The organism is Streptomyces sp. NPDC001843, assembly GCF_042891955.1.
Lineage (GTDB): Bacteria > Actinomycetota > Actinomycetes > Streptomycetales > Streptomycetaceae > Streptomyces.
This window is the reverse complement of record NZ_JBIATQ010000014.1, coordinates 56,337-111,811: the sequence shown is the minus strand read 5'-3', so window position 1 is coordinate 111,811 and position 55,475 is coordinate 56,337. Positions and strand designations below refer to the sequence as shown.

The following is a 55,475-nucleotide window of genomic DNA, read 5'->3' as shown; positions in this document are numbered from 1 at the left end:
CGGCACCTTCAAGTCCGTCGCCGTCAAGGCCCCGGGCTTCGGCGACCGCCGCAAGGCCATGCTCGGCGACATCGCCATCCTCACGGGCGGCGAGGTCATCTCCGAGGAGGTCGGCCTCAAGCTGGAGAACGCCACCCTCGACCTGCTGGGCAAGGCCCGCAAGGTGGTCATCACCAAGGACGAGACCACCATCGTCGACGGTGCCGGCTCCTCCGACCAGGTCAACGGCCGTGTGAACCAGATCCGCGCCGAGATCGAGAACAGCGACTCCGACTACGACCGCGAGAAGCTCCAGGAGCGCCTGGCCAAGCTCGCGGGCGGCGTGGCCGTCATCAAGGCCGGCGCCGCCACCGAGGTCGAGCTCAAGGAGCGCAAGCACCGCATCGAGGACGCCGTCCGCAACGCCAAGGCGGCCGTCGAGGAGGGCATCGTCGCCGGTGGTGGCGTGGCCCTGCTGCAGGCCTCCCAGGTCTTCGAGAAGCTGGAGCTCGACGGTGACGAGGCGACCGGCGCCAACGCCGTGAAGCTCGCCCTGGAGGCCCCGCTCAAGCAGATCGCCGTCAACGGTGGTCTCGAGGGCGGCGTCGTCGTCGAGAAGGTGCGCAACCTGACGGTCGGCCACGGCCTGAACGCCGCGACCGGCGAGTACGTCGACATGATCGCCGAGGGCATCATCGACCCGGCGAAGGTGACCCGTTCCGCGCTGCAGAACGCCGCCTCCATCGCCGCGCTGTTCCTCACCACCGAGGCCGTCATCGCCGACAAGCCGGAGAAGGCCGCCGCGCCCGCCGGCGGCGGCATGCCGGGCGGTGACATGGACTTCTGATCGACCGGTTCCGGTTGATCTGCGTCCTCACCCGAGGGCGGCACTCCCTGTCTTGTGGCAGGGGGTGCCGCCCTCGGGCGTTTTCGTCGTGCGACGAAGGCCGAGTCCCACCGTGGGCTGGATCACACTGCGGCACGCCCGGGGGCAGGAATGCGTGACGCGGCGCGCGGAGTTCCCTTAAGAAGCTGCACCAATGCGCGTGCACATACCTGCTGGACAACCCGCAAGCCATGAGGAGCCCCCACGTGACCGTCACGCCCCCCGCCTCCCGCGCGGCCCAGATCCTCTCCCGGCCGACGACGATCAACGGCCTGACCGTTCCGAACCGCATCGCGATGGCACCGATGACCCGCGAGTTCTCCCCGGGCGGGATCCCCGGCGAGGACGTGGTCTCGTACTACGCCCGCCGCGCGGCCGCCGGGGTCGGGCTGATCGTGACCGAGGGTACGTACGTCGGGCACGAGTCCGCCGGGTACAGCGACCGCGTCCCGCGGTTCCACGGCGAGGAGCAGCTCGCGGGCTGGTCGAAGGTCGTCGAGGCGGTACACGCGGCCGGCGGCACCATCGTGCCGCAGCTCTGGCACATCGGCATGGTCCGCGAGCAGGGCCAGCCGCCGTTCCCCGAGGCCCCCGCCGTCGGCCCCTCCGGGCTGCGCACCGCCGGCGCCGAGGTCGCCGGCAAGGCCATGACCCAGGCCGACATCGACGCGGTGATCGGCGCGTTCGCCCAGGCCGCCGCGGACGCCGAGCGGATCGGCTTCGACGGCGTGGAGATCCACGGCGCCCACGGCTACCTCATCGACCAGTTCCTGTGGGCCGGCACCAACCGCCGCACCGACGCCTACGGCGGCGACCTCGTCGCCCGCACCAAGTTCGCGGCCGAGATCGTCGCCGCCGTCCGCGAGAAGGTCTCCCCCGAGTTCCCCGTCATCTTCCGCTACTCGCAGTGGAAGCAGCAGGACTTCACCGCCCGCCTCGCCGAGACCCCCGAGGAGCTGGAGGCCATCCTCACCCCGCTCGCCGCCGCCGGTGTCGACGCCTTCCACGCCTCCACCCGCCGCTACTGGCTCCCGGAGTTCGAGGGCTCGGACCTCAACCTCGCCGGCTGGACGAAGAAGCTCACCGGCAAGCCCGTCATCAGCGTCGGCTCGGTCGGCCTCGACGGCGAGTTCATCAAGGCCTTCCAGGGCGAGGGCTCCCCGGTGAAGAGCATCGACGACCTCCTCGACCGCCTGGAGTCCGACGAGTTCGACCTGGTCGCCGTCGGCCGTGCCGTGCTGCAGGACCCGGAGTGGGCGGCGAAGGTCCTGGCCGGCCGCTTCGACGAGCTGAAGCCATACGACCCCGCTTCCCTGAAGACCCTCAGCTGACGAACCGTCCGTCGTCCGGCTGACCCCCCTAGAGGTTGCCCATGGGCTCGATGTCCGCCTGCACCGGCGTGCCCCACACCCGCAGCACCTCGTAGTCGGTGAACTCGTGCACCAGCCGGTACGCCATGGCGGGCCGGGAGCCGCGTCGCTGGGCGGCGAGGTAGAGCTCGGCCTCGCGGCGGTCCCGCCTCGGCGTCCCGCACAACTGCCACTCCCGGCCGTTCCACAGCTCCGGCAGCCAGCGCTGCTGGGGCTGGGGGCGGTCGCCCCGGACCCCGTAACGGGAGGGGGCGGAGGGGACGGGGTCGGCCGACGGCCGGCCGCCGCCGTACTCGGCACGCCTGGCCGCCCGGCGGCGGGTCTCGCACAGCAGACACAGGTCCGGGGCGCTCTTGTCGACGGGCCCGGTCGGGTGCTCGGCGCACCGGGTGGTCGTGGCCGCCCCCGTGACGCTCTCGTCCAGCAGGTCCAGCGCCCGCCGCAGATCGGCCTTGACCTCGTGCAGTTTCGCGTCCGGCGTGTCGGCGGTGAGTGCCTCGCCGTGCTCGCCGAGGACGCGCAGGGCACGGCCCAGGGCGGTGAGTTGGGCGTGGTTCATGATCTTTCCACGTGGTCCTTCCGCGGCGCGCTGTCACTTCCGCCCTCCATGGTGCCCCGGGACGGCCGGGCAGCGCCCAGGGGGCCGAGGTCTGAGGCCCCGGGCCTGAGGGTCACGTACGTCGCCAGGAAACCCACCCCGTACCCGGTCAGCAGACCTCCCGCGTAGATCGCCGCCGTCAGGGCCGGGCTCCTGTTCCCCGCCAGCAGCGGGAACAGGGCCCAGCCCGACGGTCCGATCGCCGTCGCCCCGACCCGGTCGCCCAGCATCGCGAAGAACCCGACGAAGGCCCCGCCCGCCGCGCCGCCCGCACAGGCGGTCAGGAACGGCCGGCCCAGCGGGAGGGAGACGCCGTAGATGAGCGGCTCGCCCACCCCGAGCAGTCCCGCGGGCAGCGCCGACCTGATCGTCGTGCGCAGGGAGGTGTCGTGGCGGAGGCGGACGTACACCGCCAGGGCCGCGCCCACCTGGCCGGCGCCCGCCATGGCGAGGACGGGCAGCAGCACCGTGTAGCCCTGCTGTTCGATCAGCGTGGTGTGGATGGGGATCAGGGCCTGGTGCAGGCCCAGCATCACCAGGGGCAGGAACAGGCCGCCGAGGACCAGCCCGGCGAAGGCGCCGGTCGTCGTCAGCAGCCAGTCGGCCGCCGTGCCGATCGCCGACGAGACGGCGCCGGCCGCGAACATCAGGCCGTACAGCGTCACCATCCCGGCGACCAGCACGGTCACCGCCGGGGTCAGCAGGACGTCGAGTGCGCCTGGCAGCCGGCCCCTGCACCACCGCTCCACGTACGTCCCCAGCAGCGCCGCGGCGAGCGCGCCGAGCACCCCGCCCTGGCCGGGGGCCAGGTGCACACCGAACGCGGTCACCTTCGCCACGCCCGGGTACACGACCACGGCGGCCACCGCCCCGCCGAGCACCGGCGTGCCCCCGAATTCCTTCGCCGTCTGGTAGCCGACGAACACGGCGATGAGCGCCATGAAGGCGGAGGAGACGGCGGCCAGGGCGGGGGTCAGGCCCGGCAGCCAGCCGGCGTTCACCAGCAGCCCGCCCAGGCCCGCGAGGACACCGCAGCCGATCAGCGCGGGGATGAGCGGAACGAAGACGTTCGCGATCCGGCGCAGGGCTTTCTTCACCGGGGTGGCGTTGCGCTGCCGCCGCCGCTCCCGCAACTCGGCACCCAGCGAAGCCAGTTCCTCCGCTGTCGTGCGGGGCGCCAGCAGTGCCTCCACCCGCGCCGCGACCTCTCCCACCACCCCCGGGCCCAGCACGATCTGGTAGGTGTCGTCGTCGACCACGCCGAGGACGCCGGGCAGGGCCCGCAGCGCCTCCTCGTCCACCAGCGACCGGTCGGCCAGCCCGAGGCGCAGCCGGGTCACGCAGTGGGCGACGGAGGTGACGTTCGCGGGGCCGCCGACCAGCGGGAGCAGGGCGGCGGCGGTGTCGTTCGAGGTCTGCACACCCCGAGCGTGCGGTCAGCCGGCCGCGGCCGCCAGCGCGGCGCGCAGATGGCCGCCGGACTCCTCCAGAAGGCGGGCGGCCGTCGGGCCGTCGACGCCGGCCAGGACGACCAGGATCGCGTTCTTCACCTCACCACCGGTCTGGGCGAGCGCCTTCTCGATCTCGTCGTCCGGTGCCCCCGTGGCCAGCGTGACGATACGGCGGGAGCGGGCGCGCAGCTTGTCGTTGGAGGCCCGTACGTCGACCATCAGGTTCCCGTACGTCTTGCCCAGCCGGATCATCGTGATCGTCGACAGCATGTTCAGGACCAGCTTCTGCGCGGTGCCCGCCTTCAGCCGGGTGGACCCGGTGAGCAGCTCCGGGCCGACGACGACCTCGATGCCGTGGTCGGCGGCCGCCGCGAGCGCGCTGTCCCTGTTGCAGGACAGACCGATGGTCAGGGCCCCCTGGGCGCGCGCGTGTTCGACTGCGCCGATCGCGTACGGGGTGCGGCCGGAGGCGGAGACACCCACCACCGTGTCCTCGGGGGTCAGCTTCAGCGCGTCCAGGTCCCGGTGCGCCAGCTCCTCGGAGTCCTCCGCGCCCTCCACGGAGACGACCAGGGCGTCCGGGCCGCCCGCGATCAGGCCGACGACCTGCTCGGGATCGGTGTTGAAGGTCGGCGGGCACTCGGAGGCGTCCAGCACACCGAGCCGTCCGGCGGTGCCCGCGCCCGCGTACACCAGCCGGCCGCCGCGCCGCATGCGCTCGGCGACGGCGTCGATCGCGGCCGCGATCCGCGGGAGCTGCTCGGCGACGGCGGCGGGCACGGCGCTGTCCTCGCCGTTCATCAGCCGGGCGATCTCGAGCGTGGGCAGCCGGTCGATCTCGGCGAGCTCCGGCCGGAAGGCCTCGGTGGTCAGGGTCGCCAAGTGGGCGTCGAGGTCGCGCGAGTCGGACGGGGAGGTCATCGGGGCAGCTCTTTCCGGGGTCCGTTGGTCCGTTTTCGGTCAGCAGACGCAGCCATACCCAGGTCTACCGCGAACCGCTCCGGTGCCGATGCGCCAACGCCTCGTAAGATGCGGCCAGCGCCGGCGCCGCCGTCTCGTAGGTCCGCTGGGCGACTCCCACGAACAGGCAGTCCACCACCAGCAGCTGACTCGTCCGGGAGGACATGGCCGCCGGCCGCAGCTCGCTCTCCCGCGCGGTCGACGTGGTCAGGACGTGGTCGGCGTACTGGGTGACCGCGCTGTCCGGCCGCCCCGTGACCGCCACCGTCGTCGCCCCGCGCTCGAAGGCGACCCGCAGCGGCTCTATCACGTCGCCCGTCGCCCCGGAGTGCGTGATCGCGATCGCCACGTCACCCGTGCGCAGCTGCACGGCGTTCGTCACCGCGAGGTGCGCGTCGCTGTGCGCGTGGGCTATCAGCCCTATGCGCAGCAGCTTCTGGGTGAGGTCCTGCGCGACCAGGCCCGAGGCGCCGATCCCGTACACGTCGGTCCGCCGAGCCCCGGCGAGCGCGGCGACGGCGGCGTCGAGCTGCGCGGTGTCGAGGCCGGCGGCGGTGTCGGCGAGGGTCTGCTGCTCGTCGTAGGCGAGCTTGGCGACGACGTCGGCGATGGGGTCGTCCACCGCTATGTCGGTGGTGATGGCGGGCGCGCGCCCGGACTGCTGCTGGGCGGCGAGACCGGCCAGGGCGAGACGCAGGTCCCGGTAGCCCGGATAGCCGAGCAGACGGGCCGTGCGCACGACGGTCGCCTCGCTGGTGCCGGTGCGCGCGGCGAGGCCGGTGACGGTGAGGGCCGCGCAGCCCGCCGGGTCGCTCGCGACGGCCTCCGCGACACGCTGCATGGAGCGGGTCATCGACGGGGCGAGCGTGCGGACCTTGGCGGCCAGGGCGCCGCCGAAAATTTCCTTCACATCCCGCGTCACCTCTGAAAGGTATTTTCGGTTCGGTGTCCTGGTCAAGGGTGCGCACAATGGGTGCATGGACCCCATCAGCCCCCTGGAGCAGACTCTGCACGCCGCACGCGCCCTCGTGCTGGCCGATCTCGTCGCGGGAGACGTGGCCGAGGCGGACGTCGTCTCGCTGGTCGAGGAGTCCGTCGTGCAGCGGCGGTGGTGGGTGGAGCAGTGGCCGGAGGGGGCGAGCTACGTCGCCGGGCTGGTCGCGCAGGACGTGCAGGACGCGCTGCTGGAGCGGTACGGGCGCTGGCCGCTCTGCCCGGTGTGCGGCTCCGGCGACCCGCACGCCCTGGAGGTGGAGCCGGAGCTCGGGCCCGACCCGCAGTGGGTGTGCCACAAGGCGGGCGTGAGGGTCGCGGCGGTGGGGGCGCTGGGGTCGGCGACGGGCGGGGAGCCCGCCTCGTGAGGCGCCCGTGACGGTGTACATCGACCCGCCGGCCTGGCCCGGACACGGGCGCATGTGGTCGCACCTGGTGAGCGACGTCTCGTACGACGAACTGCACGCCTTCGCCGCGGAACTGGGCGTGCCGCGGCGGGCCTTCGAACGCGACCACTACGACATCCCGTCCCACCGTTACGCGGATGTCGTACGGGCCGGAGCCGTGGAGGTCAGCAGCCGCGAGGTGGTGCGGCTGCTGCACAAGGCGGGGCTGCGCAGACGCAAGGGCGATCAGGCCCGTCGGAGGTAGAGCTGGAGCACGCCGTCCATGTCGTGCTCCTCGTGGGCCGTCCGCTCCTCCTCCACGGTCGCCCGGGTGTAGCCGGACCGGGTCACCACGCCCTGTGAGGGCAGGTTCTCCCGGTCGACGGCGGCCATCAGCAGCTGTACGTCCTCCCGGGCCAGGGCCCACTCCGACAGCGTCCGCAGGGCCTCGGTGGCGTAGCCCTGGCCGCGGGCGCCCTCGACGAGGTCGTACCCCACCTCGGCGCGGCCCTCCTCGTCCGGTGCGCCGTGGAAGCCCATGCCGCCGACCGCCAGGCCGTCCTCCCGGCGGACCAGCACGAACAGCCCGAACTCCGGCCGGTGCACGCCCGCTTCGTACGCCTTCACCACCATCCCGGCGGCGTCCCGCGTGCCCTCGAACGGCCCGTCGTCGATCCACTCGAAGCCGCCGTCGCCGCCGAGGCGCAGGTCGCGGGCGGCGGCCGGGCGGACACCGACCAGGGTGAGGCGTTCGGCGGGGATGACCAGGTTGTTGCGCCAGCGCCACTCGGTGACCGGGGCGCGGCCGGGGAGTTCGCCGCGGCCGGTGGCCCACAGCAGCGTCGGCCAGGCGGCCGGGCCGGGCTGGACGTGCGGGAAGAGCCAGGTCAGTACGGCTTCGGCGAGCTCCTCGGAGGGCTCGTACGGCAGTCCCAGGCCCTGCGCGATGTCATGCGTGTGCAGCAGCACCTCCGCGATGCCCATCGCGGCGAAGCCCTCGCGGTCGGCGCTGCGGAAGGGATAGGGGTGGAAGCCACGGACGTCGCGCGGGGCGGTGCGGACGGCGGCGGCGAGCAGGGCGCCGGTGGTCGTGATGACGTGCAGCAGGCCCGCGTTGTCGGTTCCCTCGTCGAGGGTGATCTCGAAGGGGACGTAGGCGTCCTGGGCACGCCCCGCCAGATTGGCCGCGTACGCGATCAGGTCCTCGGCGACGTGGAACGCCGTCTTGTGGCAACTCCACTCCAGCCGCCCGGCCTTCACCCCTTCCCAGTCCCGCTCCACGGCCGGCCGCAGCGCCACCACGCAGCCCGCGACGGCCTCTTCCACCTGATCCCCACCTATGGCACGCATGGGCCGCAGACTAGGCGGACGGGGTCACTCAGGTCGACAGCATTTCCAGCTCGCCGACGAGGTTGTAGCGGGCCGTCGCCTCCCATTTCTCCTGCCCGTAGGGCGTCCTGAACAGCCGGGGCAGCTCAAGGAGTTGGCGCAGGATCGCGGCCCGCCCGGAGCGGAAGGCGTCGTTCGGCACGAAGTGGTACTCCTCGCGGACCGCGGCGGTGTAGGCGGCGTACGCGGACGGCGGCGCGGCGAGGATCGCCAGGTCGGCGTCGCACAGCACCTGGCCGTCGCGGTCGTCGTCGTCGGGGTCGTGCGTGACGGTCAGCCGGACCAGCCGGGCGACCTCGGCGGTCTTCCCCTCCGGGATTCCGGCCTCGGCCAGCGCCCGCTCGGCGAGTCGTGCCGACCGCTCCTCGTTCTCGGACCGCTCGGGCAGGTAGACGGCGTCGTGGAACCAGGCGGCCAGGCGTACGACGTCCGGGTCGGTGGCGTACTCCTCCAGCGCGTCGACGTGGTCGAGGACCGCGGTGAGGTGCGTGAGGGTGTGGTAGTGCCGCTGCGGCTCCTGCCAGCGGGCCAGCAGGTTCTCCGCGTACGGCACCGGGTCGGGGCCGCCGCCGGGGCCGCGGGCTCCTTCCAGGGCGCGGACGAAACGGGCACGCAGGGCTTCGAGGTCGGGCATGCCCTTCATTCTCCCGTCATTTTTCCGCGTCCGGGGCGCCCGTGGCGCCTAGCTTGGTGCGCATGACTGACATTCACGAGGTACGCGACCCCGAACTCCCCGGCCGCCTGCTGACCGTCGAGCGCGACGCGCTGATACCGCTGCTGCGAGGGCGGTCGGAGGCGGACTTCGCGCTGGCGACCGCGGCGTGTCCGGGGTGGACGGTGCGGGATGTGCTGGCGCACTGTTCGGCCGCGTTGATGCGGGTCGTGGAGAGCCGTTTCGAGAAGGGGGTGTTCTCGCCGGAGTCGAACGACCGGGACATCGCCGAGCGCGCCGGGTGGACGAACGCGCAGGTGGTCGACGAGCTGGAGCGCGGGATGACCGAGGCCGGGCCGGGGATCGCGAAGGCGGGCGGGGTGCTGGACATGGTCGCCCTCGGCGAGTGGGTGCACGCGGGTGACGTGCGGGAGGCGTTCGGCGAGCCGGGGGCCTACTCCGGCGCCGGGTTGCCGCACGCGCTGACCCTGCTGGCCCGGGTGACGCGGGAGAAGGACCATCTGCCGCTGCACGCCGATCTCGACGACGTCGACGAGCCGTTGCGGCTCGGGGTGGAGGACGGGACGCGGACCCCGGCGCGGTTCATCGGGGACGCCGCCACGCTCGTACGCCTGTACTCGGGGCGGCCGCTCGTGGGGGCGTCGTACGAGCTGGCGGGGGTGGAGGCGGGGGAGCTGAACATCTTCGGCTGAAAGCGGCGGCTGAAAGCGGCTGAGGGCGGTCGAGGGCGACTGAGGCCGTACCCGGGGGGCCGTCTCGCGGGGCGGCCCCTCCCCGACGTACCCTGAGATTGGACTAGACCTGTAGTCGCTCAGGGTGCGCCGACGGAAGGGGCCCGATGAGTATCAGCACGCGTGCTGTCCTGGAGGTGATCGCCCTCGATCCCGAGGACGCGGTCGCCGCTCAGGCCGGAGGCGCGGACCGCCTCGAGCTGGTCACCGACATGGCGGCCGACGGGCTCACCCCGTCGCCCCGCACCTTCGCCGGTGTCCGCGCCGCCGTCGACCTCGACCTGCGCGTGATGCTGCGGCTCGCGGACGGCTTCGCGGCGGGTGACGTGGACGGCCTGGTACGGGTCGCGGGGGAGCTGCGCGCCGCGGGGGCCGACCAGTTCGTGCTCGGCTTCCTCAGCCCGGACGGCGGGGTGGACCTCGACGCCGTGGAGCGGGTCGCCGTCGAACTGGACGGCTGCCACTGGACCTTCCACCGGGCGATCGACCGGGCCGCCGACCGTGACGCCCTGCGCAAGCAGCTGGCCGACCTGCCCGGCCTGGACACCTACCTCACCGCCGGCTCCGCCTCCGGCGTGGACGACGGCCTGCCCACGCTGCTCGCCGAGGTCCGGCGGCGCGGGGAACCCGGTTACGCGCAGCGCCTGCTGGTCGGGGGCGGGCTCCGCCTCGACCATGTGCCGACGTTGCGCGCGGCGGGCGTCGACGGGTTTCACATCGGCGGGGCGGCGAGGCCCGGAGGCTGGGACGAGCCCGTGTCGGCGGCGGCCGTGGCGGAGTGGCGGGCGGCGCTGGACGGCGTCTGAACCGGGTGCGGGGCGACGCGTTCCTCTCGTGTCGTCACCGCCGCCACCCCGGTGGCGACCAGCGCCACTCCCGCCCCCACCAGCAGGAACCACCGGTCCCCGAACAGCGCGAGGGCCAGGCTGCCCGTACCGCCCGCCGCCGCCATGCCGAGGTAGAGCGCGCTGCTGTTGAGGGAGACGAGGACCGGGGCGTTCGCGGGGTCCAGGGAGGCGACGCGGGTGATGAGGGCGACGGCGAGGGACCAGCCGACCAAAGGGGTGAGGGCGGAGGCGGCCAGGGCGGTCGGCATGGTGCGCAGGGTCCAGGGGGCGGCCGCCGCGATCACGGTGTAGGCCGCGCTCGCCGACACGATCACCACTCGCGGGCCCCACTTGTCGACCAGCCGCCCGCCCGCCGAGGAGCCGGCGACCGAGGCGATGCCGCTCACCAGGAGCAGCAGGGTGAGCCGGTCCTGGGAGCCGCCGGTCGCCGGCCGGGTTGCGACGCTGAAGTAGATGAACGTCGTCTGGAAGGCGAGGAAGACCAGGAAGGTCGTGACCGCGGCGCCGAGCACGCGCGGCTGGGCGAGCGGGGCCAGCCGGTCGCGCAGGCTCGGCGCGGTGGTCTGCCCCGGCAGTTCGCGCAGCAGCAGGGAGAGACCCGCCAGGGCGGCGACACCCAGGCCGGTCACCAGCCACATCGTCAGCCGCCAGTCCGTGCGGCCGATCCAGGTGCCCAGCGGCACGCCGAGCGCCGTGGCGACGGTGAGGCCGCCCATCACCACGGCGATCGCCCGCCCGCGCCGCTCCGGTGGTGCGAGCGAGGTGGCGACGGCGTTGGCGGTGGGCGTGTACAGCGCGGCGCCCACGGCGGCGAGCACCCGGGTGCCGAGCAGGGTGCCGTACGACGGTGCGAGCGCCGTCAGCGCGTTGGCGGCGCTGAAGACGGCGAGCGCGGTGAGCAGGGCCCGGCGGCGGGGCCAGCGGGCGGTGACGGTGGCCAGTAACGGCGCGAGTACGCCGTAGGCGAGGGCGAAGACGGTGACCATCTGGCCCGCGACCGAGATGGAGACGTCCAGATCACGGGCGACGAGCGGCAGGATGCCGGCCGTCACCATGCCGTCGGTTCCGACGGCGAAGGTACCGAGGGCGAGCAGGAGCAGACGTAGGCGCACGGGTCCCCCAGGTGCGTCCGATGCGAGAGCACGCATGACGGTTTGACGTTGGTCAAACAATAGAGACTGTTGGATGATTGTCAAACGGTCAGGGGGGAGTGAGGGGAGTGCCCGTGAACGACGACGAGGGCGAATGGCTGCCGCAGCCCGACACGGAGGACATCGAGCTGGTCAGGGTGCTGCACGCACTCGGCGACCCGGTACGCCTGATGCTGCTCGCGAAGTACGCGACCGGGGAGCAGTTCAGCTGCGCACCCGACGCGCTCGGCGTCGGCCACCTGCACAAGTCGACCGTCTCCCACCACATGAAGATCATGCGAGAGGCCGGGCTCACCTCGACCCGGGCGGTCGGCCGCAACCGCTACGTGCAGTTGCGGCGCACGGACCTGGACGCGAGATTCCCCGGCCTCCTGGACGCGGTCCTCGAAGCCCTGCCGGACTAGAGCACGCTGCTAGTCCAGCTGCGGCGGCAGTGGTGCCGCGTGGGTGACGATCAGGCCGGACACGGCTCGGGTCAGGGTGACGTACAGGCGCCGCAGGCCCGTGCGTTCGTCCGGCTCCCCGTCGACCACCGCCTGCGGCTCGTCGAGGACCACGTAGTCGTACTCCAGGCCCTTGGCGAGCGAGGCCGGTACCAGGGTCAGCCGGGTCTCCTCGGTCGTTTCCTCACCCGGGGCCAGGTAGCCGATCCCGGCCGCGGTGAGCGCCTCCGCCAGCGCCGGGATACGGGCGTCGGCGGCGATCAGGCCGGTGGAGCCCTCGTTGCGCAGCAACTCCTCGCACGCGGCCACGACTTCCGCGGTGCCGTCGACGGCGCGCACCTCGAAGAAGCCCGGGTTCTCGCGGACCGACGCGACCGGGGTCAGGCCCGGTGCGATGTGCGGCAGCAGCCGTGAGGCGTACGTGATGACGTCCGTCGGGACGCGGAAACCGGCGGTCAGCTCCTCCACCACCCCGTCCGTCTTCCCGAGGTGGGTCAGCGCCTCGTCCCAACTCCGGGTCGCCCAGGGCGTGGTGCCCTGCGCCAGGTCGCCGAGGACGGTCGCGGAGCCGGTCGTGCAGCGGCGGCCGACGGCCCGGTACTGCATGGGGGAGAGGTCCTGCGCCTCGTCGAGGACGACGTGCCCGAGCGAGTGCGTGCGCTGGATCAGGTCGGTGGCCTCGTCGACCAGCACCGCGTCCGCCGCCGACCATCTGGCCGACTTCACGCTGCGCGCCGGCTTCGCCCACAGGATCGTCTTCTGCTCGTCCTCGTCGAGGATCCCCTCGGCGTGTTCGGCGAGGAAGTCGGCGTCGGTCAGCAGACGCAGGACGAGTTTCGCCGGGTCGACGACCGGCCAGACCTGCTTCACCGCCGCCTTCACGGCGCTGTTGCGGGCCACGGCGTCCTGCACCCGGTCGTCCGGGGCCTCGCCGGAGCGCTCCATCTGCACCAGCACCGCGTGCGCGATGCGCTGCGGCAGGGCCTCGCGGGCGGCGCCGTAGCGGATGTCCCGGTCCAGCAACTGGCGGACGATGTCCTCGAGTTCGTACGCCGGGACACGCCAGCGCCGTGACCCGCGCACCACGACCACGGGCTCGGTGGGCAGCGTGACGTGCGAGTAGAGGGCCCTGCGCAGCACCTGGGCCATCCGCGCGTCCCCCTTGACGATCGCGGCCGCCGCGTCGTCGGTGCCGCGCACCTCGACATGGTCCACGAGGTCGTCGACGGTCGCCTGCCGGACGGTCAACTCGCCCAGTGCGGGCAGCACCTGCTCGATGTAGTGCAGGAAGGACCGGTTCGGCCCGATGACCAGGGTGCCGGTGCGGGCCAGCCGCTCACGGTGGGCGTAGAGGAGGTAGGCGACCCGGTGCAGGCCCACGGCCGTCTTCCCGGTGCCCGGGCCTCCCTGCACACAGACCGTGCCGCCCAGCCCGCTGCGGACGATCTCGTCCTGCTCCGGCTGGATCGTGGCGACGATGTCACGCATGGGACCGACGCGCGGACGCTCGATCTCCTGCTGGAGCAGCTTGCTGGTGGCCGCAGCCCCCGACGGATCAGCGGGGTCGGAGAGGTGCTCGTCCTCGTACGCGGTCAGGCCGCCGCCGGTGTACCCGAAGCGGCGGCGCAGCCCGACGTCCATCGGGTCCTTCTTCGAGGCCCGGTAGAACGGCTGCGAGACCGGCGCCCGCCAGTCGATGACCATCGGGTCGCCGTCGGCGTCGTGCACATGCCGCCGCCCGATGTAGAAGCGCTCCCCCTCGGCGCCTTCCGCCTGTTCGGCACCGGGAGCGTGCAGGTAGTCGAGGCGGCCGAAGAACAGCGGGGTGTCGCTGAGGTCGGCCAGCGCCTTGATGCGCTCGTCGATCTGACGGGCCAGCACCTCGGCGTTCACCCAGTTCGCGGTGACGTCTTTGATGTCGAGCGACTCCACGTCCTCGCGCATGGCGCGCAGCGCGGCACGGGAGGCGGCGAGGTGGGAGCGTTCCCGGACGAGTGGGTCGTCGGTGGGCGTGGACAAGGGGATGCCTCCGGAAGGCCTGCGGGAGGGGCGGCTGCGGGTTGCCGACCGGTTTCCGTCCGGTCGGCGGCACTCCCGGAGGGAGGCGGGCAAGAGCGGAGATTGTAGTGAGGGAGCGCGAGCGGAAGCCAATGGTTTTCATCCGTCCGCGAGCCGCCCCTTAGGGGATGGAAGCCGCCCGGCGTAGGGGACGTGGTCCCTCCAGAGGGGTACGTGGAGGGTGAGGAGGTTGGCTCTGAAGACCGATGCCGACCATGTCGTGCGAGAGTGACGATGGAGTCATGAGCGCAGCAACCATCCCTCCGTCCCGTGTCCGGCCGGCCGGCGCCACGGCCGTCAAGGGCGACCACCACCACTGGCTGGGCGACGCCCTGCGCGCCGTCAAGGTCTTCGCGGAGGCCGCGATCAGCGTGGTCGTCCTCGGCGAGTACGGCGAGGAAGCGGGCATACGCCGCAAGTAAGCCACCGGGGTCACCGGGTGACCCGCCGTTGCAGATCGTCTGCAGGTCGTCGCGTTGAGTACCACGACGCCCGCGGATGAGTACGCGCACCGACGCCCGAGCGCCGCCCGCGGAGCTTGACTGCTGCCATGACGACACAGCACATCGGTGCGGCCGACGGCACGGGGGGCCCGGCGGAACGGGACCGCGGGGCCTGGGGGCCGCCGCTCTTCGCAACGATCCTGCTCGTACTGCTCGGCCCGTTCGCCGCCGTGCTCGGTGGGCTGTCCGCGATGGCCACGGACAGCTGCGGCCCCGACGACTGTTCACAGGCGCTGACGACATCCCTGACCTGGATCTACGGGATCCTCTCCTTCGGCAGCTGGTTCAGCCTCGCCGCGCTGGTCACGGCGTGGGCGCTGCCCTGGGAACGCCGCTGGCGCACCCTCCGCGCCTGGTCGGCCGCCGTCGTGCCGGTGCCGCCGCTGGCCGTGCTGCTCCTGGTGTTCACCCTGCCGACGCCCTGACGGGTTCAGCCTCCGGCCAGGATCTCGTCCGCGTCGACGATCCGGTACGCGTACCCCTGCTCCGCCAGGAACCGCTGGCGGTGGGCGGCGAAGTCCTGGTCGATGGTGTCGCGGGCGACGACGGAGTAGAAGTGGGCCTGGTGGCCGTCGGCCTTCGGGCGCAGGACGCGCCCCAGCCGCTGGGCCTCCTCCTGACGGGACCCGAACGTCCCCGACACCTGGATGGCGACGGTCGCCTCCGGCAGGTCGATGGAGAAGTTCGCCACCTTCGACACCACCAGCACGCTGATCTCGCCCTCGCGGAACGCGTCGAACAGTTTCTCCCGCTGGGCGTTCGACGTCTCGCCCTTGATCACCGGGGCGTTCAGATGCTCGCCCAGCTCGTCGAGCTGGTCGATGTACTGGCCGATGACGAGGATCTGCTGCCCGGCGAACCGCCGTACGAGCGCCTCCGTCACCTTCCGCTTGGTCGCGGTGGTCGCGCAGAAGCGGTACTTCTCCTCCGTCTCGGCGGTCGCGTACGCCAGCCGCTCGGAGTCCGTCAGATTGACCCGGACCTCGACGCAGTCGGCGGGCGCGATGTACCCCTGCGCCTCGATCTCCTTCCACGGCGCGTCGAACCGCTTGGGTCCGATCAGGGAGAACACGTCCGACTCCCGGCCGTCCTCGCGCACCAGCGTCGCCGTCAGCCCGAGCCGCCGCCGAGCCTGCAGATCGGCGGTGAACTTGAAGACGGGGGCGGGCAGCAGGTGCACCTCGTCGTAGACGATCAGCCCCCAGTCCCGGGAGTCGAACAGCTCCAGATGGGGGTAGACGCCCTTCCGCCTGGTGGTCAGCACCTGGTAGGTGGCGATGGTGACCGGCCGGATCTCCTTGCGCGTACCGCTGTACTCGCCGATCTCCTCCTCGGTCAGCGAGGTCCGCTTCACCAGCTCGTGCTTCCACTGCCGGGCGGAGACGGTGTTCGTGACCAGGATCAGCGTCGTCGACTTCGCCTCGGCCATCGCCCCGGCCCCGACCAGCGTCTTCCCCGCACCACAGGGCAGGACGACCACACCACTGCCGCCGTGCCAGAAGTTCTCCACCGCCTGCTTCTGGTAGGGCCTGAGCGCCCACCCGTCCTCCGCCAGCTCGATCGGGTGCGCCTCGCCGTCCACGTATCCCGCGAGGTCCTCGGCCGGCCAGCCGAGCTTCAGCAGCGTCTGCTTGATCTGCCCCCGCTCGGAGGGGTGCACGACGACGGTGTCCGGGTCGATCCGGGCGCCGACGAGGGGAGTGATCCGCTTGGACTTCAGAACCTCCTCCAGCACCGGCCGGTCGGTGGTGCTGAGGACGAGTCCGTGTGCCGGGTGCTTGGTGAGGGTCAGCCGCCCGTACCGGTCCATCGTCTCGGCGACGTCGACGAGCAGCGCGTGCGGCACCGGGTAGCGGCTGTACTGGACGAGCGCGTCCACGACCTGCTCGGCGTCGTGCCCCGCGGCCCGCGCGTTCCACAGCCCCAGCGGTGTCACCCGGTAGGTGTGGATGTGCTCCGGCGCCCGCTCCAGTTCCGCGAACGGCGCGATGGCCCGACGGCAGTCGTCGGCCCGCTCGTGGTCGACTTCCAGCAGCAGGGTCTTGTCGGACTGGACGATCAGCGGACCATTCACGCGCGGCACACCCTTTCCACACGGCCATTCCATACGGCCAAACGTCCAGTGTGCCCTACCCGCCGACGATCACGGGGGTCGGCGGCGGCCGGGACACCCCCTAGTCGTCCGCCAGCTCCGCCACGCCCGTCACCCGGTGCAGCGGATACGTGCGGACCTCGTCCGCCGTGTGGTCGTACGCCGTCACGAAGCCGCCCTCGACGCGGATCGGGGCGATGACGCGCTGGCTGGCGGTGCCCTCGGCGTTGACGTAACCGATCCACAGGGCCTCGCCGGTGAGGACGGCGGCCTGCATGGTGGCGAGGGTCTCGGCGGAGCTGGTGCGCGGCAGGTCACCGTCCGGGACCGGGCCGCCGGCAGCGGGCTTGCGCGGGGTGGTGGCGGCGAGGTCGCCCGCCCGGATGGCCCGGATCGCGGCCGACAGCAGAGTGGCGTCGGGCGGCGGCGGCCCGTCCGGGACCGGCTCGGGCGCGGTACGCGGCGGGGTGCGGTGGGCGTGGGCGCGGGTGATCAGCACGTCTCCCTCGGCGGACTCGGCGGCCGGGGCGTACCCCATGCCGCGCAGGCCCTCCAGGAGCGCGGCCGGATCGGCCTGGGCCGCCAGCACGGTCGGCGCCAGCCGGCGCAGCCGCAGGGCCGCCGCCCGCCGGTCGGCGAGGATCTCGTTCAGCAGCGCGTCGTCGTCGCAGCGCACATACGCCGACGCGGCCCCCACCCGCAGCCGGCCGTGCTTACGGGCCACGTCGTCGATCAGGTACGCGAGCGGCTGCGGCACCGGCGTACGGGAGTGCGCCGCCAGGAAGGCGTGCAGGTCGGAGGCGGCCCGCCCGGAGTCCAGGGCTCGGCGTACGGAGCCGGGCGTGAACCGGTAGACGGTGGCACCCCCCTTGGACTCCACGTCCGCGAGCACGCCCAGCATGTCGGCGAGCGGCCGCTCCAGCGGACCCGGGGCCACCGCCGTCAGATCGGCCTGGAGCAGCACGTGGTCCAGCGGCTCGGGAAGCAGCGGGGCGAGCAGCCGGGCGGCGGCGGCCGTGGCGGCGGCCTGCTCGGCGGCCGACAGGGACTCCCGGACGGCGGGCTCATGGTGCCGGTGGTGCACCGGCAGCTTGTCACCCGGCCCGGCGGGCCCCTCCTCGGCCGGCCGCGGTGCCGGCGCCCCGAGCAGGGCACGCCCGTGCGCGGACAACGCGCCCCGGCCGGTCACCCCCAGCAGCTCCGCCTCCGACAAGGTCCACCGGGCGAGCCGCGACCGCAGGTCGTCGTCCTGCTGGGGCCCGCGCAGCGGACGCTCCCAGCGCAGCCGCGCCAGCACGGAGTCGGCGGCCGGGGCGCCCCCCGCGGGCAGCCCGGCCAGCAGGACGAGCACCCGGTGGCGCACCTCCGGCGCGGCGGACCGGTCCAGCCCCGGCCCCAGCGCCGACAACGTACGCTCCTTCGCGTCCCGCCCGCCGACCAGCCCCGACGTCCGCGTGGCCGCCAGCCACGCCCCGGCCAGCCGCGCCCAGCGCTCGGCGGCGGGCTGCTCCAGCCACTCGTCGTAGGCGGGCGTGGGCGCGTACCGCTCGTCCGCTTCACCGTCGGAGGCCAGCAGCCCGGCCGCGTAGGCCAGCTCCACCCAGAAGGCGGCGACCGGCTCGGCCACATCGAGGGCGACGGCCGTCCGCTTCAGGTCCCGCACGCTCAGCCCACCGGCCCGCAGCACCGCGGGGCCGCCCCCGTCCCAGTCTTTCAGCAGCTCCTCGACGGTGGCCAGCGCCGTGTACGCCTGCCCCGCGGCCGTCGAGTCCACCATCTCCGGCCGGTGCGCCGAGGCCGGCTCCACCGCGGGCGGCACCGGCTCCGGCTCCCGGTGGGCGCGGCCCGCGCGCAGATGCAGGGCGACCTCGCGGGGCAGCACGACCGTGCCGGGCGCCGTGGGCAGCAGCAGACCACGGTCGAGCAGCCAGCGCAGCCGGGGCGCCGGATCGGCGGTGACCTGCCCGTACGGCGGCCCCCAGACCAGCCGCTCGAGCACCTCCAGCGACTCCCCGGGCGCCTGGCGGAGCAGCGCCGCCATCCGCTTCCGGTTCGTGAACAGGGCGGTCAGCGCGGTCATGGCGGACACCGAGTCATGGGTGGACGGCAGCCCGGCGGTGGTGACGATCTCCTGGATCCGCCCCGGCGACATCCCCGCCGTCGCCTCCTGCACGGTCGGCCCCAGCCCCGTCGGCGACGGGTGCTGCGGCGACGGCGCGAGCAGCTCACGGGCGGTGCGGACCAGCCGCAACCGGTCGTCGCCGCCCCACGCCAGCGCCTGCTCGCGCAGGGTGGCCACGGCGCGGGGCAGCGCCGCCGAGACCACCGGATCACCGGCGTCCCCGGCCATCAGCCCCAGCACCTCGTCGTACGTCGCCGGATCGCCCGCCACGGCCAGCGCCTCCGCCGTCTGCAACGCGAACCGGTCCAGCCGCTCCAGCGCCCGCAGCACCGAGGCCCGGGTCCCCGCACGCGTCGCCAACTGCGTCAGGTCGGTGGGCACCGGCGTGACGAGATCCGGACGGGCGCGCAGCAGCGCGGCAAGGGACGCCTCGTCACGTACGCGAAGCGCTTCCGCGAGCGAGCGCGGCGCCGGGCGGTCCTCGGTGCTCATCTGCCCCACGTTAGCGGGTGGGTATGACGGTGACCCCGGTCTGCTTTACTCAGCCCGTCCGGCGATTGAGGGCGAGGCCGTTCAGGCCGATGCGGGGGTCTGGGGGCGGCAGCCCCCAGCAGGCGGCCACGCACCGGCACCCTGCCGATACGCGGTACCGTCGACCCGGGGAAACAACGGCCACACCCCCGGAGGGACTTCGTGGGGATCGAGAGCGACCAGGTCGTCTACGAATACCTGAGCCGCGTCGGCGACGTGGCCCAGCAGCACCAGTTGCCGTCATCCACGCGGATGCGCCTCGTCACGGAGCTGCGCAACGAGATCGACCGGCACCGGGCGAAGACACCGGTGGACAGTCCCGCCGCGGTCCGCCGCATCCTGGACCGCCTCGGCACCCCGGACGAGGTCGTCGCGGCGGCGGGCGGCACGGCCGCGGTCCCGGAGGCCCCGCCCGCCGCGGTGCCCGAGCAGCCGGGCGGCGAGGGGAACACCAGGCCGAAGGGGCTGCGCCGGGTCGTACCGCGCCCGCGTCCGGCCGAGCCGGACCCCGCCCCGCCCTCCCGCGCCCCGTCCCCGCCGCACCTGGCGGGGACGGACGAACTCGGCGACAGCGCCCTGCAGCCCGACTGGTGGCGGGTGGACAGCGGCCCCTTCGGGGCGGGCGACAGCGTGCCCGGGTTCGTCGGCGGTGTGGAGATCCCCGAGCTGCTCAGGCAGCCGCCGAAGCTGGAGAAGGCACCGGCGGAGGAGACCGTGCCCGTCGTGGCGGAAGCCGGGGACGCGGGTGACGCCGCGGCCGTCGCGGACCCGGCCGCTCCCGCCCGGCGCCGCGGTTTCCCGTTGCCCCGCCCCGCCGCCGGCTGGACCAACCCCCTCCTGCTGCTGGCCGCCGCCGCGCTGGTCGCCGGCGCGGTCCTGGGCAACTGGTTCGCGCTGGTCCTCGGCTGGGTCATCGCGTACGGCTCCCGCCGGCTCACCCCCACGGAGTCCAAGTGGGCCGTCATGGGCATGCCCGGCCTCGCGGTGGCGGCCGGGGTGCTGTGGATCTGGGGACGCAGCGAGGGCCGTTGGGGCGCCCCCATCGCCCAGGGCCATATGAACGACGCCTTCGCCGAGACCTGGCCGTGGATGGTGCGCGGCGCGGCCGTGGCCTCGGCGCTGTTCCTGGTGTGGCGCTCGCAGAGACGGTGACGGTCGCCCGGATCACAGCCCCGGCCGGTCTGGCCGCCGTACCGCCTGGGCACAATGGCCGATATGACCTCACGCCCGCTGACCGTCGGCTTCGACCTCGACATGACCCTGATCGATTCCCGCCCCGGCATCCGCGCCTGCTACGAGGCGCTGTCGGAGCGGACGGGGACGTACATCGACGCCGACCTGGCGGTCACCCGGCTGGGACCGCCGCTGGCCGATGAGCTGGTCAACTGGTTCCCGGCCGAGCAGGTGCAGCCGATGAGCGAGCTGTACCGGGAGATGTACCCGACGATCGCCATCACCGCGACGCCCGCGCTGCCGGGCGCCCGCGAGGCGATCGACGCGGTACGGGAGACCGGCGGACGGACGGTCGTCGTCACCGCCAAGTACGAACCGAACGCCAAGCTGCACCTCAGCCACCTGGGCATCGAACCCGACGCGGTCGTCGGCGACCTGTGGGCCGAGCAGAAGGCGCAGGCGCTGCGCGAGCACGGCGCGGGCGTCTACGTCGGCGACCATGTGGGTGACGTACGCGGGGCACGCGCGGCCGGTGCCCTGTCCGTGGCCGTGGCGACCGGCCCGTGCAGCGCGGAGGAACTGCGCACGGCGGGCGCGGACGTGGTCCTCACCGACCTGACGGAACTCCCGGCCTGGCTCACGGAGTACCGCCGGGCCGCCTGAGCCGGGCCCGCGACCGCACCTAACGCGAGGCCGCTTCCCGTCCCTGGCGTCGCCCCGCCGCGACCGACCGCAGCACTCCCGCGCCCGCGACGAGGAAGCCGACGCCCATCAGCATGCACAGGCCGTACATGAACGCCGGAAATGGCTTTGCGCCCAGGAACAGCGGGGCCACGGTGACGAGAGTGGCCACGGCACCGAGGAAGAACACGACGGCACCGGCACGGATCAGTCCGTCACCGGGTGCGGCGGAATTCGTTTGGGTTTTGTCACGCACCCGACCAGGGTAGTTCCCAGCGCGAAGGAACAACCGGGCGACGTCTTGTCAGCCGCTCCAAGACCATTAGCCTTGGTAGCGGCGGGTCATGGTCGACCCGCCCCAGTGCTATCAAGAGCCGTTCCAGGGCTTCTTCCCGAAGCAGTTTTCCGACGAGTACGAGGACGAGGACAAAGGTGCCTACCGGCAAGGTCAAGTGGTTCAACGGCGAGAAGGGCTTCGGCTTTCTCTCCCGCGACGACGGCGGTGACGTCTTCGTCCATTCCTCGGTCCTCCCCGCCGGAGTCGACGCACTCAAGCCGGGGCAGCGCGTGGAGTTCGGCGTTGTCGCCGGTCAGCGCGGTGACCAGGCGCTCTCCGTGGTCCTGCTGGACCCCACCCCGTCGGTCGCGGCCGCGACCCGCAAGAAGCCGGACGAGCTGGCCTCCATCGTGCAGGACCTGACGACCCTGCTGGAGAACATCACCCCGATGCTCGAGAAGGGCCGTTACCCCGAGAAGGCCTCCGGCAAGAAGATCGCCGGCCTGCTGCGGGCGGTCGCCGACCAACTGGACGTGTGACCCGCCCGTTCAGGGAAACTTCAGCGCGTCCGGGCCGAGGGGTGGCACGAGCCCCTCGGCCGCCGCGCGCGTGAGCAGCCCCCGTACGGCCGCGTATCCGTCCTCCCCGAGTTCCGACGTGAACTCGTTGACGTACAGCCCGATGTGCTGGTCGGCGACGGCCGGGTCCATCTCCTGGGCGTGCTCCATGACGTACGGGCGGGAGACCTCGGGGTCGTCCCAGGCCGCGTGCACGGACGTACGGATCGACTCGGCGAGCAGCCGCAGCGTGTCGCCGCCCAGTGACCGCTTCGCGATGATCGCGCCCAGCGGGATCGGCAGCCCGGTGGTGTCCTCCCAGTGCTCGCCCATGTCGGCGAGCTTGTGCAGCCCGTAGTTCTGGTACGTGAAGCGCGCCTCGTGGATGACGAGCCCGGCGTCGACCTTCCCGTCCCGCACGGCCGGCATGATCTCGTGGAACGGCATGACCACGATCTCGCCGACCCCGCCGGGCAGCGTGTCCGCGGCCCAGAGCCGGAACAGCAGGTAGGCGGTCGACTTCTCGCTGGGCACGGCGACCGTACGCCCGGTCAGGTCGGCCCCAGCCTCCCGAGTCAGCACCAGCGGCCCGCAGCCCCGGCCCAGCGCGCCCCCGCACGGCAGCAGCGCGTACTCGCCGAGGACGTACGGCAGCACCGCGTACGACACCTTCAGCACGTCGAACTCGCCGCGCTCGGCCATGCCGTTCGTGACGTCGATGTCCGCGAAGGTGACGTCCAGGGCGGGCGCGCCGGGGACGCGGCCGTGGGCGAGGGCGTCGAAGACGAAGGTGTCGTTGGGGCAGGGCGAGTACGCGATCCGCAGCGACCCGGATCCACGACGGTCAGTCATACCTGTTTCCAACTCTCCAGTACGGGCGCCAGCTTCCCGAACCCCTCGGCCAGGGCCGCGAGGGCCTCGCCGATGCGCCAGGCGGCGCGGTCGCGCGGGCCGACGGGGTTGGAGACCGCGCGGATCTCCAGCACGGGCGTGCCGTGCGCGGCGGCCGCCTCGGCGACCCCGAAACCCTCCATGGCCTCGGCCAGGGCGCGGGGGTGGCGGGTGCGCAGCTCGGCGGCGCGGGCGGCGGTTCCGGTCACGGTCGAGACGGTGAGGACGGTTCCGGCGGGCGCACCGGTCGCCGCGGTCACCTCTCGTACGAGTGATTCCGGCGGACGGTGGGTGACGGTCCCGAAGCCCAGCTCGGTGACCGGGACGAACCCTGCCGGTGTGTCGGCGCCCAGGTCGGCGACGGTGATCTCGTCGGCGACGACGAGGGAGCCGAGGGGCGCCCCGGGCAGGAAACCCCCGCCGATCCCCGCCGACACGACCAGGCCGTACGGGGCGCCGCGCAGGGCGGCGGTGGTGAGGGCGGTCGCGGTGGAGGCGGCGGCGAGGGCGGGGCCCACCCCGACGGCGACGACCTCCGCGCCGGTAAACGCCCGAGCCACCGCGTCCCGTTCGGCGGGTACCGCGGTGGCCACCAGGACCCGCAGGTCAGGCACGGACGACGTGGTCAGGAGTCCTTCTTCAGCTTGAAGGACCACAGCCCCTTGGCCGTCTTGTCGCCCTCCTTGATGGACACCAGGCTTCCGCTGGCCGAGCCGCCGTACTGCTCGTTGAAGAACACGCTGCCCGGGATGGTGCGGTACGTCTTCTTGCTGGCGTCGGTCAGCGGCTGGCCGTTCAGCATGATCGTCCAGCCGTTGTCCGCGATCTCCGGGTCGACCCCGAAGCGCACGGTCTCGTCCGGGTCCACCTTGATGGACTTGATGTCGGTGTTCTTCAGGCACTTCGTCAGCGACGCCGAGTCCAGGGCGTCGCCGTCGTTGTAGCAGGTGGCCTCGGAGTTGACCGAGCTCGTGCCGACGGTGATCGTCGACATCGGCGTCGGCTTGTCGCAGGCCGACAACAGAAGCAGTCCGGCGGAAACGGCGCCGGCGGCGGCGACGGCGCGGCGGCGTCGCACAACAACGGAGTGCAGCGTGGTCATGCCCGAAGGCTATCTGGCGTGTCCCGGCCCCTCCCCACGCGGGGTACGGCGTGCCCGGTTCGTTACGCCACTCGCGGTCCACGTCACTCGCCGCCCACGTCGAACACCGCTTACGCCACCCGCGGCCGTGCCCGTCCGCCGTGCCGGGCCGAGGCCAGCAGCCCGCGCGCCGTGGTCAGCCAGCCCGCGGCGACGAAAGCGGCGCCCACCGCCAGGCCCAGCGTGCCGTTGAGCGGCATGACGATGCCGACCGCGCCGCCGAACACCCAGGCCATCTGCAGCAGCGTCTCCGACCGGGCGAACGCCGACGTGCGCACCAGCTCCGGCACGTCCCGCTGGATCAGCGCGTCCAGCGACAGCTTGCCCAGCGCCTGCCCGAACCCGGCGACCGCGGCCAGGCACGCCACCAGGAACGCCCCGAAGAACACCGCGGCGACGACGGCCGTCCCCGCCACCACGGCCACCACGGTCACGATGAGCATCTCCGGCGCCCGGGACCTCAGCCACGCCCCGACCGCCGTACCCAGTGCGTTGCCCACCCCGGCCGACACGCCCACTATCCCCATCGACACCGCGGCGCTCTCGCCGGTCAGCGGATGCTCCCGCAGCAGAAAGGCCAGGAAGAAGATCAGGAAGCCGGACAGACAGCGCAGCGAGGCGTTGGCGCCGAGCGCGTTCGTGACGGCCGGGCCGACCGTGCGCAGCCCCGGCCGCTTCGACTGCTCCAGCCGCTTCGACTCCTCCTTGCGGCGCGATCCGTGCAGATGCCGTTCGTCGGACGCGAGCAGCGCGATGTCCTCGCCCTTGGCCGAGTCGACCTTGGCGGGCAGTGAGAAGGACAGGAACGTTCCCGCCATGAAGATCACGAAGGCGCCGTAGAGCGGCCACGGGGACCCGATCGACTGCAGCCCCGCCCCGATCGGCGCGGCGATCCCGGTGGCCAGCAGCCCGCCCAGGGTCACCCGCGAGTTCGCCTTCACCAGCGAGAACGCCGGTGGCAGCAGCCGGGGCACCACGGCGCTTCTGACGACCCCGTACGCCTTCGAGGCGACCAGCACCCCCAGTGCCGCCGGATACAGCTCCAGGCTGCCGCTGGCCGCGGCCCCCGAGATGATCAGCGCGAGCAGCGCACGGGCGAGCATGGTCCCGGCCATCGCGGCCCGGCGGCCGTGCGGCAGCTTGTCGAGGAGCGGGCCGATCACCGGCGCGAGAACCGTGAACGGGGCCATCGTGATGGCGAGGTAGAGCGCGACCCGCCCCCGGGCCTCGTCGGTGGGCACCGAGAAGAACACCGTGGAGGCGAGCGCCACGGTGATCATGACATCGCCCGCGCCGTTGACCGCGTGCAGCTCGATCAACTTGCCGAGTCCGGACTCCCCGGCCCCGTGCGCGTGCGTCGCCCTGCGGATGCCGCGGGCGGTTTTCGTGACGGGGAAGTGCAGGGCACGACCGACCGCGCGGGCGGCCCCGCGCACCGGGCCCGCACCGCCACCTCGACTGCTTCCCCCGGTGTCACCGGTCCCGGTGACACCCTGGGGCGGCCTCGTGGTCGCCACGACGTTCATAGTGCCCCGAGACGGGCGCTGATAGTGCGGTTTGCAGCCAAGCGAGTCGAGTGGGACCGTCGGACACGGTCGAGCGGGACGGCGGGGAACAGTCGAGCAGGACGGTCGGACACGGTCGAGCGGGACTTTGGGAGACAGTCGAGCGGGACGGTCGGACACGGTCGAGCGGGACGGCAGGAAACAGAGTCGCGCGCCCGATCCCGTCCGTCGGTGTAGGCCCAGCGCCGGTGACCGGGTAGCGTGCCTATCTCAGCCATCCCGCAGAATGGATGGCAGAGGTGCGCCCGAGCGCGATCGGACGCGGACGTCGATGCGGCCCACAGGTCCGCTCCGTCCGTTCCACCGCCTTCAGGCCCGCGCACCCATGAGACGGCGTAGGAGAGAAGCGATACCTGTGAGCGCAGCGACCACGCGAAGCCGCACCCCCGACCGCCTGTGCGCCGAGGCCGTCGACCTCGCCCGCGCCGCAGCCGAGGAGGCCGCCGCGCCAGGCGTCGTCGGCGAGCACGCGGGCATGATCGCCGAGGGTGACCGTGTCGTCACGCACTTCTTCGAGTGCAAGGAACTCGGCTACCGGGGCTGGCGCTGGGCGGCCACGGTGGCCCGCGCGTCCCGTGCCAAGATCGTGACGCTGGACGAGGTCGTCCTCCTCCCCGGCCCCGACGCCCTCCTCGCCCCCGAGTGGGTGCCGTGGAGCGAACGCCTCCGCCCCGGCGACATGGGCCCCGGCGACCTGCTGCCCACCGACGCCGATGACCTCCGCCTCGAACCCGGCTACAGCGGCGGGGAAGAGCCGCCGGTGAACTCCCCGGTCTCCGAGGAGATGGCGGAACTGGCGGACGCCGAGGACGCCGAGGTCACCCCCGGCGCCCCCGCCGCGCAGCCGGTGACCCCTGCCCGCGGCACGATCGCCGCGGTGGCGGAGGAACTCGGGATGCGCCGCGCCCGCGTCCTGTCCCGCTACGGCCTCCACGTCGCCGCCGACCGCTGGGACGAGGCCTTCGGCGCCAAGACCCCCATGGCCCAGGCGGCCCCCGCCTCCTGCGCGAGCTGCGGCTTCCTGGTCCCCATGGGCGGCTCCCTCGGCCAGGCCTTCGGCGTCTGCGCCAACGAGTTCTCCCCGGCCGACGGCCGCGTCGTCTCCCTGTCCTACGGCTGCGGCGGCCACTCCGAGGCCGCGGTCATGCCCAAGCCGCCCCAGCCGGCGCCGCCGGTGATCGACGAGACGAGGGTGGACCCGTTCCCGCTCCGCCCGGCGGCGGATTCCGGGTCGGTACCGGCGGTGGGGGACGAGGAGACGGCGGAGCTGGGGCACTCTTAGCGCCGCCCGGCCGCCGCGCGGGGAAACCCGTCAGTGCCCGGATTCCCTGCCGCCCGTGCTCTTGTAGAGCGGCAGGTTCTCCGTGGAGATCGTCCAGTCGGCGATGGTGACGTCCTCGCCGTACACGAAATCCTTGCGCGTGGCGTAACGCGGCCCGTCAGGGGTGGAGTGGATGTCGGTGAGGACGGCGCCGGTGCCGGTGCGGGGATCGAAGACCGCGTAGACGGGGATGCCGATCAGCGGGTAGTCGCGCATCTTGTCCTCCCAGTCGTTCTCCGGGTTGGACCGTGAGACGACCTCGACAGCGGCGATCACCGTGCGGGGATCGAAGGAACCGGGCACGTCCATGTCCGCCAGGGCGATCACCATCACGTCGGGGCGGCGCATGATGCCTTCTGCCTCGTCCTCGACGTCGGGTTCCCCCGTGTGGGCCACGATCTCTTCCGGCATGATCTTTTCGAGCCGTTTCCGCAGGTGCAGAGTGGTCAGCTCATGCGGGCCGATCGGCGCCATCATGTCGTGGACGATCCCTTTCTTGGTGATCTCGAATTTGCCCGGAATGGTGTCGTCCATGGACTGAACGAGGTCCCGCATGGCCCGGTAGACGTGGTCCGATGCGATGGTCATGGCGCTCGCTCCTCGTCGTACGTGCCCCGGGGCAAGGATCGTCACGTTCATGCTAGGCGGCCCCCGGGGAATCGGATCGGCAGTCACGGCAGCGACCGCCGGGTGTGGGGGAGCGGAAGGCGCGGTCGCAGCCGTCGCAGTTGGTGAAGTCGTACCGGACGGCCGGCGGTGGCTCCGGGGCACGGAACGGGGGCGGTGGAGGCAACTGGGCGGCGAGCCGGTGCGCCAGGAGGGCGGCCGGGCGTCGCATGCCCTCGGGCGGTAGGTCGTCGGTCAGGGCGCGGCGTACGGCGCTGGGGCTGACGTCCCGCTCCAGCCAGGTGGCGACGCCAGGGGCCAGGTGGGCCGTGTCGCAGGCGGAGAGGAGCAGGCGGGAGTCGTGGGTGCGGAGGTCCGCCAGGAGGTCGACTGCGGCCTGGAGGAGCGCGGGGGCCGGGAAGGCCGGACTCGGTACGAGCGGGAGGGGCTTGCGGGGCGTGCGCTTCTTCGGGGCGGCAGCCGGGCGCTCGGACTCCGGACACGCGCCCTCGCCCTCGCGGCGCCGTCCGGGCTGGTTGCAGGAGATCGTCCGAGTGACGATACGGCCGCCGGGGACGCGCTCACGGACGCGGCGCAGGTAGCCGTGGGCCTCCAGCTCGCGCAGGGCGGAGGCGATCCGTTCGCGCCCTTCCGGGAAGCGCTCGGCAAGAGTCCTGATGTCCACGCGGGCACCGGCCGGAAGCGACTGGATGTGCACGCCGAGCCCGATGGCGAGCCCCGAGAGCTCCGGGTGCTGGGCGAGGTGGTTGCCGATCACCGTGAAGCGGGTGGCGTGGCGGGTGTGGTCGTGGATGAGTCCACCGGAGTGGTGCCCGGACCGCCGGTTCGGGTGTTTGTTGCCGCCAACCCGGGACTGGGCATGCGGGGGCGCGCTAGGGTTCTGCGTATCCATCGGGAAGCTCCTACTTCCTCGGTGGTCAGGCCCTCGCACTGGGATCGCTACTCCCGGCGGGGGCCGTCGCATGTCTGCGGTGGTGAGTCGTGCTGTGTCGCGCTGAGCGTAGGACAGGGAACCGGTCCGGAATCCAGCCGAGTTGGCGATGTTCACCCGGGGGAGTGAGTTTGCGCGGCGGGCGGGAGGGGTGGGGCTTGGTGCGGTTCTTTCTCCCCCGGTTTCTTTGCATGGGGACCGCCTGCGGCACCGAAGCCCGTGCGGGCGGGCTCCGGCTGTGAGCAGCGCAGTTCGGCCCAGACGGTCTTGCGCGGGAAGTACTCTTCGACCACTCCCCAGCGATCCGCGAGCGCGTCTACGAGGAGCATGCCCCGGCCGGACTCGGCGTCGGCGGAGGGCGGTTGGACCTCGGGGAGCCGTCCACCACGCGTGTCCGTGACCTCGATACGGAGGACGCTGTCGCCGACCACGCACAGCGACAGGCGGAAGTCCCGCCCCGGCACACGTCCGTGCGTCGCCGCGTTGGCCGCCAGCTCGGCCACGACCAGGCTCGCGGTCTCCGTCGGCAGCCCCCAGCGGCGAAGTTGCTCGTCGGCGAGCAGACGAGCCAGACGGGCGCCTCGCGGCGTGGACGACAGCAGCACGCTGAAGTTCTCGGCGGTTTTCTGATTCACATCACCCAGAGTGGCCGGACATGCCTACCGTGATGGGTGACGGGATGGTTGCGTACGGTGACTGTCCGGAGCTTGTCCGGTGCTGTCTTGCCTGTCCCCACGGTTGGTACGAGCAGGACGGCACGGTACGACGGAGGGGCGCGCGGATGTCGGTGGACGGCGAGGCGGTACGGCTCAGGGACGAGGCGGACGAGCCCGGGTGGGAGGTGGACCCCGACGACGAGTGGGGTGTCGCCGTTATCACCACGGTGGGACGGCAGTTGAAGCTGCGGCGCGAGGCCGTGGGGATGCGGGCCGCCGAGTTCGGCAAGGCCGTGGGTTATGGCGAGGACATGGTCTACAAGATCGAGGGCGGTAAGCGGATCCCCCGCGAGGACTACCTGAACACGGCAGACGAGGTGTTGCGAGCCGGCGGGCTCATCGCGGCGACGTGGGAGGACGTGAAGAAGGTCCGGTACCCGAAGAAGGTCCGGGAACTGGGGAAGCTGGAGGCCAAGGCGGTAGAGATCGGGGTGTACGAGTGCAACAGCGTCCATGGGCTGTTGCAGACGCCGGAACACGCCCGCGCTTTGATGGAGGCGGCGCAACCGCCGTACTCCCCGGACGACGTCGAGCGCATGGTGGCCGCTCGTCTCGCGCGACAGTCGGTCTTCGAGCGTGACCCCTCCCCGTCGATCCACTTTGTGCTGGAGGAAGCACCGCTGCGCCGACGAGTCGGCGGCACAATGGTGTGGCGACGGCAGCTCGAACGCCTGCTGGAGGTAGGGCAATTGAACAGCGTCAACTTGCAGGTCATGCCGACGAACACCGATGCCCACCCAGGAGTCGACGGCAAGATCGAGCTGCTGAAGTTCCCGGACGGTACGGCAGTGGGGCGCTCCGACGGAGCGTTCAACGGACGGCCTGTCGCCGATCCGAAGCACCTTCGCATCCTTGAGCTGCGGTATGGCACGATCCGGGCGCAGGCTCTCCCACCGAGGGAGTCACTGGCCTTCATCGAACAACTGCTGGGGGAAACATGATCCGCAAGGCCTCTGCCGAAGACGCCTCCGAGCTGGCATGGTTCAAGAGCAGCTACAGCAGCGGCACAGACGGCAACTCCTGCGTCGAGCTTGCCGTCACCCCCGGCGCCATCCACGTCCGCGACTCCAAGGACACCGCAGGCCCCCGGCTCGCGTTCGCCCCGGACGCGTGGGCGGACTTCGTGCCCTATGCCCAGATCTCTTCGTCATCGATGGGAATGGGTTCTCGGATGTAGGCGAGGTCCAGGACGTAGCGTTCGGTGACGGGGCAGTTGTTCCAGGCCTCGGTCAGCCAGCCGTCGGGGGCGTCTTCGGCGAGCCGGGCGAGGGTGGTGTCGTAGTAGTCGGCGCTTGCCTGGCGGTTGGTCCACCAAGCGTGGCCCTCGTAGACCCCTGGGCGCGGCAGCGTCATGTCACCTGCCGGGCCGATGGCCAGCTGGTTGACGACGAGGATGCCGGTCTCGGATTCGATCGTGACGTCGATATGGCCTTCGGCGTCAGCGGGCGGGACGGGCGGGCTGTCCCAGATGCGGATGGTGACCTCGGCGTCGATGTCCTGCTGGAGGCTGAGCAGGTACAGGTGGTAGCCGTTCCCGGCCACCACCTGCCTGTGGGCGGCTTCCATGGCGTCGCCGTCGCTGAGGTAGGCGTCCGCGTCGTACACCTCCAAGACGCAGCGGCCTGGTGTGGCCTTGCAGCTGTACTCGGCCAGAAGTGCCATGTGAGTGCCTCTCTCGCTGACGCCTCGATGCAACGATCCCGGCCTCTTCTTACAGGCCCGACTGTTCTCGTTCCGCGAGGACGTCGAAGTCCAGGAACGCGTCGGCGTTCTCCTGGAGCCAGCGCAGGGCACGTGCCCGGTCGTCGGCGCTGATCGCCGACGCTATGGTCAGCGCACGGTCGATGGTCTCCCGTTTGGTCCTGGTGCCGAGCCGCCGCTGAGCGAAGGCCAGCTTGTCGACGTCGATATCGACCAAGAACTTGGACATCAGGCCCCCCTGAGCGAGCTGGCGATCATATATCAGACCGCCTCTGTGGGGGCGGTAACGCAGCCCCACCCGGGGCGGCGGTGCCACCGGCCCGTCCACCCGAGGGTTCCGTGACCGCAGGGCGCCTTCTTCGCGGGGGGCACACCGCACGCCACCCCCGGCGAGCGGTACCTTCGTCACCACGGCGACGATGAAGAGGTGAACGTGAGCATGTTCGTCCGGCCCGCGACCGAGGGCGCCGACCCCTTCGGTACCGCCCGTCTCCGCCGCGGGGTCATCGACGCCTGGGCCACCAGCCCCGCCCGGTTCCGGGAGGACGCCAACGCCGAGGAGGACCTGGTCCTCGGCGGGTACCGGGACCGTCTCGTCGTCGAGCTGGCGCAGAACGCCGCGGACGCCGCCGCCCGCGCCCACGTGCCCGGCCGTCTCCGGCTCACCCTCCGGGACGGTGTCCTGGTCGCCGCGAACACCGGCGCCCCCCTGGACGCGGCCGGCGTCGAGTCGCTGTCCACCCTCCGTGCCTCCGCCAAACGCGAGGGCGACGAGGGTCGGGCCACCGTCGGCCGCTTCGGTGTGGGCTTCGCCGCCGTACTGGCCGTCACCGACGAACCCGCGGTCGTGGGCCGGCACGGCGGCATCCGCTGGTCCCTCCCCGAGGCCAGGGAGCTCGCCGCCGACACCGCCCGGCACAGCCCCGGCCTGGGCGACGAGATCCGCCGCCGCGACGGACACGTACCGCTGCTGCGCCTGCCGTTCCCCGCCGAGGGCTCCGCCCCGGACCCGTACGACACGGTCGTCATCCTCCCGCTGCGCGACACGGCCGCCACCGACCTCGCCGAACGCCTCCTGCACGCCGTCGACGACGCCCTCCTCCTCGCCCTGCCCGGCCTGGAGGAAGTCGTCGTCGAGGTCAATGACGACGCGCCCCGCACCCTGCGCCGCCGTACCGACGGCGCCCACACGGTCGTCACCGACTCCCGCGACGGCACGACCCGCTGGCGCACGGTCTCCGCGCACGGCCCGCTCACCCCGGACCTGCTCGCGGACCGCCCGGTCGAGGAGCGGCTGCGCCCGCACTGGTCGGTCACCTGGGCCGTGCCCGACCCCGACGGCACCCCCGCCCGCCCCCGCACCACCCCCGTGGTGCACGCCCCCACCCCCAGCGACGAGCCCCTCGGCGTCCCCGCCCTGCTCATCGCCTCCTTCCCGCTGGACACCACCCGCCGGCACGCGGCCCCCGGCCCGCTGACCGACTTCCTGGTGCAGCGCGCGGCGGACGCGTACGCCGAACTCCTCGCCGACTGGCGGCCGGTGACCGAGGGCATCATCGACCTCGTGCCCGGCCCGCTCGGCAAGGGCGAACTCGACGGCGCCCTGCGCCAGGCGATCCTCGACCGTCTCCCGCGGACGGCGTTCCTGCCCCCGGCCGTACCCCCGAAGCACCCGGCGGACGAGGAGACCCCCGAAGCCGGCGACCTGCCCGAGGTCCTGCGTCCCCGCGACGCGGAGATCGCCGAGGGCGCCGGCGCCGACACCGTCCGGGTCCTCGCCGAGGTCCTCCCCACGCTGCTGCCCGCCGGTCTGGAACGCCGCGTGGAGCTGCGCACGCTCGGCGTGGCCCGGCTGCCGCTCGCCGACGCCGTCGACCGGCTGGCCGGTCTGGAGAAGACCCCCGACTGGTGGTGGCGGCTCTACGACAGCCTCGCCGGCGTCGACCCCGACCGGCTCTCCGGGCTGCCGGTCCCCCTTGCCGACGGCCGTACGACCATCGGCCCCCGCCAGGTCCTCCTGCCGACCCCGGACGCCGCCGCGATCGACCCGGAGGTGCTCGCCCGGCTCGGCCTGAAGGTCGCCCACCCGGACGCCGCGCACCCACTCCTGGAGAAGCTCGGCGCCCTGCCCGCGACCCCGCGTGCCGTCCTCACCACCCCGCAGGTGCGGGCCGCCGTCGCCGCCTCGCTGGACGACGACGGTGCCGTGGCCTGGGAGGAGGACGGCCTCGACGCCGAGGAACTCGCCGACACCGTCCTCGCCCTGGTCCGCGACGCGGGCCTCGAACCCGGTGACGAGCCCTGGCTGGGCGCCCTCGCCCTGCCCGACGAGGACGGCGAACTCGCTCCCGCAGGTGAACTGGTCTTCCCCGGCAGCCCCTTCGCCCAGGTCATCCGCGAGGACGAACTAGCCGCTGTCGACGCCGAGTTGGCTGAGAAGTGGGGCGAGCAGCCGCTGGCCGCCTGTGGCGTGCTCGCCGACTTCGCCCTCGTACGGGCCACGGACGTCGTCCTCGACCCGGATGAACTCGAGCCCCGCGAGGGCGACTTCGCCGAACCGGACGACGCGGGATTGCTGGACGCCGTCGACGTGTGGTGCGAGGACATCCTCGACCGCTTCCCCGACAGCCCCGTGCCCCCGGTCGCCACAGAACTCGTCGCCGTCCGCGACCTCGACCTCGTCGACGACGACCACTGGCCGCAGGCCCTCGCTCTGCTGGCCCGCCCGCCGCTGCGCGACGCGCTCACCCAGCCGGTGCGCATCCTGCTGCCCGACGGCACCCACGCGGTCGTACGGCCGTACACCGCATGGTGGCTGCGCGGACACCCGGTCCTCGACGGCCGCCGCCCGGCGGGCCTCCTCGCGGCCGGCGGCGACCCGCTCCTGCACGGCCTGTACGACCAGGCGGACGCCACCGGCTTCGAGGACGAGCAGGTCCTCAAGGCCCTCGGGGTGCGCACGTCCGTCGCCGCCCTGCTCGACGAACCCGGCGGCGCCGCCGAACTCCTCGACCGCCTCGCCGACCCGGAGCGCCCGGTCACGCCGGCCCAACTGCACGGCCTGTACAGCGCGCTGGCCGACCTCGACCCCGAGCAGGTCACCCTGCCGGACGAGCTGAGGGCCGTCGTGGACGGGCGGGTGACGGTGGTGGACGCCGCGGAAGCCGTCGTCGTCGACTCCCCCGACCTGCTGCCGTTCACCTCCGGGGTGCCGCTGCTGCCGGTCCGCCCCGCCCGGGCTGCCGAGTTGGCCGAGCTGTTCCAGGTGCGGCGGCTGAGCGAGTCCGTGACGGGGACGGTGGACTCGGAGGGCGCCGAACACGACGTACCGGAGTCGGTACGCGTGCTGCTGGGCCCGGGCACCCCGGACACCTACGTCGAGCACGACGAACTCTTGGTCGACGGCGTGGAGATCGACTGGCGCCTGACCGACGACGGCGTCCTGCACGCCGCCACCCTCGAAGGCGTCGCCGCGGGGCTGGCGTGGGCGGCGGGCCAGTGGCCGCGGCGGTTCGAGGTGGCGGCGCTGCTGGAGGACCCGTCACGGACGGAGGAGCTGGCCCGGGACCGCTGGTTCGACTGACTGACCGGCGTCCCTGCTCGACAGGATCCCGGCGATCGCGGGCGGGGCGGGGCCGGCAGGCCGCGCCGACGGCCCGACGTGCCGACGGCCGACCGCGGCTACGCCCGATGAGGCGAGCCCTCCGGCTCGATCGCACGGTCCGTGCGGTCAGTGCGTCCGGGACGGCCCCGCACGGTCGATGAGTGACTGGACGCCGTCGAGGACACGGTCGAGGGCGAAGTCGAGCGGGTCGATGGGGGCCGCTGCGAAGAAGCCGTCGGCGATGGCCCGGGTCAGGGCCGGGAAACGGTCGGCGTGGCGGTCGAGGAGTTCAGCGGTGAGGCGGGTGAACTCGCGGCCGTGCTCCTCGTCGAAGTCGACGAGCTGCTGGGCGAGGTTGCGCACCAGGCCGGCCAGCAGCAGGAAGACTTGGTGCAGTTCGGCCGCCGTCAGGCCCGTCGGGGCCAGCGCGCCGAGGATCGAGTCCAGCCAGCCGAGCTGGCCCGGGCCCATGACCTGGCGGCGCATCGCGGTGGCGGCCAGCAGCCAGGGGTGGGCCTCGTAGACCTGCCAGGATCGGCGGGTCCACTCCCGGGCCCCCGCACGCCAGTCGCCGGCCAGATCCGACAGGTCCGGCGGGGTGGCGAGGACGGACTCGACCATGAGCTCGACCAGTTCGGTCTTGCCCGGGACGTAGCGGTACAGCGCCATCGCCGAGACGCCGAACTCGGCGGCGACCTTGTTCATCGACACGGCGTCCAGCCCCTCGGCGTCCGCCAGTGCCACGGCCGCGGCGGCGATGCGCTGCGGCGACAGGCTGGGCTTCGGTCCCCGCGTGGGCTGGTCCTGTTCACCCCACAGCAAGGCGACACCGGCCCGCGGATCGCGCGGCTTGTCCCGGTCCGTGCTCTTCGCTGTGCCCCTCGGCATGACGGTCCCTCTCAGTCGGCGGGCGGAGCCTGTTGACCCCGGACCTCAACTGTATATACCGTAAACACAACTGCTGACGAGATAAACAGTTTCAGGGGGTACCGTCATGCTCGCCACCGTCCTCACCGCCTCGGCCGTCACCCTGGCCGCCGCTCCCGTCGCCGGCCTGCTGGGCTACCGGCAGCTCAAGCGCGCGGCGAACGCCAGGCGTCTCGCCATCACTACGCCGAACGGCATCGACGAGTCCGGGTATGTCCGTATAGGCGGCATCGACCAGTGGATCTCCGTGCGCGGCGAGGACCGCGACAACCCGGTCGTCCTCGAGTTCCACGGCGGGCCCGGCGCCTCCAACCAGATCCACGTTCCGCGCACCCGCGGCTGGGAGCGGCACTTCACGATCGTGCGCTGGGACATGCGCGGCTCCGGCCTGACCTTCGCCCGCGGCGGCGCGGACGGGCAGGGCGAGATGAGCCTCGAGCGGTACTACCGGGACGCCCTTGAGGTCACCGAGCACGTCCGCGCCCGCCTCGGCGTGGACAAGGTCGTGCTGGTCGCCAACTCCTTCGGCACGGTCACCGGCCTGCGCCTGGCCCGCAACCACCCCGAGCTGTACTCCGCCTACGTCGGCACCGACCAGAACGTCATCGCGGGCGGGCGCGAGCGGCAGGCATACGACGCACTGCTCGGGCGGCTGGAGAAGTCGGGCAAGCGCAAGGAGTACGCCGCCGTCGCCGCGATGGGGGCGGACCGGACGGCGTGGAGCACCGAGCAGTGGTCGAAGTTCAACAAGCTGGTCATCACCAGCGACCCGCTCAGCTACGACACGATGAAGACCGTGGTGATCCGCTCGCTGTGGTTCTCACCCCTGCACACCCTGCGTGGACTGCGCACCTACCTGAAGGGCATGACCTTCGCCGAGCGGCTGGGCCCGCAGGCCTTGACCGTCGACGAGCGGGCCGAGGGCACCGACTTCCGGCTGCCGTTCTTCCTCTTCCAGGGCGACCGTGACGCCCTCACCCCGCCGGAGTCGGCGCGGCGCTTCTTCGAGGACGTCACCGCTCCGGTCAAGGAGTTCGCCCTCATCGAGGACGCCAGCCACTTCGCCTCCTTCCGGCACCCGGACCGGTTCCTCGAGCTGATGCTGGGCAAGGTGCGGCCGGCGCTCGGCAAGTGAGGCGCCGGTGCTCGGCAAGTGAGGCGCCGGTGCTCGGCAAGGGTGTCGCCTCCGAGGTTCCGAAGCCCTCACGATTTCTTCAAATCCCGTACAACCATTCCCGGCGGCCACGGATCTGATCATCCGAGCCAACAGGCTCCAAGATCACCTGGGCCCTGTGCCCACCCTTCTCCATCAGGGGAACGCATGCGCATTCGTGCCACCGTGGCCGCCGTCTCCGGCGCCCTGGCCCTCTCCGCCTTCGCCGTGCCGGCCGCTCAGGCCGCCGACGGGGGTTCGTCCTACCGTGCCGAGATCGCGAAGGTCTTCGCACAGCACGCCTCCGGCAAGTCCGGCATCCGTGCCACCCCGGCGACGGAAGGCGACCTGGACGTCACCTTCTCCAACTTCAGGATCGCCAAGGCGATCAAGGTCGGTACGACCAACCATGTCGGCACCGCGGTCACCTACACGTTGACCCACGGCGCCGACGTCGACATCAACTCGGACTCGTTCGTCACCATCCCGCTCATCTACCACGGCTCGTCCACCACCCCGGACAACGCCCAGGGCCCCGACCTGCCGGCGACCTGCGTCGAGACGTCGGCGACCACTGCAAACTGCTACGGCGCGATCGACATCTACCCGACCGAGACCGACCCGGACCTGAAGCTGCTCAACTCCCAGGCCGGCACCTGGCACGGCGCGGCCATCGCCATGGACATCGACACCGACGAGACCGCGCTCCAGGTCGACGGCCTCGGCTCGACCCTGGTCCAGCGCTACTCCAAGCTGACGGTCAACGCCGCGCCGGAGCCGGTGAAGAAGGGCAAGACCATCACGGTCACGGGCAAGCTGTCCCGCGCCAACTGGGAGACGCACAAGTACGCGGGCTACACCAACCAGTCCGTCAAGCTGCAGTTCCGCAAGAAGGGCTCCAGCACCTACACCACGCTGAAGACCATCAAGTCGAACTCCACCGGTGACCTGAAGACCACGACCACCGCGACGGGCGACGGTTACTTCCGCTACTCCTTCGCGGGCACCACGACCACCCCGGCGGTCAACGCCACGGGTGACTTCGTCGACGTGCAGTAGGTAACAGGCAGGACTCTCTCGGCCCCAGGACGCAGTCGGCCTCCTGGGGCCGAAACGTTTCCCCTTCCTCTGCTTCCGGCCATCGGATGGTAATGGCGACACAAAGAATGGCCGGATCCGGCTTTGGGTGTACAACCAGTTGCATGTGCCAATGATCAGACCTGCCGAGTCAAGAGACTCACCGATCACTTCTCCCACATGGGGAACGCAATGCGCATACGAGCCACCGTGGCCGCCGTCTCCGGCGCCCTGGCCCTCTCCGCCCTCGCCGTGCCGGCCGCGCACGCCACCGGGTCCAGCGGTACGCCGTACACGATGAACGTCAGCTTCTCCAACCTCAAGATCGCCTCTGCGATCAAGGTCGGCACCACCAACGAGGTCAGCACCACGTACTCGTACACGCTGACGCACGGCGCGGACGTGAACGTCACCGCGTCCGATTTCTACACCGACGCCTACCTCTACCGCGGCACCATGGACGACCAGAGCAAGACGCTGGAGGGCGACGACTTCGCCACCTGCACGGTCACCTCGTCCACCACCGAGACCTGCACGGGCACCGTCGACATCTACCCGGGCGACGGCGACCTCAAGAACGCCGACGCCGGCAGCTGGTCGGTCGCCGCCGAGGCCACCGCCTTCAACGGCCAGGACCCGAACAACCCCGACCTGAGCAAGGTCGGCTTCAAGGACCAGGGAAGCCTCGCCACCACCAACGTGCAGCGCTACTCCAAGCTCACGGCCGACGCGGGCCCGGAGCCGGTGAAGAAGGGCGCGACGCTCACCACCACGGGCAAGCTCTCCCGCGCCAACTGGGAGGACCACCTGTACCACGGCTACACCGGCCAGCCGGTCAAGCTGCAGTTCCGCAAGGCGGGCACCACCACGTACACCACCGTCAAGACGGTGACCTCGGACTCTTCCGGCAACGTGAAGGCCACGGCCACCGCGCAGTACGACGGTTACTGGCGCTTCTCCTTCGCGGGTACCTCGACCACCCCGGCGGTCAGTGCGACGGGTGACTACGTCGACGTGCAGTAACGCCGGCGGCAGCGACTAAAGGTCCCCCGGGAGCTTTCCCGGGGGGCCTTGCCCTTTCCGCCCCCTGGGGCTCCGCCCCAGACCCCGCCAGGGGCTGCGCCCCTGGCCCCCGTTTCCCACCCACCCACTCGTGACGGTCGGCTGAGAAGTCCCCCAACAGGGCCCGGCTGCAGCGTGCGGACTATTCAGCCGGGCCCGGCCGAGCACCCGCCGACCGCTTGATCGCCGCGTCCCGCCGACGGACGTACCACACGCCGATGAGCCCGAGCCCACCCCCGGCCAGGCAGGTCCAGATCCACCAGGTGTGGCCGTGGTCGGCGTACCAGCCGTAGAAGGGGAGCTGGGCGAGGAAGAGGACGAACCAGAGGATCGTGCCGCCGGTGATGGTGGCGACCACCGGGCCTTCCAGGGGCTCCGGTGCCTCGTGCGTGGGGGTCCACTTCTTCATGCGGACAGCTTACGAGGCGATCAGGTCTACGCGCGGAGATAGCGTTCCTGAAGTTATATGTTCATACTGAATCCGTTTGTCTTTGGCCGCTTCTGTTCGTAGGAAACACCAAACGGGCTGGGGGAATGCCCACTGGTGATGAAAGGTCCCGCATGTCCACCTCGGCCCCCGCCAAGGTTCCCGTCCCGCAGCAGCCGGGCAAGGGATCCGGGCACGGCGCGCTCGACCGCTTCTTCCGGATCTCCGAGCGGGGCAGCACGCTGCCGCGTGAGATCCGCGGCGGTTTCGCCACCTTCTTCGCGATGGCGTACATCATCGTGCTGAACCCGATCATCCTCGGCAGCGCCAAGGACATGTACGGGCACCAACTCGACCACGGCCAGCTCGTCACGGCCACCGCCCTGACCGCCGCGTTCACCACGCTGCTGATGGGCGTCATCGGCAACGTGCCGATCGCGCTCGCGGCCGGCCTCGGCGTCAACTCCGTCGTCGCGCTGCAGCTCGCGCCCCGGATGTCCTGGCCGGACGCGATGGGCATGGTCGTGCTCGCCGGGTTCGTCGTGATGCTGCTCGTCGCCACGGGGCTCCGGGAGCGCGTCATGAACGCGGTGCCCTACAGCCTGCGCAAGGCCATCTCCATCGGCATCGGCCTGTTCATCATGCTGATCGGCCTGGTCGACTCCGGCTTCGTCACCCGTATCCCGGACGTCGCCCAGACCACGGTTCCGCTGCAGCTCGGCGGCGACGGCCACCTCACCGGCTGGCCGGTGCTGGTCTTCGTCCTCGGCACCCTGCTCACCCTCGCGCTGATCGTGCGCAAGGTCTCCGGGGCGATCCTGATCTCCATCGTGTCGATGACCGTGCTGAGCCTGGTCATCAACGCGGTCACACACGTGTCCACCTGGGGCCTCACCACCCCGAAGTGGCCCGGCAACCCCGTCGCCGCTCCCGACTTCGGGCTCATCGGTCAGGTCAGCCTCTTCGGCGGCTTCGGCAAGGTCGGTGCGCTGACCGGCATCCTCTTCGTCTTCACCGTGCTGCTGTCCTGCTTCTTCGACGCCATGGGCACGATCATGGGCATCAGCGACGAGGCCAGGCTCACCGACGCCCAGGGGCAGATGCCCGGCATCAACAAGGTCCTCTTCGTGGACGGCATCGCCGTCGCCGCCGGCGGTGCCAGCTCCTCCTCGGCCACCACCTGCTTCGTGGAGTCCACCGCCGGAGTCGGCGAGGGCGCCCGCACCGGCTTCGCCAACGTCGTCACCGGCACGCTGTTCGCCCTCGCCCTGTTCCTGACCCCGGTCGCCACGATGGTCCCCTCACAGGCGGCCACCCCCGCGCTGATCGCGGTCGGCTTCCTGATCCTGGCCGGGTCCGTCAAGGAGATCGACTGGACCGACCCCACCCTCGCCATGCCGGCCTTCGTGACGATGGTGATGATGCCGTTCACCTACTCGATCACCAACGGCATCGGCATGGGCTTCATCACCTTTGTGGTGCTGCGCCTGGCGGCCGGCCGCGCCAAGGAGATCCCCGTACCCATGTACGTCGTCTCGGCGGTGTTCGCCTTCTACTACCTGATGCCGGCCCTGGGGCTCACGTGACCCCGTAGAACCTCTCCGTCTCCTCGACGGCGGCCTGGAACCGCTCGTCGAAGTCGTCCCGAATGAGCGTCCGGACCACATAGTCCTGGACGCTCATTCCTCTTTTGGCGGCATGGTGGCGGAGCCGTTCGAGCAGCTCGCGGTCCATGCGCAGGCTGAGCACGCTGGTCCCCATGCGTACGAGGGTCGCGGCACTCTTCGGTGCCCTGCGTCACGTTCCGCACAGGGATCACCCAAAAGAGTGATATTGCGGCTCAGTGGCCAGGGTCACGGCCAACCGACGTGTCCCCGGTGGTCTTTAGCGAGAGTAATGAGTTACGCTAAAGAACATGTCGGACCTTACCCATGGCGACGACGCTGCCGCCGTGAACTCACTGCGCTCCGCCGTGATGCGACTGTCCCGTCGCCTCAAGCACCAGCGCGTCGACGAGTCGCTGAGCCCCACCGAGATGTCGGTGCTGGGCACCCTGTCCCGCTGCGGCAGCGCCACCCCGGGCGAACTCGCCCGCAAGGAGCACGTGCAGCCGCCGTCGATGACCCGCATCGTGGCGCTGCTCGAGGCCAAGGGACTGGTCCGTCTGGAACCGCACCCCGAGGACCGGCGCCAGAAGGTCGTCACCCAGACCGAGCAGGCCGAGGCGATGCTCGAGGAGAGCCGCCGCAAACGCAACGCGTTCCTGGCCGGCCTGGTCGAGGGCCTCGACGAGGACGAGTGGGCGAAACTGCGCGCCGCCGCTCCCGTGCTGGAAAAACTCGCACACCTCTAAGCACCCGCGTGCCATCGCAAGGAGGCGAACCCTTTTGAGTTCGGGATCCGGAGCAGCTTCCGCCCCCGCACCGACCACCCACGACTCCCCGCCCGCCCCCAGGCGCAGGACCTCGATGTTCAGCTCGCTGAAGATCCGGAACTACCGCCTCTTCTTCATCGGCCAGGTCGTCTCCAACACCGGCACCTGGATGCAGCGCATCGCCCAGGACTGGCTCGTCCTCAGCCTCACCGGCTCCTCCGCGGCCGTCGGCATCACCACGGCCCTGCAGTTCCTGCCGATGCTGCTGTTCGGCCTGTACGGCGGTGTCCTCGTCGACCGCCTGCCCAAGCGCCCCACGCTGCTCGTCACCCAGGCGTCGATGGCCCTCACCGGCCTCGCGCTCGCCGCGCTCACCCTCACCGGACACGTCCAGGTCTGGCACGTCTACGTCGCCGCGTTCGCCGTCGGCCTCGCCACGGTCGTCGACAACCCGGCCCGCCAGTCCTTCGTCTCTGAGATGGTCGGCCCCGAACAGCTGCAGAACGCGGTCAGCCTCAACTCGGCCAACTTCCAGTCCGCCCGCCTGGTCGGCCCCGCCGTCGCGGGCGTCATGATCACCGGCGTCGGCACCGGCTGGGCGTTCCTCTTCAACGGCCTGTCCTTCGTCGCGCCCATCGGCGGCCTGCTGCTGATGCGCGCCCGTGAGCTGCACGTCGCCCAGCGGGCGCCGAGAGGGAAGGGCCAGCTCCGCGAGGGTCTGCGCTACGTCGCCGGACGGCCGGACCTCATCTGGCCGATCGTCCTCGTCGGCTTCATCGGCACCTTCGGCTTCAACTTCCCCGTGTGGCTGTCCGCCTACGCCGACGACGTCTTCCACGCGGGCGCCGGCGCCTACAGCCTCTTCAACACCCTCATGGCGGTCGGCTCCCTGGTCGGCGCCCTGCTCGCCGCCCGGCGCGGCACGGCCCGGCTGCGCCTGCTGATCGCGGCCGCAGCGGTCTTCGGCGCGCTGGAGATCGTGGCCGCGCTGGCACCGTCGTACTGGTTGTTCGCGCTGCTCATGACCCCGATAGGGATCGCCGGCCTGACGGTCAACGTCACGGCGAACACCGCTGTCCAGATGGCCACCGACCCGGCCATGCGCGGCCGGGTGATGGCCCTGTTCATGATGGTCTTCATGGGCGGAACGCCGCTTGGCGCGCCGGTCGTCGGCTGGATCACCGACACCTACGGCCCCCGCGTCGGCTTCGCCCTCGGCGGTGTCGTCTCGGCCGCCGCCGCCGTCACCATCGGCCTGATCCTGGCCCGCATCGGCGGCCTGCGCCTGTCGGTGGGCTGGTACCACGGCCACCCGAGGGTCCGGTTCGTGCCGCGCGAGCGGGAGCAGCTGGCGACCGCGGCCTGAGGGCAGTCCGGGCGCAGGGGGCTACACCCTCCGGGCCAGCACCTGCCCCGGCCACTTGTCCTCGCCGTAGGTGAAGGCCTCCGTCGGTGTGAAGCCGTTGCTCTCGTAGTAGGCGACCAGTTTGCGGTCGTCGCCCGCGTAACAGTCCACCCTCAGCAGCGACACTCCGGCCCGGCGGGTCTCCTCGACGGCGTGGGCCAGCAGCGCGGCGCCGGCGCCGTGGCCCTTGAAGCGGCGGTCCGAGGCGAGCAGGTGGATGTACCGCTCGGGCTCGTCGGCGGGCTCCAGGTACGGGCCGGGCGCCGTGCTGAGCGTGAGGGTGGCCGCCGGAACGCCGTCGAGCTCGGCGATGAAGGGCGAGCCCTCCGCGACGTACCGGTGGACCATGTCCACCGCCCGGGGATTCTCCGACCAGGGCTCGGTCCCCCACTGCCGGGTCCGCCCCTGCGCGACGAGCCACTCCACCGAGCTGTCGAGCATGCCGAGTATCAAGGGGATGTCGTCCGGGCCGCCTTCTCTGACTTTGATCTCCATCACCTCATGATGGCAGCCCCCCGATGACACCCTGGTGCTTATGAGACTCTTCGCCGCCGTGCTGCCCCCGCCGGACGTCACCGAGCAACTCGCCGCCGAAGTAGTCCGGTTGAAGAAGCTCTCCGGTGCGGACGCCCTGCGCTGGACCGGCCGCCCCGGCTGGCACTTCACCCTCGCCTTCTACGGCGAGGTCGGCGAGGACCTCGTACCCGACCTGTCCGCCCGCCTCCAGCGCGCGGCCGCCCGTACCCCGTCCTTCCCGCTGGCCCTGCGCGGCGGCGGCCAGTTCGGTCACGGCCGCGCCCTGTGGACGGGGGCCGAGGGCGACCTGCCGGCCCTGCGGCTGCTCGCCGAACGCGCGGAGGCGGCGGCGCGGAAGGCGGGCGTGCCGATGGGGGAGCACCGCCGGTACAAGGCCCACCTGACGGTGGCCAGGAGCCGGGACGCCGTGGACGTACGCCCGTACGTCGACTCCCTCGCCGGATTCACCGGCAGCACCTGGACGGTACGGGAGCTGGTACTGGTGCGCAGCCACCTGCCGAGGTCAGGGGTGCCCGGGGCACAACCCCGGTACGAGGCCGTCGACCGCTGGCCACTCGGAGCCACCTCCGGCGGGGCCGGTTAGGCTCGGACGCGTGGACCCGAAAACCCGGAACCGGATCATGGCCGCTGCGCTCGTGCTGCTGTTCGTATTGGTGGCGGTGGCGGCGGCGGTCGGAAAGTAGACCGCCGCCGCCTCGCCCGCTACCAGGCGAAGGCCTCCGGCGACGGCCCCGGCCCCGGGAAGATCTCGTCCAGCCCGGTCAGGACCTCCTCCGACAGCTCCAGCTCCACGGCCCGCACCGCGGACGCCAGCTGCTCGGCCGTGCGCGGGCCCACGATCGGACCGGTCACCCCGGGCCGGGTGAGCAGCCACGCGAGCGCAACCTCACCGGGCTCGAGCCCGTGCTTGTCGAGCAGATCCTCGTAAGCCTGAATCTGGTCGCGGATGGCCGCGTTGGCCAGGGAGTCGGCGGCCCGCCCGCTCGCCCGGCGCCCGCCCTCCACCTCCTTCTTGATGACCCCGCCCAGCAGCCCGCCGTGCAGCGGCGACCACGGGATCACCCCGAGCCCGTAGTCCTGCGCGGCCGGGATCACCTCCATCTCGGCACGGCGCTCGGCGAGGTTGTACAGGCACTGCTCGCTGACCAGCCCGATCGTCCCGCCGCGCCGGGCGGCGACCTCGTTGGCCTGGGCGATCTTGTAGCCGGGGAAGTTCGAGGAACCGACGTACAGCACCTTGCCCTGCTGGACCAGGACGTCGATCGCCTGCCAGATCTCCTCGAACGGCGTGTTCCGGTCGACGTGGTGGAACTGGTAGACGTCGATGTAATCGGTCTGCAGCCGCTTCAGGCTGGCGTCCACCGCCCGCCGGATGTTCAGCGCGGAGAGCTTGTCGTGGTTGGGCCAGGCCGGGCCGTCGGCGCCCATGTTGCCGTAGACCTTGGTGGCGAGGACGACCCTGTCACGGCGGTCGCCGCCCTTGGCGAACCAGTTACCGATGATCGTCTCGGTACGGCCCTTGTTCTCACCCCACCCGTACACATTGGCGGTGTCGAAGAAGTTGATACCCGCGTCCAGCGCCGCGTCCATGATCGAGTGACTGTCGGCCTCATCGGTCTGCGGGCCGAAGTTCATGGTGCCGAGGACGAGTCGGCTGACCTTGAGTCCGGTACGTCCGAGCTGCGTGTACTCCATGAGGCACAAGCCAACGACTTGGAGTGCGCTCTATGCAAGGGACCGTAGGAAGGCGCACCCCCGGCCCCGCTCACCCGCCCCTACCCCCTACCCCCCTACCCCCGCCCCACCTGCGTCCGCACCGCCCCCATGCTCGCCGCTATCACCAGGGCGATGGCGAGGGTCTGCACGGGGGAGAGGGTCTGGCCGAGGATCAAGAAGCCGGCCGTTGCCGCGATCGCCGGCTCCAGGCTCATGAGGATGGCGAAGGTGGGGGCGGGGAGGCGGCGGAGGGCGAGGAGTTCGAGCGTGTAGGGGAGGACGGAGGACAGCAGCGCGACCGCTGAGCCGAGGGCGATCGTCACCGGGTCGAGGAGCCTGCCGCCCGACCCCGCGACGCCCAGGGGAAGGAACAGCAGTGCCGCCACCGCCATGGCCAGCGCCAGCCCGTCCGCCTGCGGGAAGCGGCGGCCCGTACGGGCGCTGAAGACGATGTACGCCGCCCACATGGCCCCCGCCGCCAGCGCGAAGGCCGTGCCCGGCAGGTCGAGGTCGCCGAACCCTCCGCCGCCCAGCAGGAAGACGCCGAGGAGGGCCAGCCCCGCCCACAGCGCGTTGACCGCGCGGCGGGAGGCCAGTACCGAGAGGGAGAGGGGGCCCAGGACCTCCAGGGTGACCGCCGCTCCCAGGGGGATGCGGGCCACCGCTTCGTAGAAGAGGCCGTTCATCGCGCCCATCGTGATGCCGAAGACGATCACCGTGCCCCAGTCGGTGCGCGAGTGGCCGCGCAGCCGGGGGCGGCAGACGACCAGCAGGACCAGTGCCGCCGCCAGCAGTCGCAACGTCACCACACCGAGCGCGCCGGCCCGGGGCATCAGGGTCACGGCGAGAGCACCGCCGAACTGCACGGAGACACCGCCGGCGAACACCAGCCCCACCGGCCCGAGCGAACCGAACCGGCGGGGAGTGCGGCCACCGCCACCGGAGACCAGGGGCGGGGACGAGGGAGGGGCGGTGGGGGAGGTGCTCACGGGGCGGTCCTGGTGCTGGGGGCTGTTGGGTCAGCAATCGTTCATCACGATGTACTTTCCGGTCCAGAGTAATAGACTGCCTCGTCGCGGAACAGGGGGCGGCCGTCGTAGAGGGAGTGGCCCGGGCCGCCGGGGCCGTAGGCCTGCGCGGCGGGATCGGGCCAGCCCCCGGGGGAGTAGGCGTAGCCGCTGTACCCCCCGTACCCGTTTCCGTCGCCGTGCGCCTGCCCGTACCCCTGCACCCGCCCGTCCCCCTCGGACTGGACGTACACCCCTTGCCCCGTCTCGAACGACAGCGGCAGCCGCAGCTCGCCGGTGTCCATCACGGCGCCGGCGCTGTTCTGTGAGCGGTGCAGTCGTGCGTAAGCCCCGCCGCGTGCGAGGAGCTCCTCGTGACGGCCCGTCTCCACGATGCGGCCCCGGTCCACGACCAGGATGCGGTCGGCGTCGGGGGCGAGGTTCAGGTCGTGGGTGATCATGATGGTCGCGCGGCCGCTCATCAGCCGGCGCAGTGGTTTGACGACACGGCGGGCCGCCATCGCGTCGAGGCCCGTCGTGGGCTCGTCCAGTACCAGGACCGGCGCGTCGCGCAGGATCGCGCGGGCGATCGCCAGGCGCTGCAGCTGCCCGCCGGACAGGCGGGCCGAGTTGGGGTCGACCTTGGTGTCGTAGCCGTCCGGGAGCCGGACGATGAAGTCGTGGGCGTCGGCCGCCCGCGCCGCCTCCTCGATCGCCTGGTCGCTGGCGCCGGGCCGGCCGCAGGCGATGTTCGCGCGGACGGTGTCGTGCAGGACCAGGGTCTCCTGGGGGAGCAGGGTGATGTACTGGCGCAGGCGGGCCAGGGGGAAGTCCCGCAGGGGCACGCCGTCGAGGAGCAGGTCGCCCGCGTCCGGGTCGTAGAAGCGCAGGAGGAGCTTGGAGACCGTGGACTTGCCCGCGCCGCTCGGGCCGGTGATGATCACGAGCTCGCCGGGGCTGACCGTGAAGGAGAGGTCCTTGAGCGCGGGCTTCTCCGTGCCGGGGTAGCCGAAGTACACGTTCCGCACCTCCACCGTGCCGTCGGGACGGCCGGTCTCCGTGCCACCGCGGCGGGGGTCGCAGACCGCGGGCCGCACGTCAAGGATCTCGATGAGCCGCTCGGCGCCCGCGGTGGCCGCGGTGACCGTGAGGCCGATCTGGGCCAGGCCGCGTACGGGCGGGTAGAGGTAGCCGAGGAAGGCGGCGAAGGCGAGGAGCTGGCCGAGGGTCATGCGGCCGGTGGAGATCTCCCAGGCGCCGATGCCGATCACGGCGAGGACGCAGACCGTCTCGATGACCTGCACCAGTTGCTCGTACGCCTCGTTCAGGCGGGTCGAGCGGACCGAGGCGCGGAACCAGGCGGTCGCCTCCTCGTGCAGGCGGCGCCGCTCCGCGTCCCGGCGGTCGTAGGCCTGGGTGAGCACGATGTTGCCGAGCGACTCCTCGACGACCGAGGTGATCGCGCCGTCGGCGACCCGGCCCTCGCGGGAGACGTCCTTGATGGCGCCGGAGAAGCGGCGGGCCGCGAGCCAGAAGAGGGGGGCCAGGACGAAGGTGGCGGCGGCCAGGTCCCAGCGCAGCCAGAACGCGGCGGCCGCGTAGAACAACGCGCTGAAGGCGGCGGACGCGGCTCCCACGAGCCCCGACACGACCATCGTCTCGATCGCCTCGACGTCACTGGTCAGACGTGAGAGCAGATCGCCCTGGCGATGGCGCTGGAAGAAGTGCGGCGGCAGTTGCTGCACGTGGTCGAAGACGTGCTCGCGCAGCCGCATCACGAAGCGTTCGGTCGTCCAGGCGGCCAGCGAGTTGCCCGCGTACGCGACGGCCGCGCCGACCGCGGCGATGCCCAGCCACTTGACCGCGGGGGACCAGAACGCGCCGAGGGAGCCCTTCTCCAGGGCGTTGTCGGTGAGGTCGCTGAACAGCAGGATGGCCTCGGTCTCGGCCAGTGCGGCGAGCACGGTGCAGAGCCAGACGACCAGGAGCCAGCGGCGCAGTCCTCTGGTCAGCGGCCAGAAACGACGGAACGCGGTGCGGGCGGGAATGGTGGGCGTGTCCTCGTATGCGAGCTCGTCGTCCTCGCCGTCGTCCATATCCATTTCAGACTCCCTCCGCTTTCCGTCCCCCGGACATATGGAATTCAGGAATGCGCAAAGGGGGTCGACGGTGCACCATCGACCCCCTTTTGCTCAGCGTCGGATCAGTGGTCCTGGCCGGGCAGCGGCTTGGGAAGCGGCTTGTGGGCGTGCTTCTTCGGCCTCGGCTTCGGCGGCGGGGGGAGCTGCTTCGACTTGGGCTTCGGGGGCAGCGGGGCAAGCTTCTTGAAGCTCATTACCGACTCCTGGTGTTTCGAAGTTCTGTGGTCCGCCGAATTCCGTTTCCGGATTCCGACAGCAAGAAACTTACACACTCCCCGTGCCACCGAACGGCAAAAATGGCAAAGGTGCGCTGTGAACTCCCTGTCATTACCTGGGGGTTACTTGGAGAGCTGGGAAACTCCTTTGAGAAGCCGGTGTTTCTTTGAGCAGCCTGAGAACGCGCCGTCAGCGGCGGGCCATGTAGACGTCCAGCGCCTTGTGCAGCAGCCGGTTCAGCGGGAAGTCCCACTCGCCGAGGTACTCGACGGCCTCGCCGCCCGCGCCGACCTTGAAGCGGAGCAGGCCGAGGAGGTGGTTGGACTCCTCCAGGGTGTCGGTGATGCCCCGGAAGTCGTAGACGGCCGCGCCCCTTTCGTGGGCGTCGGTCATCATGCGCCACTGCATGGCGTTGTTGGGCTGCACCTCTCGCTTGCGGCTGGTGGAGGCGCCGTAGGAGTACCAGACGTGGCTGCCCACGGTGATCATCGTGGCGGCGGCGAGGACGTCACCCTCGTGGTGGGCGAGGTACAGCCGCATACGGTCGGGGTGTTCGGCGGTGAGCGCGGTCCACATGCGCTGGAAGTAGGGCAGCGGACGCGGGATGAAACGGTCGCGTTCGGCGGTCTCGGCGTACAGCGTGTAGAAGGCGGGCAGGTCCTCGTGGTCGCCGCGGACGACCTTCACGCCCGCCTTGTCGGCCTTCTTGATGTTGCGCCGCCACTGCTGGTTGAGGCCCTGGTGGATGTCCGCCAAGGAGCGTCCGGCGAAGGGGACTTGGCAGACGTAGCGGGGTTGTCCGGCGGCGAAGCCGTCCTCGCCGCCCGGCTCGGTCTGCTGCCAGCCCATGCGCCGCAGCCGGTCGGCGAGTTCGAAGGCGGCCGGCTCGACCGTCGTCGCCTCCGCGTCCCGCAGTCGCCGCGCGCCCGGGTCGGCGATGGCCGCCTTCACCGCCTCCGGGTTCCAGCGGCGTACGACGACGGGCGGCCCCATCTTCACGGAGAAGGCACCCCGCCCCTTCAGGTACGCCAGCAGCGGGTCCAGCCAGCGCTCCAGGTCGGGAGCGTGCCAGTCGATGGCCGGGCCCTCCGGCAGGTACGCCAGGTACCGCTTCAGCTTGGGCAGTGGCCTCAGCAGCACCAGCCCCGCCCCGACGATCCGCCCGCCCCCGTCGAACCAGCCGAGGCTCTCCGCCCGCCATTCGGGCTTCACGTCCCCCCAGGACGGCAGCTGCATATGGCTCACCGAGGGGCGGGCGGCGACGAAAGCCAGGTGCTCCGCACGGGTGATGGGCCGGAGGGTCAGGGTCATGGGAACGGCTCCTTTCGCAGGGTGGCTGATCACGCGTCAGAAGCTGATCACGCACCTGACGGCTGACCAAGGGCATCCGCCAGCACCTCCGCCAGATGCCGCCCCCGCACCCCGCCCAGCTGCTCCAGCTGCGTACGGCAGGAGAACCCGTCCGCCAGGACCACCGCCCCCCGCGGTGCCTCCCGGACCGAGGGCAGCAGCTGTTCCTCCGCGCAGGCCCGCGACACCTCGAAGTGGCCCTTCTCGAAGCCGAAGTTGCCCGCCAGCCCGCAGCAGCCGCCGCTCAGCTCGCCGGTCAGGCCCACCGCCGCGCGCAGCCGGCGGTCGGGTCCGTCGCCGAGGACGGCGTGCTGGTGGCAGTGGGTCTGGCCGACGGCGGGTCGGTTCACGGGCGGCGGGGTCCAGTCGGGTGCGTACCGCTGGAGCGCCTCCGCGAAGGTGACCACCGCCGCCGCCAGCCGTGCCGCGCGCGGGTCGTCGTGCAGCAGCTCCGGGAGGTCGGTGCGCAGCGCGGCGGCGCAGCTCGGCTCGAGGACGACCACCGGGGTCGCCGCCTCCAGAACCGGGTCCATCAGGTCGAGGGTGCGGCGCATCACCTTGCGGGCGTGGTCGAGCTGGCCCGTGGAGACGTACGTCAGCCCGCAGCAGACCCCGCCCGCGGGCACCGCGACACCGAGCCCGGCCGCCTCCAGCACCCGTACGGCCGCCCGGCCCACGGAGGGCGAGAGGTGCTCGGTGAAGGTGTCCGGCCAGAGGGCGACGAGGGGTCCGCTCCCCTCGGCCGTGCCCCGTTGCCGTCGCCACCACCGGCTGAACGTCTCCTTCGCCACCCGCGGGATCTCCCGCTCGGCCGCGATCCCGCCCAGCCGCCGGGCCACGCCGGCGAGGGGCCGTACGCGCGCGAGGGCGCCCAGCAGCGGCGCGGTGCGGGTACGGGCGACCCAGCGCAGCCACAGCGGCAGCCGGCCCATCGCGTAGTGGGCGGCTGGACGGCGCCGCCCCCGGTAGTGGTGGTGCAGGAACTCCGCCTTGTACGTGGCCATGTCGACCCCGACCGGGCAGTCGGAGCGGCAGCCCTTGCACGACAGGCACAGGTCCAGCGCGTCCCGGACCTCGGTGGAGCGCCAGCCGTCGGTGACCAGCTCGCCCGCGAGCATCTCGTGCAGCAGCCGGGCCCGCCCGCGCGTGGAATGCTCCTCCTCGCCGGTCGCGCGGAACGACGGGCACATGACGGCGGGGCCCGCCGACACCGTCGTACGGCACTTCGCCACCCCGACGCACCGGCGCACGGCGGCCTGGAAGTCGCCGCCGTCGGCCGGGTAGCCGAAGGCCACGTCGACGGGCTCGCGCGGCAGCACGGAGAAGCGGAGGCCGGCGTCCAGCGGGGCCGGGCGGACCAGCATGCCCGGGTTGAGCAGGTCGTCCGGGTCCCACACGGCCTTGGCGCGTTCGAACAGGGCCACCAGCTCGTCGCCGTACATCCGGGGCAGCAGTTCGGCGCGGGCCTGTCCGTCGCCGTGCTCGCCGGAGAGCGAGCCGCCGTGGGCCACGACCAGGTCGGCGAGGTCCTCGGAGAAGCGGCGGAAGCGGCCGACGCCCGCCTCGGTGAGCAGGTCGAAGTCGATGCGGACGTGGATGCAGCCGTCGCCGAAGTGGCCGTACGGGGTGCCGCGCAGGCCGTGGGAGGAGAGCAGCGCCCGGAAGTCGCGCAGGTAGGCGCCGAGCCGGGCGGGCGGCACCGCGCAGTCCTCCCAGCCGGGCCAGGCCTCGGAACCGTCGGGCATACGGGTCGCCGTACCACTGGCGTCCTCACGGATGCGCCACAGGGCGCGCTGCTCACCCGGGCCGGTGACCACGGACGCGCCCACGACGTCGGCCGCCCGCACGATCGCCTCCGCACGCGCGCGTGCCTCGGCCTCCGTGTCCCCGCCGGTCTCCACGAACAGCCACGCGGCACCCCGGGGCAGCCCGGCCGGGGAGCGCACCAGGTCGGCCGCCATGCCCTCCACGGTGAGCGGGCCGAGCGGCAGCAGCCCGGCGGCGGCATCGGCGGCCGCGCTCTCGTCGGCGTAACCCAGCACGGCCAGGGCACGCGCGCGTGGCGCCTCGACCAGCCCCACGACCGCCTCCGTCAGCACGCCCAGCGTCCCCTCGGAGCCGCAGAAGGCGCGGGCGACGTCGGCGCCCTTCTCGGGGAGCAGGGCGTCCAGCGCGTATCCGGAGATACGGCGGGGCAGCTCCGGGAAGCCGGTGCGCAGCCGGGCCAGCTCGCCCTCCACCAGTGCGCGCAGACCGTCCGGGGCGCCCGCCCAGCCCTTGCCGAGCCGCAGCCGCCGCCCGCGCGCGGTGATGACGTCCAGCTCCTGGACGCTGTCCGCCGTCGTCCCCCAGGCCACCGAGTGCGAGCCGCACGAGTTGTTGCCGATCATCCCGCCGAGCGTGCACCGGCTGTGCGTGGACGGGTCCGGGCCGAACCGCAGCCCGTGCGGGGCGGCGGCCTCCTGCAGCCGGTCCAGTACGAGTCCCGGCTGGACGACCGCCGTCCGGGAGGCGGGGTCGAGCTCCAGCAGCCGGTTCATGTGCCGGGTGAAGTCCAGCACCACACCCGTGCCCGTCGCCTGCCCGGCGATCGACGTACCACCGCCCCGGGCCACCACGGGCACCCCGTGCGTCCGGCACACCTCGAGCACCGCCGCCACGTCTTCGGCGTCCCGGGGGGCCACCACCCCCAGCGGGACCCGCCGGTAGTTCGACGCGTCCATGGTGACCAGGGCGCGTGGGGTGACGTCGAACCCGACCTCGCCCCGGAGGGCGGCACGCAGCTCCGCTTCGAGATCCCTCATGCGTCCAGCAAACCAGCCCCTCGTCCACCTCGGGAGAAACGCCGTCTCACCCGACGGACGAGGTTTCGCCCAGGTTTCCCCCAGCCGCTAACCTCGCCTCGTGGCTGAGATCCAGATTCCCGCTGACATCAAGCCCGCCGACGGACGATTCGGCGCGGGCCCCTCCAAGGTGCGGACGGAAGCGCTGGACGCGCTGGCCGCCACCGGTACGTCCCTGATGGGCACCTCCCACCGCCAGGCCCCGGTGAAGAACCTGGTCGGCAAGGTGCGCGAGGGCATCTCCGAGCTGTTCTCCCTCCCCGACGGCTACGAGGTCGTCCTGGGCAACGGCGGCTCCACCGCGTTCTGGGACGTCGCCACGCACGGCCTGATCGAGAACAAGTCGCAGCACCTGAACTTCGGCGAGTTCTCCTCGAAGTTCGCCAAGGCCTCGAAGCTCGCGCCCTGGCTGGCCGAGCCCACCGTGATCGCCTCCGACCCCGGCACCCACCCCGAGCCGCAGGCCGAGGCGGGCGTCGACGTCTACGCCTTCACCCACAACGAGACCTCCACCGGTGTCGCCGCCCCGATCAAGCGGGTCGCCGGCGCCGACGAGGGCGCGCTGGTGCTCGTGGACGCCACCTCCGGCGCGGGCGGCCTCCCGGTCGACATCGCCGAGACCGACGTCTACTACTTCGCCCCGCAGAAGTCCTTCGCCTCAGACGGCGGCCTGTGGATCGGCGTCTTCTCCCCGGCCGCGATCGAGCGCGCCGAGCGGATCCACGCGTCCGGCCGCCACGTCCCGGAGTTCTTCTCCCTGCCGACGGCGATCGACAACTCCCGCAAGAACCAGACGTACAACACCCCGGCCCTCGCCACCCTCTTCCTGCTGAACCAGCAGCTCGAGTGGATCAACGGCCAGGGCGGCCTCGCCTGGTCCACGGCCCGTACGAAGGACTCCTCGACGCGCCTCTACAGCTGGGCGGAGGAGTCGAAGCACGCGACCCCGTTCGTCTCCGACCCGGCCAAGCGCTCCCAGGTCATCGGCACGATCGACTTCTCCGACGAGATCGACGCGGCGGCCGTCGCCAAGGTGCTGCGCGCCAACGGCGTCGTCGACACCGAGCCGTACCGCAAGCTCGGCCGCAACCAGCTGCGCGTCGCGATGTTCCCGGCGATCGACCCGGCGGACGTCGAGGCGCTGACGAAGTGCGTCGACTACGTGATCGAGAAGCTCTGATCATCTTCGTACGACAAGCCGTACGCACGTACGCATGTTGAGGGGCGCCCCGCGGATCACCGCGGGGCGCCTTTCGTCGTGCCGGCGGCCGTCGGCACGACGCGGATGGAAATCAGCCCGTTCCGGTTCTCCTCCGTACGTCTCTTTCTGTCTCCTCCCGTAGTCGTAGCAAGACGGACCCGCAGTCGGTTCCGCTCGCATGCGTCGGCACGAAATGGTCGTCCAGTCCTGGAAGTTGACGGAAAGGAACGGCCATCGTGCGGATAGGACGCCTCGCGCCCGTGCTCGCCGCGGGGATCACGGCGACGCTGGTCCCGGCTCTCGCTCCGGCTCAGGCCTCAGCGGCGGAACCGCTGGGGAGATTCGCGAACCAGACGCCCGCGTGGCACAGATGTGACCCATCGATGCCCGCCGCGCTCCAGTGCGCGACGATCAAAGTCCCGCTCGACTACAGCCGCCCCGACGGCAAGACGATCAAGCTGGCCATCTCCCGTATGAAGACCAGCGTCCCTGGCAAGCGGCACGGTGTGCTCCTGTTCAACCCCGGCGGTCCGGGCGGCGAAGGCCTCGACATGCCGGACTGGATGAAGGACACGTTGCCCAAGAAGATCCGCGAGAGTTACGACCTCGTCGGCTTCGACCCGCGGGGAGTGGGCCGCAGCAGCCCCCTCACCTGCGGTCTCAACGAGACCGAGCAGAACTTCGAACACGCTTACAGGGCGGAGACGTTCAGCAACGACGTCAAGTGGGCCCGGAAGGTCGCCGACAAGTGCCGCGCGAAGAACGGCGACACGCTGCGGTACATCACCACCCGCAACACCGCCCGCGACATGGACGTCATCCGCGCCGTGCTGGGCGAGAAGAAGATCTCCTACCTGGGCTACTCCTACGGCACCTACCTGGGCGCCGTCTACGCGCAGATGTTCCCCAAGCAGACCGACCGCTTCGTGCTGGACAGTTCGGTCGACCCCGCACGCGTCTGGCGCGGCATGATCCAGGTCTGGGCGGAGGGCACCGAGCCGGCGTTCACCCGCTGGACGAAGTGGACCGCACAGCACGACCGCACCTACAAACTCGGCGCCACCCCGGCCAAGGTGAAGAAGACGTTCTGGAACCTGATCGCCCGGGCCGACCGCACCCCCATCGTGGACGGTGATCAGAAGATCACCGGCGACGACATCCGTGCCGGCGTGCGCGCCCTGTTCTTCAGTCCCCAGGCAGCGGCCGAGATGGTCGCCGACCTGAAGAAGGCCGCCGACCACCGTGCGGCCCTCCGCGGTTTCCCCGCGACCGACGACCAGGGGAGCCCGAGCCGGTTCACCACACGCGCCGCCCAGCCGCCGGCCGACAACGGCGCCGCCGTCTTCTGGAGTGTGCTCTGCGGTGACACCGCGGCCTGGCCGCACGACCCCGAGCAGTACCGGCGTGACGCGATCCGGGACAAGGCGAAGTACCCGCTCTACGGCGACTTCGCCTCCAACATCATGCCCTGCGCGTTCTGGGACAAGCCGGTCGAGCCCGTCACCAAGGTGGACAACAACGTCGGCCTGCTCACCGTCCAGAACCAGTGGGACTCCCAGACGCCCCTGGTCAGCGGCCTCGGTATGCACCACGCGCTGAAGGGATCGCGCATGGTGTACGTCAAGGGCGGCGAGGGCCACGGCGTCTACGGCGATGACCCGAACTCCTGCGCCGACCGCACCGTCAACGC

Annotated in this window: 55 protein-coding genes (2 of these 55 cut by a window edge); 25 read left to right on the top strand and 30 right to left on the bottom strand. The window is 71.8% G+C overall.

Going from position 1 to position 55,475, the window contains the following annotated elements; translation table 11 throughout:
* Positions 1-826 carry the 3' portion of a chaperonin GroEL gene (groL, locus tag ACFYZQ_RS31105; protein ID WP_389154877.1) on the top strand. The gene continues 797 nt to the left of window position 1, outside the view, so the window shows 826 of its 1,623 coding nt (coding positions 798-1,623); its start codon lies beyond the left edge, outside the window; the stop codon is at positions 824-826.
* 245 nt (positions 827-1,071) lie between these two features.
* Positions 1,072-2,196: an NADH:flavin oxidoreductase gene (locus ACFYZQ_RS31100; protein ID WP_389154875.1), complete on the top strand. Its 1,125-nt coding sequence runs from the start codon at positions 1,072-1,074 to the stop codon at positions 2,194-2,196.
* 28 nt (positions 2,197-2,224) lie between these two features.
* Here the strand turns inward: ACFYZQ_RS31100 and ACFYZQ_RS31095 are convergent, their stop codons facing one another.
* The 4 genes from ACFYZQ_RS31095 to ACFYZQ_RS31080 all read right to left on the bottom strand — a co-directional run bounded on the left by ACFYZQ_RS31095 (position 2,225) and on the right by ACFYZQ_RS31080 (position 6,166).
* Positions 2,225-2,794 carry a hypothetical protein gene (locus ACFYZQ_RS31095; RefSeq protein WP_389154872.1) on the bottom strand — a complete coding sequence of 190 codons (570 nt, stop codon included), beginning with the start codon at positions 2,792-2,794 and terminating at the stop codon, positions 2,225-2,227.
* Positions 2,791-4,254 (bottom strand): PTS transporter subunit EIIC, encoded by a 1,464-nt coding sequence (locus ACFYZQ_RS31090; RefSeq protein ID WP_389154870.1) that lies wholly within the window; start codon positions 4,252-4,254, stop codon positions 2,791-2,793. The genes ACFYZQ_RS31095 and ACFYZQ_RS31090 overlap by 4 nt, the downstream gene beginning before the upstream one ends.
* Positions 4,255-4,269: 15 nt before the next feature.
* On the bottom strand, positions 4,270-5,205 hold the full coding sequence (gene murQ / locus ACFYZQ_RS31085) for an N-acetylmuramic acid 6-phosphate etherase (RefSeq protein WP_389154867.1): 936 nt from the start codon (positions 5,203-5,205) through the stop codon (positions 4,270-4,272).
* A 64-nt stretch (positions 5,206-5,269) separates the two neighbouring features.
* The gene (locus ACFYZQ_RS31080; RefSeq protein WP_389154864.1) at positions 5,270-6,166 is read right to left on the bottom strand and encodes a MurR/RpiR family transcriptional regulator; all 897 of its coding nucleotides are present in this window, start codon (positions 6,164-6,166) and stop codon (positions 5,270-5,272) included.
* 55 nt (positions 6,167-6,221) lie between these two features.
* Here ACFYZQ_RS31080 and ACFYZQ_RS31075 point away from each other — a divergent pair, with 55 nt between their 5' ends.
* Together ACFYZQ_RS31075 and ACFYZQ_RS31070 are read left to right on the top strand one after the other, a co-directional pair.
* Complete coding sequence (locus ACFYZQ_RS31075; RefSeq protein WP_389154862.1) at positions 6,222-6,605, top strand: hypothetical protein; 384 nt, start codon at positions 6,222-6,224, stop codon at positions 6,603-6,605.
* A gap of 7 nt (positions 6,606-6,612) precedes the next feature.
* Positions 6,613-6,888, top strand: a complete 276-nt coding sequence (locus ACFYZQ_RS31070; RefSeq protein ID WP_389154859.1) for a DUF4031 domain-containing protein — start codon at positions 6,613-6,615, stop codon at positions 6,886-6,888.
* Here the strand turns inward: ACFYZQ_RS31070 and ACFYZQ_RS31065 are convergent.
* On the bottom strand, positions 6,870-7,973 hold the full coding sequence (locus tag ACFYZQ_RS31065) for a GNAT family N-acetyltransferase (protein WP_389154856.1): 1,104 nt from the start codon (positions 7,971-7,973) through the stop codon (positions 6,870-6,872). The genes ACFYZQ_RS31070 and ACFYZQ_RS31065 overlap by 19 nt on opposite strands.
* Positions 7,974-8,001: 28 nt before the next feature.
* Complete coding sequence (locus tag ACFYZQ_RS31060; protein WP_389154853.1) at positions 8,002-8,646, bottom strand: hypothetical protein; 645 nt, start codon at positions 8,644-8,646, stop codon at positions 8,002-8,004.
* A gap of 62 nt (positions 8,647-8,708) precedes the next feature.
* Between ACFYZQ_RS31060 and ACFYZQ_RS31055 the strand changes: the two genes are divergently transcribed.
* Both ACFYZQ_RS31055 and ACFYZQ_RS31050 read left to right on the top strand, forming a co-directional pair.
* On the top strand, positions 8,709-9,377 hold the full coding sequence (locus ACFYZQ_RS31055; protein ID WP_389154850.1) for a maleylpyruvate isomerase family mycothiol-dependent enzyme: 669 nt from the start codon (positions 8,709-8,711) through the stop codon (positions 9,375-9,377).
* A gap of 152 nt (positions 9,378-9,529) precedes the next feature.
* Positions 9,530-10,222, top strand: coding sequence for a copper homeostasis protein CutC (locus tag ACFYZQ_RS31050; RefSeq protein ID WP_389155251.1), 693 nt, complete (start codon positions 9,530-9,532; stop codon positions 10,220-10,222).
* On the opposite strand, the gene ACFYZQ_RS31045 is transcribed toward ACFYZQ_RS31050, so the two are convergent.
* Positions 10,129-11,376, bottom strand: coding sequence for an MFS transporter (locus ACFYZQ_RS31045; RefSeq protein WP_389154847.1), 1,248 nt, complete (start codon positions 11,374-11,376; stop codon positions 10,129-10,131). The two genes, ACFYZQ_RS31050 and ACFYZQ_RS31045, sit on opposite strands and share 94 nt — an antisense overlap.
* Positions 11,377-11,489: 113 nt before the next feature.
* Between ACFYZQ_RS31045 and ACFYZQ_RS31040 the strand changes: the two genes are divergently transcribed.
* The gene (locus ACFYZQ_RS31040) at positions 11,490-11,819 is read left to right on the top strand and encodes an ArsR/SmtB family transcription factor (RefSeq protein WP_389154844.1); all 330 of its coding nucleotides are present in this window, start codon (positions 11,490-11,492) and stop codon (positions 11,817-11,819) included.
* A gap of 9 nt (positions 11,820-11,828) precedes the next feature.
* Here the strand turns inward: ACFYZQ_RS31040 and ACFYZQ_RS31035 are convergent, their stop codons facing one another.
* Positions 11,829-13,877: a HelD family protein gene (locus ACFYZQ_RS31035; protein WP_389154842.1), complete on the bottom strand. Its 2,049-nt coding sequence runs from the start codon at positions 13,875-13,877 to the stop codon at positions 11,829-11,831.
* A gap of 281 nt (positions 13,878-14,158) precedes the next feature.
* Between ACFYZQ_RS31035 and ACFYZQ_RS31030 the strand changes: the two genes are divergently transcribed.
* Entirely contained in the window at positions 14,159-14,338 is a 180-nt protein-coding gene (locus tag ACFYZQ_RS31030) for a hypothetical protein (RefSeq protein ID WP_389154839.1), read from the top strand.
* A gap of 128 nt (positions 14,339-14,466) precedes the next feature.
* On the top strand, positions 14,467-14,844 hold the full coding sequence (locus ACFYZQ_RS31025) for a hypothetical protein (RefSeq protein WP_389154836.1): 378 nt from the start codon (positions 14,467-14,469) through the stop codon (positions 14,842-14,844).
* A gap of 5 nt (positions 14,845-14,849) precedes the next feature.
* On the opposite strand, the gene ACFYZQ_RS31020 is transcribed toward ACFYZQ_RS31025, so the two are convergent.
* Both ACFYZQ_RS31020 and ACFYZQ_RS31015 read right to left on the bottom strand, forming a co-directional pair.
* The gene (locus ACFYZQ_RS31020) at positions 14,850-16,493 is read right to left on the bottom strand and encodes a DNA repair helicase XPB (protein ID WP_389154833.1); all 1,644 of its coding nucleotides are present in this window, start codon (positions 16,491-16,493) and stop codon (positions 14,850-14,852) included.
* 100 nt (positions 16,494-16,593) lie between these two features.
* On the bottom strand, positions 16,594-19,125 hold the full coding sequence (locus ACFYZQ_RS31015; RefSeq protein WP_389154830.1) for a helicase-associated domain-containing protein: 2,532 nt from the start codon (positions 19,123-19,125) through the stop codon (positions 16,594-16,596).
* A 201-nt stretch (positions 19,126-19,326) separates the two neighbouring features.
* Between ACFYZQ_RS31015 and ACFYZQ_RS31010 the strand changes: the two genes are divergently transcribed.
* On the top strand, positions 19,327-20,316 hold the full coding sequence (locus tag ACFYZQ_RS31010) for a hypothetical protein (RefSeq protein WP_389154827.1): 990 nt from the start codon (positions 19,327-19,329) through the stop codon (positions 20,314-20,316).
* 54 nt (positions 20,317-20,370) lie between these two features.
* On the top strand, positions 20,371-21,000 hold the full coding sequence (locus tag ACFYZQ_RS31005; RefSeq protein ID WP_389154825.1) for an HAD family hydrolase: 630 nt from the start codon (positions 20,371-20,373) through the stop codon (positions 20,998-21,000).
* 19 nt (positions 21,001-21,019) lie between these two features.
* Here ACFYZQ_RS31005 and ACFYZQ_RS31000 read toward each other — a convergent pair whose 3' ends face one another.
* Positions 21,020-21,274 carry a hypothetical protein gene (locus ACFYZQ_RS31000; protein ID WP_389154822.1) on the bottom strand — a complete coding sequence of 85 codons (255 nt, stop codon included), beginning with the start codon at positions 21,272-21,274 and terminating at the stop codon, positions 21,020-21,022.
* A gap of 176 nt (positions 21,275-21,450) precedes the next feature.
* Here ACFYZQ_RS31000 and ACFYZQ_RS30995 point away from each other — a divergent pair, with 176 nt between their 5' ends.
* Positions 21,451-21,834 (top strand): cold-shock protein, encoded by a 384-nt coding sequence (locus tag ACFYZQ_RS30995; protein ID WP_388804212.1) that lies wholly within the window; start codon positions 21,451-21,453, stop codon positions 21,832-21,834.
* A gap of 9 nt (positions 21,835-21,843) precedes the next feature.
* Here ACFYZQ_RS30995 and ACFYZQ_RS30990 read toward each other — a convergent pair whose 3' ends face one another.
* The 4 genes from ACFYZQ_RS30990 to ACFYZQ_RS30975 all read right to left on the bottom strand — a co-directional run bounded on the left by ACFYZQ_RS30990 (position 21,844) and on the right by ACFYZQ_RS30975 (position 25,401).
* Entirely contained in the window at positions 21,844-22,704 is an 861-nt protein-coding gene (locus ACFYZQ_RS30990) for a 1,4-dihydroxy-6-naphthoate synthase (protein ID WP_389154819.1), read from the bottom strand.
* A complete protein-coding gene (locus ACFYZQ_RS30985) occupies positions 22,701-23,348 on the bottom strand; it encodes a futalosine hydrolase (RefSeq protein ID WP_389155248.1) in 648 nt (215 codons plus the stop codon). The genes ACFYZQ_RS30990 and ACFYZQ_RS30985 overlap by 4 nt, the downstream gene beginning before the upstream one ends.
* Before the next feature lie 20 nt (positions 23,349-23,368).
* A complete protein-coding gene (locus ACFYZQ_RS30980; RefSeq protein ID WP_389154816.1) occupies positions 23,369-23,845 on the bottom strand; it encodes a DUF2771 domain-containing protein in 477 nt (158 codons plus the stop codon).
* Positions 23,846-23,955: 110 nt separating this feature from the next.
* The gene (locus ACFYZQ_RS30975; RefSeq protein ID WP_389154813.1) at positions 23,956-25,401 is read right to left on the bottom strand and encodes an MFS transporter; all 1,446 of its coding nucleotides are present in this window, start codon (positions 25,399-25,401) and stop codon (positions 23,956-23,958) included.
* A 403-nt stretch (positions 25,402-25,804) separates the two neighbouring features.
* Here ACFYZQ_RS30975 and ACFYZQ_RS30970 point away from each other — a divergent pair, with 403 nt between their 5' ends.
* Entirely contained in the window at positions 25,805-26,731 is a 927-nt protein-coding gene (locus tag ACFYZQ_RS30970; protein ID WP_389154811.1) for a DUF3027 domain-containing protein, read from the top strand.
* Positions 26,732-26,761: 30 nt separating this feature from the next.
* Here the strand turns inward: ACFYZQ_RS30970 and ACFYZQ_RS30965 are convergent, their stop codons facing one another.
* The 3 genes from ACFYZQ_RS30965 to ACFYZQ_RS30955 form a co-directional block, all read right to left on the bottom strand.
* Positions 26,762-27,358 (bottom strand): Uma2 family endonuclease, encoded by a 597-nt coding sequence (locus ACFYZQ_RS30965; RefSeq protein ID WP_389154808.1) that lies wholly within the window; start codon positions 27,356-27,358, stop codon positions 26,762-26,764.
* A 52-nt stretch (positions 27,359-27,410) separates the two neighbouring features.
* Positions 27,411-28,289: a helix-turn-helix domain-containing protein gene (locus ACFYZQ_RS30960; RefSeq protein WP_389154805.1), complete on the bottom strand. Its 879-nt coding sequence runs from the start codon at positions 28,287-28,289 to the stop codon at positions 27,411-27,413.
* Positions 28,290-28,441: 152 nt separating this feature from the next.
* Entirely contained in the window at positions 28,442-28,963 is a 522-nt protein-coding gene (locus ACFYZQ_RS30955; protein WP_389154803.1) for an ATP-binding protein, read from the bottom strand.
* Positions 28,964-29,109: 146 nt separating this feature from the next.
* Here ACFYZQ_RS30955 and ACFYZQ_RS30950 point away from each other — a divergent pair, with 146 nt between their 5' ends.
* Together ACFYZQ_RS30950 and ACFYZQ_RS30945 are read left to right on the top strand one after the other, a co-directional pair.
* Positions 29,110-29,985, top strand: coding sequence for a helix-turn-helix domain-containing protein (locus tag ACFYZQ_RS30950; RefSeq protein ID WP_389155245.1), 876 nt, complete (start codon positions 29,110-29,112; stop codon positions 29,983-29,985).
* Complete coding sequence (locus ACFYZQ_RS30945; RefSeq protein WP_389154801.1) at positions 29,982-30,221, top strand: DUF397 domain-containing protein; 240 nt, start codon at positions 29,982-29,984, stop codon at positions 30,219-30,221. Before ACFYZQ_RS30950 ends, ACFYZQ_RS30945 begins: the two co-directional genes overlap by 4 nt.
* Here the strand turns inward: ACFYZQ_RS30945 and ACFYZQ_RS30940 are convergent.
* Together ACFYZQ_RS30940 and ACFYZQ_RS30935 are read right to left on the bottom strand one after the other, a co-directional pair.
* Positions 30,173-30,706: a hypothetical protein gene (locus ACFYZQ_RS30940; RefSeq protein WP_389154798.1), complete on the bottom strand. Its 534-nt coding sequence runs from the start codon at positions 30,704-30,706 to the stop codon at positions 30,173-30,175. The two genes, ACFYZQ_RS30945 and ACFYZQ_RS30940, sit on opposite strands and share 49 nt — an antisense overlap.
* Before the next feature lie 49 nt (positions 30,707-30,755).
* Entirely contained in the window at positions 30,756-30,974 is a 219-nt protein-coding gene (locus ACFYZQ_RS30935; protein WP_389154795.1) for a DUF2191 domain-containing protein, read from the bottom strand.
* 204 nt (positions 30,975-31,178) lie between these two features.
* Between ACFYZQ_RS30935 and ACFYZQ_RS30930 the strand changes: the two genes are divergently transcribed.
* Complete coding sequence (locus ACFYZQ_RS30930) at positions 31,179-34,328, top strand: sacsin N-terminal ATP-binding-like domain-containing protein (protein ID WP_389154792.1); 3,150 nt, start codon at positions 31,179-31,181, stop codon at positions 34,326-34,328.
* A gap of 147 nt (positions 34,329-34,475) precedes the next feature.
* Here ACFYZQ_RS30930 and ACFYZQ_RS30925 read toward each other — a convergent pair whose 3' ends face one another.
* A complete protein-coding gene (locus ACFYZQ_RS30925; RefSeq protein ID WP_389154789.1) occupies positions 34,476-35,237 on the bottom strand; it encodes a TetR/AcrR family transcriptional regulator in 762 nt (253 codons plus the stop codon).
* A gap of 106 nt (positions 35,238-35,343) precedes the next feature.
* Here ACFYZQ_RS30925 and ACFYZQ_RS30920 point away from each other — a divergent pair, with 106 nt between their 5' ends.
* From ACFYZQ_RS30920 to ACFYZQ_RS30910, 3 genes are all read left to right on the top strand, one after another.
* Positions 35,344-36,411, top strand: coding sequence for an alpha/beta fold hydrolase (locus tag ACFYZQ_RS30920; RefSeq protein ID WP_389154786.1), 1,068 nt, complete (start codon positions 35,344-35,346; stop codon positions 36,409-36,411).
* A 186-nt stretch (positions 36,412-36,597) separates the two neighbouring features.
* The gene (locus tag ACFYZQ_RS30915; protein WP_389154783.1) at positions 36,598-37,488 is read left to right on the top strand and encodes a hypothetical protein; all 891 of its coding nucleotides are present in this window, start codon (positions 36,598-36,600) and stop codon (positions 37,486-37,488) included.
* 210 nt (positions 37,489-37,698) lie between these two features.
* Positions 37,699-38,529 carry a hypothetical protein gene (locus tag ACFYZQ_RS30910; protein WP_389154781.1) on the top strand — a complete coding sequence of 277 codons (831 nt, stop codon included), beginning with the start codon at positions 37,699-37,701 and terminating at the stop codon, positions 38,527-38,529.
* A 181-nt stretch (positions 38,530-38,710) separates the two neighbouring features.
* Here the strand turns inward: ACFYZQ_RS30910 and ACFYZQ_RS30905 are convergent, their stop codons facing one another.
* The gene (locus tag ACFYZQ_RS30905) at positions 38,711-38,977 is read right to left on the bottom strand and encodes a DUF2530 domain-containing protein (RefSeq protein WP_389154778.1); all 267 of its coding nucleotides are present in this window, start codon (positions 38,975-38,977) and stop codon (positions 38,711-38,713) included.
* Between the two features lie 152 nt (positions 38,978-39,129).
* Here ACFYZQ_RS30905 and ACFYZQ_RS30900 point away from each other — a divergent pair, with 152 nt between their 5' ends.
* Positions 39,130-40,581 carry an NCS2 family permease gene (locus tag ACFYZQ_RS30900; RefSeq protein WP_389154776.1) on the top strand — a complete coding sequence of 484 codons (1,452 nt, stop codon included), beginning with the start codon at positions 39,130-39,132 and terminating at the stop codon, positions 40,579-40,581.
* Here ACFYZQ_RS30900 and ACFYZQ_RS30895 read toward each other — a convergent pair.
* Positions 40,574-40,756: a ribbon-helix-helix protein, CopG family gene (locus tag ACFYZQ_RS30895; protein WP_388804153.1), complete on the bottom strand. Its 183-nt coding sequence runs from the start codon at positions 40,754-40,756 to the stop codon at positions 40,574-40,576. The two genes, ACFYZQ_RS30900 and ACFYZQ_RS30895, sit on opposite strands and share 8 nt — an antisense overlap.
* 154 nt (positions 40,757-40,910) lie before the next feature.
* On the opposite strand from ACFYZQ_RS30895, the gene ACFYZQ_RS30890 reads away from it, so the two are divergent.
* Both ACFYZQ_RS30890 and ACFYZQ_RS30885 read left to right on the top strand, forming a co-directional pair.
* The gene (locus ACFYZQ_RS30890; protein ID WP_389154773.1) at positions 40,911-41,348 is read left to right on the top strand and encodes a MarR family winged helix-turn-helix transcriptional regulator; all 438 of its coding nucleotides are present in this window, start codon (positions 40,911-40,913) and stop codon (positions 41,346-41,348) included.
* A 115-nt stretch (positions 41,349-41,463) separates the two neighbouring features.
* Positions 41,464-42,735 (top strand): MFS transporter, encoded by a 1,272-nt coding sequence (locus ACFYZQ_RS30885; RefSeq protein ID WP_389154770.1) that lies wholly within the window; start codon positions 41,464-41,466, stop codon positions 42,733-42,735.
* Between the two features lie 21 nt (positions 42,736-42,756).
* Here the strand turns inward: ACFYZQ_RS30885 and ACFYZQ_RS30880 are convergent, their stop codons facing one another.
* Entirely contained in the window at positions 42,757-43,269 is a 513-nt protein-coding gene (locus ACFYZQ_RS30880) for a GNAT family N-acetyltransferase (RefSeq protein WP_389154767.1), read from the bottom strand.
* A 40-nt stretch (positions 43,270-43,309) separates the two neighbouring features.
* Between ACFYZQ_RS30880 and thpR the strand changes: the two genes are divergently transcribed.
* Positions 43,310-43,894, top strand: coding sequence for an RNA 2',3'-cyclic phosphodiesterase (gene thpR, locus ACFYZQ_RS30875; protein ID WP_389154764.1), 585 nt, complete (start codon positions 43,310-43,312; stop codon positions 43,892-43,894).
* Positions 43,895-44,013: 119 nt separating this feature from the next.
* On the opposite strand, the gene ACFYZQ_RS30870 is transcribed toward thpR, so the two are convergent.
* The 6 genes from ACFYZQ_RS30870 to ACFYZQ_RS30845 form a co-directional block, all read right to left on the bottom strand.
* Positions 44,014-45,006, bottom strand: coding sequence for an aldo/keto reductase (locus ACFYZQ_RS30870; RefSeq protein ID WP_389154762.1), 993 nt, complete (start codon positions 45,004-45,006; stop codon positions 44,014-44,016).
* Positions 45,007-45,101: 95 nt separating this feature from the next.
* A complete protein-coding gene (locus ACFYZQ_RS30865) occupies positions 45,102-46,016 on the bottom strand; it encodes a DMT family transporter (RefSeq protein WP_389154759.1) in 915 nt (304 codons plus the stop codon).
* Positions 46,017-46,060: 44 nt separating this feature from the next.
* On the bottom strand, positions 46,061-48,130 hold the full coding sequence (locus tag ACFYZQ_RS30860) for an ABC transporter ATP-binding protein (protein ID WP_389155242.1): 2,070 nt from the start codon (positions 48,128-48,130) through the stop codon (positions 46,061-46,063).
* 107 nt (positions 48,131-48,237) lie between these two features.
* A complete protein-coding gene (locus ACFYZQ_RS30855) occupies positions 48,238-48,369 on the bottom strand; it encodes a hypothetical protein (protein WP_389154757.1) in 132 nt (43 codons plus the stop codon).
* 211 nt (positions 48,370-48,580) lie between these two features.
* Positions 48,581-49,702, bottom strand: coding sequence for a lipid II:glycine glycyltransferase FemX (locus tag ACFYZQ_RS30850; protein ID WP_389154755.1), 1,122 nt, complete (start codon positions 49,700-49,702; stop codon positions 48,581-48,583).
* 47 nt (positions 49,703-49,749) lie between these two features.
* Positions 49,750-52,545, bottom strand: coding sequence for an FAD-binding and (Fe-S)-binding domain-containing protein (locus ACFYZQ_RS30845; protein ID WP_389154752.1), 2,796 nt, complete (start codon positions 52,543-52,545; stop codon positions 49,750-49,752).
* Between the two features lie 100 nt (positions 52,546-52,645).
* On the opposite strand from ACFYZQ_RS30845, the gene serC reads away from it, so the two are divergent.
* The gene (gene serC, locus ACFYZQ_RS30840) at positions 52,646-53,764 is read left to right on the top strand and encodes a phosphoserine transaminase (RefSeq protein ID WP_389154750.1); all 1,119 of its coding nucleotides are present in this window, start codon (positions 52,646-52,648) and stop codon (positions 53,762-53,764) included.
* Between the two features lie 257 nt (positions 53,765-54,021).
* Positions 54,022-55,475: the 5' portion of an alpha/beta hydrolase gene (locus tag ACFYZQ_RS30835; protein WP_389154747.1), read on the top strand. It continues 127 nt past the right edge of the window; only the first 1,454 of its 1,581 coding nucleotides appear in the window; it begins with the start codon at positions 54,022-54,024; its stop codon lies beyond the right edge, outside the window.

Coding starts and splice junctions, on each gene's coding strand:
- ACFYZQ_RS30980 (WP_389154816.1), bottom strand. CDS start 23,845: ATGACCACGCTGCACTCCGTTGTTGTGCGACGCCGCCGCGCCGTCGCC.
- ACFYZQ_RS30945 (WP_389154801.1), top strand. CDS start 29,982: ATGATCCGCAAGGCCTCTGCCGAAGACGCCTCCGAGCTGGCATGGTTC.
- ACFYZQ_RS30950 (WP_389155245.1), top strand. CDS start 29,110: ATGTCGGTGGACGGCGAGGCGGTACGGCTCAGGGACGAGGCGGACGAG.
- ACFYZQ_RS30905 (WP_389154778.1), bottom strand. CDS start 38,977: ATGAAGAAGTGGACCCCCACGCACGAGGCACCGGAGCCCCTGGAAGGC.
- thpR (WP_389154764.1), top strand. CDS start 43,310: ATGAGACTCTTCGCCGCCGTGCTGCCCCCGCCGGACGTCACCGAGCAA.
- ACFYZQ_RS30860 (WP_389155242.1), bottom strand. CDS start 48,130: ATGGACGACGGCGAGGACGACGAGCTCGCATACGAGGACACGCCCACC.
- ACFYZQ_RS30845 (WP_389154752.1), bottom strand. CDS start 52,545: ATGAGGGATCTCGAAGCGGAGCTGCGTGCCGCCCTCCGGGGCGAGGTC.
- ACFYZQ_RS30960 (WP_389154805.1), bottom strand. CDS start 28,289: ATGGATACGCAGAACCCTAGCGCGCCCCCGCATGCCCAGTCCCGGGTT.
- ACFYZQ_RS31025 (WP_389154836.1), top strand. CDS start 14,467: ATGACGACACAGCACATCGGTGCGGCCGACGGCACGGGGGGCCCGGCG.
- ACFYZQ_RS30935 (WP_389154795.1), bottom strand. CDS start 30,974: ATGTCCAAGTTCTTGGTCGATATCGACGTCGACAAGCTGGCCTTCGCT.
- ACFYZQ_RS31075 (WP_389154862.1), top strand. CDS start 6,222: ATGGACCCCATCAGCCCCCTGGAGCAGACTCTGCACGCCGCACGCGCC.
- ACFYZQ_RS30965 (WP_389154808.1), bottom strand. CDS start 27,358: ATGACCATCGCATCGGACCACGTCTACCGGGCCATGCGGGACCTCGTT.
- ACFYZQ_RS30910 (WP_389154781.1), top strand. CDS start 37,699: ATGCGCATACGAGCCACCGTGGCCGCCGTCTCCGGCGCCCTGGCCCTC.
- ACFYZQ_RS30880 (WP_389154767.1), bottom strand. CDS start 43,269: ATGGAGATCAAAGTCAGAGAAGGCGGCCCGGACGACATCCCCTTGATA.
- ACFYZQ_RS30885 (WP_389154770.1), top strand. CDS start 41,464: ATGTTCAGCTCGCTGAAGATCCGGAACTACCGCCTCTTCTTCATCGGC.
- ACFYZQ_RS30900 (WP_389154776.1), top strand. CDS start 39,130: ATGTCCACCTCGGCCCCCGCCAAGGTTCCCGTCCCGCAGCAGCCGGGC.
- ACFYZQ_RS31095 (WP_389154872.1), bottom strand. CDS start 2,794: ATGAACCACGCCCAACTCACCGCCCTGGGCCGTGCCCTGCGCGTCCTC.
- ACFYZQ_RS30920 (WP_389154786.1), top strand. CDS start 35,344: ATGCTCGCCACCGTCCTCACCGCCTCGGCCGTCACCCTGGCCGCCGCT.
- ACFYZQ_RS31065 (WP_389154856.1), bottom strand. CDS start 7,973: ATGCGTGCCATAGGTGGGGATCAGGTGGAAGAGGCCGTCGCGGGCTGC.
- ACFYZQ_RS31055 (WP_389154850.1), top strand. CDS start 8,709: ATGACTGACATTCACGAGGTACGCGACCCCGAACTCCCCGGCCGCCTG.
- ACFYZQ_RS30870 (WP_389154762.1), bottom strand. CDS start 45,006: ATGGAGTACACGCAGCTCGGACGTACCGGACTCAAGGTCAGCCGACTC.
- ACFYZQ_RS30855 (WP_389154757.1), bottom strand. CDS start 48,369: ATGAGCTTCAAGAAGCTTGCCCCGCTGCCCCCGAAGCCCAAGTCGAAG.
- ACFYZQ_RS30925 (WP_389154789.1), bottom strand. CDS start 35,237: ATGCCGAGGGGCACAGCGAAGAGCACGGACCGGGACAAGCCGCGCGAT.
- murQ (WP_389154867.1), bottom strand. CDS start 5,205: ATGACCTCCCCGTCCGACTCGCGCGACCTCGACGCCCACTTGGCGACC.
- ACFYZQ_RS30895 (WP_388804153.1), bottom strand. CDS start 40,756: ATGGGGACCAGCGTGCTCAGCCTGCGCATGGACCGCGAGCTGCTCGAA.
- ACFYZQ_RS30850 (WP_389154755.1), bottom strand. CDS start 49,702: ATGACCCTGACCCTCCGGCCCATCACCCGTGCGGAGCACCTGGCTTTC.
- ACFYZQ_RS30915 (WP_389154783.1), top strand. CDS start 36,598: ATGCGCATTCGTGCCACCGTGGCCGCCGTCTCCGGCGCCCTGGCCCTC.
- ACFYZQ_RS30890 (WP_389154773.1), top strand. CDS start 40,911: ATGTCGGACCTTACCCATGGCGACGACGCTGCCGCCGTGAACTCACTG.
- ACFYZQ_RS31060 (WP_389154853.1), bottom strand. CDS start 8,646: ATGCCCGACCTCGAAGCCCTGCGTGCCCGTTTCGTCCGCGCCCTGGAA.
- ACFYZQ_RS31015 (WP_389154830.1), bottom strand. CDS start 19,125: ATGAGCACCGAGGACCGCCCGGCGCCGCGCTCGCTCGCGGAAGCGCTT.
- ACFYZQ_RS30990 (WP_389154819.1), bottom strand. CDS start 22,704: ATGACTGACCGTCGTGGATCCGGGTCGCTGCGGATCGCGTACTCGCCC.
- ACFYZQ_RS30940 (WP_389154798.1), bottom strand. CDS start 30,706: ATGGCACTTCTGGCCGAGTACAGCTGCAAGGCCACACCAGGCCGCTGC.
- ACFYZQ_RS31005 (WP_389154825.1), top strand. CDS start 20,371: ATGGCCGATATGACCTCACGCCCGCTGACCGTCGGCTTCGACCTCGAC.
- ACFYZQ_RS31030 (WP_389154839.1), top strand. CDS start 14,159: ATGAGCGCAGCAACCATCCCTCCGTCCCGTGTCCGGCCGGCCGGCGCC.